This is a genomic window from Nonomuraea sp. CA-141351 (genome assembly GCF_050944675.1).
Classification (GTDB): domain Bacteria; phylum Actinomycetota; class Actinomycetes; order Streptosporangiales; family Streptosporangiaceae; genus Nonomuraea.
This window is the reverse complement of record NZ_CP191982.1, coordinates 5,191,393-5,247,560: the sequence shown is the minus strand read 5'-3', so window position 1 is coordinate 5,247,560 and position 56,168 is coordinate 5,191,393. Positions and strand designations below refer to the sequence as shown.

Below are 56,168 nucleotides of genomic sequence, written 5' to 3'. Positions count from 1 at the left end.
AGTGCGTCAGCACGGTCCCGTCCGTGGACCCGGGCACCCCGCCGTAGACCGGCTCCGCGCCGGTGACGGAACGGTGGGCGGCGGCCAGCGCGGCCACCACCGGGTCGGACACGGGCACGTTCACCGGCGGCCGGTCCACCAGCACCGACACCTCGGCCGCGATCCCGTCGTAGGAGGCCAGCGAGGCCACCCGGTCGGCGATCAGCTTGTGCTCGACCCCGGGGATCGTCCGCACGTCCACGTACACCGACGCGACAGCCGGGATCACGTTGACCTGCTCCTCGGAGCCGGCTTGCAGCACGGTCGGCGTGACGTACACCTCGCCGAGGTGCTCGTGCGCCGGATGGTGGCCCTGCAGCTCCTCCTGCAGCGACCTCAGCCCCACCAGCAGCGAGCCCACCGCCGGGAGGGGGTTGCGGCCGTGCTGCGGCATCGCGCCGTGCGCCATCTTGCCGGTGAAGTCCACCCGCAGCCGCAGCGCCCCCTTGGCCACCGCGCAGATCTCGCCTGCCTCGGGCTCGGCCACGATCGCGCCGTCCACGTCGGCGGTGAGCCCCTCGGAGACGAAGTGGTGAGCGCCGATCATGAGGCCTTCCTCGTCGGCCAGCGCGCACACCTTGATCCGCCCGGGGAACGGTCCAGCCAGCTGCAGCGCCCGGGTGGCGTAGAGGGTGGCGGCCAGGCCGGACTTCATGTCGGCGCTGCCCCGCCCCCACAACTTCCCGTCGCTGATCTCCCCGCCGAACGGGTTTACGGTCCAGGTGGACAGGTCGCCCTCGGTCACCACGTCCGTGTGGCCCTCGAACATCAGCGTCGGGCCGTCACCGCCGCCGCCCTCGACCACGGCCACCACGTTGGGCCGGTCGGGCTCGACCTCGTACACGGTGGGCTCCCAGCCCCATTCCCGCATCCTGGCCGCCACCAGCTCGGCGGCGGCCCGCTCACGCCGCCCGGGGTCGTTGGTGCTGGGGATCCGCACCAGCGCCTGGGTGAACTCCACCACTCCGTCGGCATCGACGTCGATCAAAACAATCCCTCCAGAGTCGGTACGGCCTGCAGCAACGTACGCGTGTAGGGGTGGGCGGGCGCGGCCCAGACCTCGTCCACCGGCCCGTCCTCCACGATCTCCCCGTGGCTCATGACCGCGACCGTCTCGCACACGTGCCGCACCACGGACAGGTCGTGCGAGACGAAGACGAGCGTGAGCCCCAGCTCGTCCACGAGGTCGGCGAGCAGGTTGAGTATCTGCCCGCGTACGGAGACGTCCAGGGCGCTCACCGGCTCGTCGGCGACCAGCACCTTCGGCCGGGGGGCGAGCGCGCGGGCGATGGCGATGCGCTGCCGCTGCCCGCCGGAGAACTGGTGCGGGTACCGGTCGGCGGCCGACGCGGGCAGCCCGACCCCCTCCAGCAGCTCGGCCACGCGGTCACCGACCGGCAGGCCGAGGGCGGCGAGCGGCTCGGCGACGAGGTCGCGCACGCGCATGCGGGGGTCGAGCGAGCTCATCGGGTCCTGGAAGACGATCTGGAGGTTCTCCCGGAGGAAGCGCAGCCGCCGCTCCGGCCTGCCGGCGATCTCCTGGCCGTCGAAGCGGATGGATCCGCTGGTCGGCTGGTCGAGGCCGCAGAGCAGGCGCAGCAGCGTCGACTTGCCCGAGCCGGACTCGCCCACGATGCCGTACCGCTCGCCCCTCCTCACCGTGAGGGAGACCTCCTTGAGCGCCTGCACGGCGGCGGCCGGCTTGGTGAGCGAGGTGCGGGGCCGGTGGTAGACGCGGCTGACGTTCCGGGCCTCAATCAGCGGGGTGCCAGCATGCGAAGGCATGGACGTCTCCTGTCAGCGCCGGTACGTCGTCGCACTTGGTGGTGGCGTGCGGGCAGCGGTTCCTGAAGACGCAGCCGTCGGGGAACTGCCCGGCCGGTGGCACGCTGCCCTTGATGGTGGGCAGCCGGGTGCCGCGCGGGGTGAGCTTGGAGGCGGCCAGCAGGCCCTCGGTGTAGCGGTGGCGGGGGCTGGTGAAGACCTCGCCGATGGGGCCGCTCTCGACGACGCGTCCGCCGTACATGACCAGGACCCGCTCGCAGACGGAGGCGACGACGGCGAGGTCGTGGGTGATGAACAGCAGCGCGGGCGCGACCTCGGCGATCAGCTCCAGCATCTGCTTCTGCACGGTGACGTCGAGCGCCGTGGTGGGCTCGTCGCAGATGAGCAGCTCGGGCTCGTTGGCCAGGGCGATGGCGAGCATGACGCGCTGCCGCTGGCCGCCGGAGAGCTGGTGCGGGTACGCGCGGGCGATCTGCGCGGGCTCGGGCAGGCGTACGCGTTCCAGCAGGTGGAGCGCCCGTTCGCGGGCCTCCTGGCGGGAGCGGCCGTGCAGGGTCATGACCTCGGCGACCTGGGCGCCGATGCGCATGAGCGGGTTCAGCGCGGTCATCGGCTCCTGGAAGACCATGGAGACGTCCTGGCCGCGCAGGCGCTTCAAGCGGCTCTCCGGCACGCCGACCAGGTCGTGCTCGCCCATCCTTGCCTTGCCCGTGGCGGTGACGCCCTCCGGGAGCAGGCCCATGAGCGACAGCGCGGTCAGGGACTTGCCGGAGCCGGACTCGCCGATCAGCCCGACCCGTTCGCCGGGCGCGATGGCGAACGACACCTCGTGGACGAGCTCCAGCTCGTCCGCCCGTACGGTCAGCCCCTCAACTCTCAGCACGGATCCTCCTGAGCTTCGGGTCGAGGTAGTCACGCAGTCCGTCGCCCAGGAGGTTGAAGCCGAGCACGGCCAGTGCGATCGCCAGGCCCGGCCAGAGGGCCAGGCGCGGGGTCGAGAACAGCAGCTCCTGCGACTCCTGCAGCATCCGCCCCCACGACGGGGTCGGCGGGCGGGTGCCGAAGCCGAGGAACGACAGCGCCGCCTCGGCCAGGATCGCGATCGCGAACGACACCGACGCCTGGACAATGAGCACGGAGCCGATGTTCGGCAGCACGTGCCGCACGGCGATGGCCGTGCGGCGGCGCCCGGCGGCCCTGGCGGCGAGGATGTAGTCGGTCACCATGACCTGGAGCGTGGCGGCGCGCGCCACCCGGGCGAACGCGGGCACGGTGGCCACGCCGATCGCGATCATCGCGGTGAGCGTGCCCGCCCCGTAGACCGCGCCGAGCATGACGGCCAGCAGCAGCGCCGGGAACGCGAACACCAGGTCGTTGACCCGCATGATCAGCTCGGAGAGCCAGCCGCGCGGCGTCATCCCGGCGACCACGCCGAGCGGCGTGCCGATGACGGCGGCGATGCCGACGGCCACGATGCCGACGTAGAGGGTGGTCCTGGCGCCGACCATGAGCTGGCTGAACGTGTCGCGGCCGAACTTGTCGGCCCCCAGGAGGTAGCCGCCGCCCGGCTGCTGGAGCTTGCGCGCGGCGTCCACGAGCGTCGGGTCGTGCGGCGTCCAGAAGAACGACACGACCGCCGCCAGCACCACGAGCCCGACCAGCACTCCGCCGGCCACCAGCCCGGCGTTGATCCGGCCCCTCATCGCAGCCTCGGGTCGAGCAGGTGGTAGGCCACGTCCACCACGAAATTGATCAGCAGCACGGCCACCACCAGCACCATCACCACGCCTTGAACGAGCAGCAGGTCGCGCCCGGCGACGCCGTTGAGCAGCAGGTCGCCGAGGCCGGGGATGACGAAGACCCGCTCGACCACGACCGCGCCGATCAGGAGTGTGGCCAGTTGCAGGCCGAGCACGGTGACGACGGGGATCGAGGCGTTGCGCAGGCCGTGCCGCCACAGGGCGCCGGTGCTGCCCCTGCCCTTGGCCCGGGCCGTGCGCAGGTAGTCCTCGCGCATCACGTCGAGCACGGCGCTGCGCACGTACCGGGTGAGCACCGCGCCCTGCACGAGCCCGAGCGACAACCACGGCAGCAGCAGGCTGCGCAGCCACTCCCCCGGGTTCTCGGCGATCGGCACGTAGCCGCCGGACGGCAGCGCCTGGGCCTGCACGGCGAACACGAACACCAGCAGGATGCCCGCCAGGAACGCCGGGATCGCGATGCCGACCTGGCTGACCGCGCTGATGGCCGCCCCGAGGGGGTTGCGGTGGTGCACGGCGGCGAACGTGCCCAGCGGCACCGCGATGGCCAGCGCCACCGCCATGCCGCCGAGCACGAGCACGGCCGTGACGCCGAGCCGGTCGCTGATCTGCGGGCCGATGGGCGAGCTCGTCACGTACGAGGTGCCGAAGTCGCCGTGGACGAGCCCGCCGAACCAGTCGAGGAACTGCACGACCGGCGCCCGGTCGGTGCCGAACTGCTTGCGCAGCGCCGCCACCGCGTCGGGGGTGGCGTTCACGCCGAGCGCGATCTCGGCCGGGTCGCCGGGCAGCAGGGCCATGAACGCGAACACCACCACGCCGGCCACGGCGGTGCTCGCGACGAGCACCGCCAGGCGTTTGATCAGGTAAAGCGTCACTGCTGCTTGGAGAGTGCGGTGAAGTCGAAGGACTCGGCGATGGCGTTCTTCGGCAGCCCGGTGACGCCCTTCTTCGCCACGATCAGGTTCGGGAAGAGGAAGAGCCAGTCGGCCGCCGCGTCGTCGGACAGCAGCTTGGCGGCCTTCTTCAGGTCGTCGGTCTGCTGCTGCTCGGTGCCCTCGTCGGCGGAGGCGAGCAGCTTGCCGAACTCGGGGTTGTCGTAGCGGAAGTAGTACGACTTATCGGCAAATATGCCCATGTCGCGGGGTTCGACGTGATTGATGATGGACAAGTCGTAGTCGCCTTGCTTGAACACCACGTCCAGCCAGCGGGCCGGGAACTCCAGGGGCTCGATCTCGGCGTTGATGCCCACCTGCGCGAGCTGCGACTTGACGACCTGGGCGCTTGCCACCGCGTACGGCAGGTTGGGGATGCGCATCTTGACGCTGAGCGTCTTGCCGCCGAGCAGCTGCTTGGCCTTGGCCGGGTCGTACGGGTAGTCGCCCGTGCGGTCCTCGTACCAGGGGTCGGTGGGCGGCACCATCGAGCCGATCAGCTGGCCGCGCCCGGCCCAGGCGGTCTCCAGCAGCGCCTTGTGGTCGATCGCGTAGCGGACGGCCTGCCTGGCCTTCTTGTCGTCGAACGGCGGGCGGCTGTTGTTCATCGACAGCACGACCTCGCCGTTCGTGGTGCCCTCGACCGTCTGGAAGCGGTTGGGGTCGGCGAACTGCTGCAGCGACTCCGGCGCCTGCACACTGGAGATGACGTCGATGCCGCCGGTCAGCAGCGCGTTGTTCATCGCCGTGGCGTCCTTGAAGTACTTCAGCGTGATCGACGACAGCGACGGCTTCGTGCCCCAGTAGGAGGGGTTCGCGCTGAGCTGGATGGAGTCGCCGCGCCGCCACGAGCCGAGCGTGTACGGGCCGGTGCCGACGGGCTTGTTGGCCAGGTCGGCGACCCCGGTCCGGCTGAACATGGCACCGAGCCTGGTGGCCATCGAGTAGAGGAAGCCGTTGCTCGGCTTCTTGAGCGTGACGACGGCGGTGGAGTCGTCCTTCTTCTCCACCTTGTCGACGACGTCGAGCTGGGCCTTGATCTTGAGCTTCCAGTCCGTCTTCACCCGGTCGAGCGAGAACACCACGTCGTCGGCCGTGAACGGCGCGCCGCTGCTGAACTTGACGTTCTTGCGCAACGTGAACGTGTAGGTCTTCCGGTCGGGCGAGACCTCCCACTTCTCGGCGAGCAGCGGCACGATCTTGCCGTCCTGGTCGAGCTTGACCAGGCCCTCGTAGACGTTGACCAGCAGCGCCTGGGGAATGGCGGCGCCCTCGGTCGAGGTGAAGTCCAGGTTCGCGGGCTCGGCCACGAATCCCACGGACAACGTCTGGGTCTGGGGAGTGGAGCTGCCACCGCCGCTGGAGGTGCCGCCACAGGCGGCCGTGGCCAGCAGGAGACCGCCGGCGGCGATCCAGATCCCGATTCGCCTCATGTCTTACAGCCTCCTGGCTAGTGCACTGGTCGGACCAGTAGGCTACGCACATTGCCAGTCGACGGCGGCTCGGGTCAAGGGGGCTTACATGGGTGGTCCACGTTTCGAGCCGGTGCGTACCGTACGGGCCTACGAACGGGTGGTGGAGCAGGTCGAGGAGGCCATCGAGAGCGGCTCGCTCTCACCGGGCGAGAGGCTGCCGAGTGAGCGGGAGCTCATGGTGCAGTTCTCGGTCAGCCGGTCCACCGTGCGCGAGGCGCTGCGGGTGCTCCAGGCACGCGGCCTGGTGCGGTCACGGCCCGGGGACCCGAACGGGGCGGAGGTGCTGCCGTTCTCGCCCGCCGCGCTGCACAAGTCGATGACGACCCTGGCCAGGGTGGAGGAGCTGTCGCTGGCCGAGCTGGTGCAGTTCAGGATGGTGCTCGACTCCTCGGCCATCCTGCTGGCCGCGCGGCTGCGCACCGACGCGGAGCTCGCCGAGATGGCCTCGGCCGTCTCGTCCATGCGGGAGGCCGTGGAGGCGGGCCGGGACGCGTTCGGCGAGGCCGACGTGGCCTTCCACGACGCGGTGGCGCGGGCGAGCGGCAACAAGCTCATCCAGATCTGCACGGACGTGGTCCGCTCGATCGTGCTCAAGCTGGTCTCGGAGAAGATCGCCCACGCTGACGACCGGGAGGCGCTGATGCGGCAGAGCATCCAGCACCACGAGGAGGTGCTGGACGCCATGCGGGCGGGCGACGGCCCGCTGGCCGCCCGGCTGTCCAGGAAGGCGATGTACGACTACTACGCGGGCTACGTCCCGGCCGGCGAGCGCTCCTCCCTCCGGGCCCTGCTGGACTGATGCCTTCCGCGTGTCGCGTGGGCGTGGGACCGCCCAGGTCGGCGAAGGTAGCGGGTGTTATGTTGCGTGCGTGGCGGGCGTGGATGGGGATGAGCTGATAGAGGCCTTTCTGCGCGAGCCGCGCCGCTACACCAGCCACCAGGTCGCCTACATGGCGGGGGTGCCGGTCTACCGCGCGCGGCGGTACTGGCGTGCCCTGGGCTTCGCCAACGTGGCCGACGACGCGGTCGAGTTCACCGATTCCGACGTGGAGGCGCTGCGGATCATGCTCGACCTGGTCGGTTCGGGCGTCTACAGCGAGGAGCACATGCTGCTGGTGGCCCGCTCGCTCGGCAGCGCGACCACCAGGCTGGCCGAGTCGCAGGCCGAGCTGGGCGTCGAGACCCTCGACCAGGCGGGCGTCCCGCTGGCGGAGCGCCCACGGGCCTGGCGGCGCCGGGCCGAGATCGTGGTGCCCGAGCTCGCGCGGCTGCTCGTCTACGCCTGGCAGCGCCAGCTCGCCGCCGCGGCGGGGCGCATCGCCGAGCAGGACATGAGCGCGGTACGCCTGGCCGTCGGCTTCGCCGATCTGGTCGCGTTCACCCGGCTGAGCAGGCAGATCACTGGGAGCGAGCTGTCCAGGCTGATCGACAGGTTCGAGGGGCGCTCGGCCGACATCGTGACCTCGACCGGCGGGCGGGTGGTCAAGACGCTGGGCGACTCCGTGCTGTTCGTGGCCGACCAGGCGCACGTGGCGGCGGAGATCGCGCTGCGCCTGGTGGAGACGCACGCGCGGATCAAGGACATGCCCGAGCTGCGGGTGGGGCTGGCGTCCGGCCCGGTGATCTGGCGCATGGGGGACGTGTTCGGCACCACGGTGAATCTGGCCAGCAGGCTCACGGCCCTGTCGCTGCCGGGGACGATCCTGGCGGATCCCCAGTTCGCGGAGGAACTGGAAGGTGACCGGGCGTTCCAGCTACGGGAGGTCAACCGGCTGTCGGTGCGCGGGCTGGGCGAGCTGGCCCCCTTCACGGTGACCCGCGCCGGCTCGGTCTGACCCTGAGGTTCGTCGGGCCGCGGGCAACCTCGTGTCGCGCTCGATGCGTCACTACCGTCGGTAGGCTCCGATCAGAAGGCGGATCAAGTTGGCGGATAGGGCGATATTTCAGGACTTTGTGGTGGCCCGGTCGGACCGGCTGTTACGCACCGCGTACCTGCTGACCCACGACTGGGCGACGGCGGAGGACCTGCTGCAGGAGTCGCTGGCCAAGGCGTGGTTCGCCTGGCCGGGCATCGACGAGCCCGAGGCGTACGTGCGCAGGGTCCTGGTGACCACGTACACGTCCTGGTGGCGCCGCAGGTGGCGCACGGAGCTGCCCAGCGGCGACCTGCCGGACGAGCCCGCGCGCGACGACGCGGGCCGGCGCGAGGAGCTGTGGGAGGCGGTCGGCCGGCTGCCCGCCAAGCAGCGCGCGGTGATCGTGCTGCGTTTCTACGAGGACCTGCCTGTGGCGGAGGTGGCCAGGCTGCTGGGCTGCCAGGAGGGCACGGTCAAGAGCCAGACCGCGAAGGCGCTGGCCAAGCTGCGAGTGGACGAGTCGATCGTGAAGGAGCTGCACCGATGACCGTGCAAGACCTGCGTGACGTCCTGCGGGAGCGAGCCGAGTCCCCGTCGCCGGCGAACCCGTACCGGCACGACGAGGTCCGCTCCCGCATCCGCAGGACCAGCCTGCGCAGGCGCGTGACGGCGGGCGCAGGGGCGGTGGCGGTCATCGCGGCCGGCATCTACCTCCTCCCCGGTACGGCCACCGCGCCGGACCGCGACACGACCGCGACGGCCACGACGGCGGCCCAGCCCGCCGGGCTGCCGGAGTCGTTCACCTCGGCTGACGGCACCGCGTACCGCCGTCTGGCCACCGCCATGCTCAAGGACGGCGAGGCGAAGACGTCGGTCAAGGTCCCCGTCTCCGGCAAGCCGCTGGAGGTGGCCGCGGCGTGCGATGGCGATGAGGGCAGCCCGGCGCCGAATGTCTCCGTGGACGGCCGCGACGACCCCCAATCCAGCTTCACACCATGCGAGAAGGGGATGAGTCTGCTCCCCCTGACCAGGATCCAGCCCGGCGCCACGGGGGCCACGGTCACGTTCGACACGACCGTCTACGGCTCGCCGGGCTGCGATCAGGAGAAGGGCGGGCGCTGCGGGCCCGTCGTGCCGCAGGGGACCAGCTGGAGGCTTGCCGTCTACGAATGGACGCCGCCCGGCCGCCGGGTCCAGCCCGAGCGGGGCGAGGTTCTCCCCGCCCGGCTGGAAGGCTGGAAGCTGGCCCGCTCCGCGACGGGTGTGTCGGACAGGGATCAGTCGTTCTCGCTGGTGGTCAAGAGCGAGAGCGGGAAGATCGCCATCGAGCAGCTCTGTGCGGGTGACCTGGCCATGCGGGCGTGGTTCACGTACACGATGGATGTCCAGGGGTCCACCACCACCACGACTTGTGCCGTCTGGAAGACAGGCCCGTTCCCCATGGCCATGGCCGAGTTCCAGGTGCCCAAGGGCAAGCGGGTGACGATCAAGGGGCGGACGGGCGTCTGGGGCGAGTCCACCAATCGCCCGGTTCGCTGGTCGGTGGGGGTTTACGTAAAGTAGATCGCGTGACGGAACGCGCTGCCATCGAGGGCAGGCTGGTGGACGCCGACGCGCGCTTCATGCTCCACGCGCGCTACGGCCACTTCACCGCCATGCAGGTCAGGGATCGCCGGGTGCGCGGGCTCGACCTGCACTTCGAGCGGCTGGAGGCGGCCAACGCCGAGCTGTTCGGCCTGCCGCTCGACCGGGCCGAGGTGCTCGGCTCCATCAGGGCCGTGCTCGGCGACGACGTACGGGACGCGAGCGTGCGGGTGTACGTCGTCGAGACCGACCGGCCGCACGTGATCGCGACCGCCGCCCCGCCCCACGAGGCGCCCAGCGGCCCGCAGAGCGTGCAGCCGGTCCCCTACCAGCGCTATCTGCCGCACATCAAGCAGGCGTCGGGCATGCTGCAAGCCCACGTCGGGCGGCTGGTCGGGCGTGCGGGCTTCGACGAGGCGCTGCTCACCACCGAGGACGGCCTGATCAGCGAGGGCTCGATCACCAACCTGGGCGCGTTCGCCGGCGGCCGGCTGATCTGGCCGGACGCGCCGATGCTGCACGGCATCACGATGCGACTGCTGGAGCGGATGGACGTCCCGCAGGAGCGGCGGCCGGTCAAGGTCGCCGACCTGCCGGGATTCGACCAGGTCTTCCTCTGCAACTCCTGGGGCGTGTGGCCGGTCGGCCGGGTGGACGACGTGCCGCTGCCCCAGGACGACACGCTGATGAGCCGGCTGCACGACCACTATGACCGCATTGCCGGAGATCCTCTGGATTGAGCCGTTTGCGGGGTACGATCGCCGAAATCGTTCTGCGATCAAAGGAAAACCCCGCATGACGACTCGCCGGCACGCCATCGGTGATCTTCTCCGTCGTTCCGCCGCCCGCTACCCAGGCAAGACCGCCATCGTCTACGGCGGCCTGCGGCAGAGCTACGCCGACCTCGACCTCGCGGTGAACCGCACGGCCAACGCCCTGGCCGCGCGCGGCGTCGGCAAGGGCGACCGGTTCGCCGTCTTCAGCCACAACAACCACGCGTTCGTGGTGACGTACTTCGCGCTGGCGCGGCTGGGCGCGATCTCCGTGCCGATCAACTTCATGCTCGGATCGGCCGAGGTCGCGTACATCCTGGAGCATTCGGGAGCGAGCGGGATGCTCGTGGAGGAGGCGCTCCTCCCGGTCGCCGAGGCGGCCGTCGGGGCCCAGGTCAGGGTGCGCGGCGTGATCGGGTCGGCGGACGGCTGGGAGCCGTTCGCGGAGTGGGCGGCCTTCGGCGACGCGTCGGAGCCGCAGGTGGAGATCGCCGACGACGACCCGATCCAGCTCATGTACACCAGCGGCACCGAGTCCCGCCCCAAGGGCGCCACGCTGTCGAGCCGCAGCCTGATCGCCCAGTACGTCACGTGCGTGGTGGACGGCGAGATGAGCCACCACGACGTCGAGGTGCACGCCCTGCCCCTCTACCACTGCGCCCAGCTCCACTGCTTCCTGACGCCCGGCATCTACCTCGGCGCCACCAACATCGTGCTGCCCGGCCCGAGCCCCGCGGCGATCCTGGCCACGATCGAGGGCGAGCGGGCCACCAAGCTCTTCTGCCCGCCCACCGTCTGGATCAGCCTGCTGCGCCACCCCGACTTCGGCCGCCGCGACCTGTCGTCCCTGCGCAAGGGCTACTACGGCGCCTCGATCATGCCCGTGGAGGTGCTGAAGGAGATCGCCACCCGCCTGCCGGACGTCCGCCTGTTCAACTTCTACGGCCAGACCGAGATGGCCCCGGTCGCCACGATCCTCGGCCCGGAGGAGCAGCTCACCCGGCTCGGCTCGGCCGGCAGGGCCGCCCTCAACGTCGAGACCAGGATCGTCGACGACCAGGACCGGCCCGTGCCGGCCGGCGCGGTCGGCGAGATCGTCCACCGCAGCCCGCACGCCATGCTCGGCTACTGGAACGACCCCGCCAAGACCGCGGAGGCGTTCAGGGGCGGCTGGTTCCACAGCGGCGACCTCGGCGTCATGGACGCCGACGGCTACCTGTCCGTGGTGGACAGGAAGAAGGACATGATCAAGTCGGGCGGCGAGAACGTGGCGAGCCGCGAGGTGGAGGAGGCCATCTACCAGCATCCGGCGGTGGCGGAGGCGGCGGTGTTCGGGGTGCCGGACGAGAAGTGGATCGAGGCGGTGACGGCCGCGGTGGTCCTGCGCGAGGCGGCGGGGGTGACCGAGGCCGAGCTGACCGCGTTCCTGCGGGAGCGGCTGGCGGCCTTCAAGACGCCCAAGCGGGTGGTGTTCGTGGACGCCCTGCCCAAGAACGCCTCGGGCAAGGTGCTCAAGCGGGAGCTGCGCGACGCGTTCCCCGCGTAGTTCAGGGGGCCTTACCGAGGAGGTCGGCGGCGATCTGGCGGATCACCACGCGCTGGATCTTGCCGGTCGCCGTCTTCGGCAGCTCGTCCAGGACCAGGACCTCGCGGGGGCGCTTGAAGGAGGCCAGACCGTCCCGGCAGAATCCGATGAGCTCGCCGGCGTCCACCGTGCGGCCCGGAGCGGACACCACGCAGGCCACCGGCTTCTCCAGCCCCTCGTTGTCGATGTAGGCCACGACGGCGCATTCGCCCACCGACTCGTGCTGGAGCAGCCTGGCCTCGACCTCCATCGGCGACACCCAGATGCCGCCCGCCTTGATCATGTCGTTGGAGCGGCCGAGGCACTGGAAGAAGCCGTCCTCGCCCCTGATGTAGGTGTCTCCCGTACGCAGCCACTCTCCCAGGAACACCTGGCGGGTGGTGGCCGTGCGGCACCAGTAGCCGGTGGCCACCGAGTCGCCGCGGACGTACAGGTGGCCGGGCTCCCCGTCCTTGACGGGGACGCCGGACTCGTCGAGCAGCTTGGCCTCGTAGCCGGGTACGAGGGTTCCCGAGCTGCCCGGCCGCACCTGGCCCGGGCGGTTGGAGATGAAGATGTGCAGCGCCTCCGTGGATCCGAGGCCGTCGATGATGTCCACCCCGAAGCGCTGGGTGAAGCGGCGGTGGATCTCGGCGGGCAGCGCCTCGCCTGCCGACACGGCCAGCCGTACCGACTCGAAGGCGTCGTCGGGGGCGTCGGAGGCGAGCAGCGCCGCGAAGAACGTCGGGCCCGCGAAGAACAGCGTCGGCCGCTCCTCCATCACCCGCGCGACCACTCCGGCGGGGGTCGGCCGCGCAGGGTCGAGGATCGTCGTGGCGCCCGCCGCCAGGGGGAAGAACATGGAGTTCCCGATGCCGTACGCGAAGAACAGCCGCGCGACCGAGAAGCACCGGTCGTCGGGGCGGATGCCGAGGATCTGGCGCCCGTACCCCTCGCAGACGTCCTGGATGGCGCCGTGCCGGTGCATGGCCGCCTTGGGAGCGCCGGTGGTGCCCGAGGTGTAGAGCCAGAGCCCGGGCGAGTCGCGCCAGCTGTCGTAGGCGTGGCTCGGCGTCCTCCCCGATTCCAGTACGTCGGACCACCGGCATACCGGCACCTCCGCCGCGGCTTCCGACGCGTCGGTGAGTGCTTCCGTATGGATGAGCACCGCCACGTCGGGGGTGTTCGGGACGGCCTCCAGCACTGCCGGCGCGAACTCGGGAGTGGCCACGACGACCCTCGCCCGAGAGTCGCGGATGAGCTCGGCGAGCTCGGCGGCGTTGTACATGGTGGAGACCGGTACGGCGACCGCGCCCATGCGCATGACGGCCAGGATCGTGATCACTGTCTCCGGGCGGTCGGACATGACGAGCAGGACCCGCTCCTCCGGCCTGACGCCAAGCGTCCGTAACCCGGCCGCGAAATCGGCGACGTGGGCGGCGAGCTGCGCGTAGGTCAACGTACCCGCGGGGCCGGTCACGGCGACGTGATCCCCTCGGCCCGCTTCGACCTGGCGGTCCACGAGAAAGACGCTGGCGTTGAACGATTCGGACGTCATGGGCGTCCCCATCCGCAGGCGTATATACGTAGCCAAATCTTCTACATGGAATTGATGGCCCGTCAATGACTTGTAGCATTGAAGTACCGAACGTCGTGCTCTCGAAAGGAGCCCTGTGCCCACCCCCTGGCCCTCCGGCGCCGGCGGCCGTCAGGCGAGCGCCAAGGCGCTGCTCCTGACCGTGTTCGGCGAGTTCGTCCTGCCGGACGGCAGGCCCGCGTGGACGTCGACGCTGCTGCACGTGCTCGGCGGTCTCGGCATGGAGGAGAAGTCGGCCCGGCAGGCCCTGTCGCGGATGGCGGCCGACGGGTGGATCTCCTCCGAGCGCTCCGGCAGGCGGGTGCGGTGGGCGCTGACGCGGCGCGGGCGCGAGTTCCTGGCGGAGGGGGCCGAGCGCATCTACGCCTTCGGGCGGCGCCGCGAGTCGTGGGACGGCCGCTGGGTCGTCCTGATCACCACCGTGCCTGAGTCCAGGAGGGAGCTGCGCCACCAGCTCCGCGCGGGCCTGAGCTGGGCGGGCTTCGGCAGCCCCGTGCCCGGGGTGTGGGTGAGCCCGCACGCCGCCCGCGAGGCCGAGGCCAAGCAGGTGGTCGAGGGGCTGGGGCTCGAGCTGTCGGCGTACTCCTTCAACGGGCCGTACGCGGGGATCGGCTCCGAGCGCACCCTCGTCGACCAGGCGTGGCATCTCGGGGAACTGGCGGCCCAGTACCAGGGCTTCCTCCAGGAGTTCGCCGGCCTGCGCCCCAAGCCGGGCGATCCCGTGCTGCTGGCCCAGATCCGCCTGGTGCACGCCTGGCGGCGCTTTCCGCGGCTGGACCCGGAGCTGCCCCTGGAGCTCCTGCCTCCGGACTGGATCGGCGTACGCGCCGCCAACGTCTTCAACGACCTCCACGACACCTGGCGCCCCGCCGCCCGAACCCGCTGGTCCGAGCTCTGCACGGACTGACCGTGGCTCCGGACGGCAGTCTCCGACGGAGCTCGCTGGACGACGGTGACCTCCGACGGGGCACTGCACGGACGGCGACCGCTCGCAGGGCACGCCGCGCCCCGTGATCCCCGGGCCGCGCGCGGCGGAGTCGGCGCGCCCCTCCCCTCCCTCAAGGAGCCCAGCCCCGACGGCGGGAGAGCAACCACCCGTTACGTCCCCTCGGAGATGACGCGCGCGCATGGCACAGCACCGTCGGCCATCCCCTTCCTCCGAGCGGCGGGAGCGACTTCCCGCTAAGAGGTCAGATGGACGTACTCGTACTCGAACGGCCGGCCGTTGATGCCGTTGCGGGGCGGCGCCACCCAGGCGGCGATCTTCCCCGGTTCGTAGACGGGACGCATCAGGGCCTGGACACGTGCCTTGTCCTGCGCCGTCGGCAACCAGCGCTCGCGGGACGCCTCCCAGGTCATGGGCTCGGCTACGCGTCCGTCCGGCGAGATGTGGTGCCCGGCGAACATACCCACCTGGCGGTTGAACCCCACATGCGGCAAGTAGAGCGTCGCGTCGAGACCGTAGTCGGCGAGAATCCGGTTCCACCGGTTGACGCCGGTGCCGCAGTCGGCGACGTACTCGCCGCGCAGGTCCGCGTTGAGCGCCGTGAGCGCGGGGAGCTCGACGCCGACCAGCCGTCCCTGATCGACCTGCGGCACGACGGCGACCGCCTCGGTGAGCAGGTGATCGTCCTTGCGCCGCTCCTCCTGCCACCGCCCTTTGAGCCCGGCGGTGAAGTAGTTGGCCACGTTGGTGGACGTTTCGCCGCCGAAGAGATCGAGGCTCACGCTGTAGTGGAAGTTGATGTACTTCTGGATGACGTCGAGCGGGATGCCGCCGTACTCCCAGATGTCGTCGCCGTCGTGCTCCCGCATGAGCTGCGCCGTACGCTCCACCACCCGATCCACGCCCGTGGTCCCCACGAACATGTGGTGGGCCTCCTCCTTGAGCATGAACTCGCAGGTACGGCTCAGCGGATCGAACGCCGACTCCTTGAGCGTGCCGAGCTGATACTTCCCATCCCGGTCGGTGAAGTACGTGAACATGTAGAACGACAGCCAGTCCGGCGTCTCCTCGTTGAAGGCACCCAGGATGCGCGGTGAGTCCTCGCTGCCCGAGTTGCGCATCAGGAGCGCCTCGGCCTCATCTCGCCCGGACCTGCCGAAATAGGCATGCAGCAGATAGACCATGGCCCACAGGTGCCGTCCTTCTTCCACGTTCACCTGGAAGAGGTTGCGCAGGTCGTAGAGCGACGGGGCGGTGAGGCCGAGGCGCCGCTGCTGCTCGACGCTGGCCGGTTCGGTGTCGCCCTGGATGACGATGAGCCGCTGCAGGTCCGCACGGTACTCGCCGGGGACCTGCTGCCAGACGGGCTGCCCCTTGTTCTGGCCGAACGCGATGCGCCGGTCGGTGTCACGCTCGGCGAGGAAGATGCCCCACCTGTACTCCGGCAACGCCACGTGGTCGAAATGCGCCCATCCTTCCCGCCCGACCGCGATGGCCGTCCGGAGATAGACGTCCTGGGTGGGCAGCGCCGGCCCCATGTCCGCCCACCACTGCAGGAAGCGAGGCTGCCACGACTCCAGTGCCCGCTGCAGGCGGCGGTCCTCGGCGAGGTTGACGTTGTTCGGTATGCGCTCGGAGTAGTCGATGGACATCTCAGACCCTCTTCCTCATACTTCGGCAGCCCGCGCCGGGATGCGCCTCACACCCGCGCCCGGTCGTACGCGGGCCGCTGACCGGTGCCGTAACGGCGCAGCGCGCCTTCAGGACTCGAGGCGTTGGGACGGGTGAAGATCCAGTTCTGCCAGACGGCGAGGCGGCCGAAGATCTTGGTTTCCATGGTCTCGGGGCCGGCGAAGCGGTGGTTGGCCTCCATGCCGGTGAGCGCGTCGGGGCTCAGCGCGGCACGTTCCTCCAGTGCCAGACGCACCTCGTCATCCCAGTCGATGTCGTCGGGAGCGAACGTCACCAGCCCCAGCTCCAGCGCCTCGGCCGCGTCGATCCGCCGCCCCGCCTCCTGCTCCAGCTTGACCACCTGATCAGGCTCGGCGTGGAACCGCGACGCGAGCCGGGACAGGCCGTTCCCCATGGGGTAGTCCCCGAAGTTGGCGCGCGTCAGCTGGATGGCGTTGGGTTCCCCGGGGTCGTCCAGCATGTACTGGCGATCGCAGGCCAGAGCCAGCTCCAGTAGCGGCCCGGCGAAGCAGCTGCCCGGCTCGATGAGCGCGATCAGGCTACGGCTTGTGACATCCAGCCGCTTCAACGTCCGCTTGAAGTAGTGCTTCATTTCGCCGTAGGGCCACTCGTCGCTCGTGATGTCGTACGCCAGGACCGCGTCGATGTCACCCTCGGTCCTGATCACCCACGTGCCCCGCTCGAGCTCGTTGGTCCGCAGCCGCAGGATGAGGTCGTCGAGCTCCCTGGTCATCCGCAGGAACCAGTGGTCCTCGCCGGCTTCGCCACCATCGGGTCCGCTGAGTCCGCCGGCGGCCTGAGCCCCGTTGCCCTTCCCGGGGCCGTACACGGTGATGGCGACCGTGTGATCGTCCAGCTCGGCCTTGACCGTCGAATACACGTAGCCGTCGGGGCGCAGCGCAGGCAAGGGGATGGGTGTGGCCTGGGCCGGGCGGTGGGAGCGGGCGGCGGCTTCGGCGGCGCGGCGGCGTACGGTCTCCTCGAACTTGCTGCGCGGCACCGCCTCATCGACGAGTTTCCACTCCACCGCGCGCCGCCCCCGCACCCCCTCGCTCCGGGTCGCGAACACGTCGGCAACGTCCTTGCGGACGCCGCGCTTGTCCGTGAGGCGGGTCAGGCCGCCCGTGCCCGGCAGAACGCCCAGCAGCGGGACCTCGGGCAGAGACACGGCCGTGGAGCCGTCGTCGACCAGGATGATCCGATCGCAGGCGAGGGCGATCTCGTAGCCGCCCCCGGCCGCGGTGCCGTTGATGGCGGCGAGGTACATCTGCCCGGAGTGAGCGGTCGCGTCCTCGATGGCGTTGCGGGTCTCGTTGGTGAACTTGCAGAAGTTGACCTTCCAGGCGTGCGACGACTGCGCGAGCATGCGGATGTTCGCGCCCGCGCAGAACACCTTGTCCAGCCCTCCGGTGATGACGACCGCGCGGACCTGCGGGTGCTCGAAGCGGAGGCGCTGGACCACGTCGTGGAGCTCGATGTCCACTCCGAGGTCGTACGAGTTGAGCTTGAGGTCGTACCCGGGGACGATGCCGCCGCTCTCATCGACCTTGAGCACGATCCTGGCGATCTCGCCGTCCACCTCCAGCCGAATGTGGCGGTACCGGCCTGGATCGGTGTCGAACGACACCTCTGGGTGTCCGGTCATGCCTTCAAGTTCAACAGCGACCGCTAGTCGCGTCAAGAGTATGTAGTACTTTTGAAGTAGATGCGCAGTGCGTTGCCCGCGAGGGCCATGGCGAGGGTGTCGTCGTCGAGGCCGAGATCCGCCAGGGCGCGGGCGTTGCGCGCTATGCCGGGCACGCCGGGCCAGTCGGTGGCGAAGACGAACTTGCGGGCCAGCCGCCGCAGGTCGAACCGCTGGTAGTAGTCGGGCAGCCGGGCGGGTGGCAGCCCGGACAGCTCGATCCAGACGTTCTCGTGCATGAGGGCGAGGAAGGCCGCCTGGTCGTACCACCACCCGCGCCCGCCGTGCGCGAGCACCACCGTGAGCTCGGGGAAGTCGCGCAGGACGGGGTCGAGCAGCTCGGGCGCGGCCATGGTGTTGGCCGAGCCGGGGAACGTGCTGGTGCCGCAGTGCACGACGACCGGCAGGCCGCGTTCGGCGCAGGTCTGGTACGCGGGGTACATCATGGGGTCGGCCGCGGAGAAGCCGCCGTGCACCGGGTGGATCTTGAGGCCGACGGCGCCGAGTTCCACTTGTCTCAGCAGTTCCGCGGCGATCGGGTAGTGCACGTGCGGATTGACGTTGGCCAGGAACGCGAACCGGTCCGGATTGTGCTTGACGATCGGCAGCAGGTCCTCGACCGGCTGGATCCCGGTGACCTTGGGGCTGTACTCGCAGAGCAGGATGGCCCGGTCCACGCCCTCGGCCTCCAGCAACTCGTCGAACGCCGCCGGAACGACCACCCCGTCCTCATCGAACGCCGACCGCCACCCGGGAGCTCCGTACCGCTCGGCCCATCGCGTCCAGGCGGGCTTGAGCGTGGACAATCTGGGCGGATGCAGGTGGGCGTCTACCAGCAGTCGTCCGTCGAGCATGCCCCGACCGTATACACGCTCTTATCGGATCATCAACGATTTGTAGACCATTCGTGCAGGGCGAAGGGGATCTGGTCCAGGACGTTCGCGATGGCGGCCGCCGCATAGTCGACCATGTCGCCGGGCAGGTCGTCCAAGGGCCACCAGGCGATTTCCGAGCACTTGTCCGGTTCGGCGTTGTACGGGTCGCCGGTCCACTCACGGGTGGCGAAGAAGAGGCCGACGCGTTCCGGGGCGCGGTGCATGACGTGGGCGAACGCGAGGTCGTCCGGGTCGATCGCCACGCCCACTTCCTCTCTCGCCTCCCTGACGGCCGCCTCGGTCACCGACTCTCCGGCCTCGAGGTGACCGGAGGGCAGGTGCCACAGGCCGTCCCCGTAGCCGGTGCCCTTGCGTCTGCCGAGCAGGACGTGGGTGTCGCGGAGGAGGAGCACGTGCACGTCGACGATGGCCCGGAAACGCCGCCGCGGTGTCGCGTGGCCAGGGTCGCTCTCGAGGATCCGGCTGTCTGGCGCCGCTCTTCCCTGCCCGTCGCCGCTCGGGGAGCCGGACGCCTGGGCCGGCGTGCGCGCCTGGGCCGGATCAGGCGGCTGCGGTTGGTCGTCGGGCTCGGGTGCTTGGCGGAGGGCCTGCGACGGGCGTGGGAGTGGCCGGCGGTCGAGGGCTTGGGTCCATTTGACCGCGACGGCGGCCACCTGGATCAGCTCGGCTCGCAACCGCTCGGGGTCCGTCTCCGCGAACGCCTCCAGCACCTCCTCTGCCAGGATGTGCCTCCACGTCAGCGCCCCGCCCTCGGCCGCCGCCTCCGTCTCGCGCCTGGCCCGATCGGACTCGGCCACCGTCCCGTCGTCGCCGGTCCCGTCGGGCAGGATCTGCATGCCCCACATCGCGTCCTGCGCCGCCCGCTCGGCCGCCACGTCCGCGAGCACCTTCGCCAACGACCCCGGCGCACCCGCGTCGCCATCGTGTGTCATGGCCACCAGTTTGGCCCGTCCGGGGCACGCGACGTACCGCCGCCCACCGCACGCGACCCATCGACGACCGTCGCGCCGGCACACCGAGCGCTGGCGGGACTCGGTTGGGCGTTGGAGAGCCTGACGCGCACGGTGCTTGCGCCGGTGCTGAGGCGGACGATTTGGCGCAGGGTTTCGGGGGCCTTGGCGGGCGAAGCCTTCCTGGGACCAGTTGGGGCCGTATCAGTGCTGGGGGTGGCGGGCTGGGCGGCGGTGCCCCAGGCCGCCGCCCGCCGTCGTGGGGAGGCGTGCGCGGCGGTGGCGGCCAGGGTCAGGGCGAGGGCGGTCAGGGCGGAGATGGCGAGTCTACGCATGATGTGCTTTTGGATGGGTCAGGCGGTCTTGACGGCGGACAGGTCGAACTCGAGCGTGATCTTGTCGGAGATCATCACTCCTCCGGTCTCGAGAGCGGCGTTGTAGGTGATGCCGAAGTCCTTGCGGTTGATCACTGTGCTGCCCTCGAAGCCGATCCGGGTCAGGCCCTGGGCGTCGATGACCGTGCCGGTGAAGTCGAGGGGGACGGTGAGCTGCCGGGTCACCCCGCGGATCGTCAGGTCGCCGGTGACCTCGAAGCTGTCGCCGCCCGTGTGCTTGACGGAGGTGGAGTCGAAGGTGATGTGCGGGTGGGCGGCGGCGTCGAGGAAGTCGCCGGTGCGCAGATGGTCGTCGCGGAGCTGGTTGCCGGTCTGGATGCCGGCCACGTCGAGGACCACGTGGGCGGTGGAGGCGGCGGGGTTGCCGGCGTCCAGGTGGGCGGTGGCTTCTCGGACGGGGATGCTGCCGCGCACCTTGGTCACCATCGCGTGGCGGGCGACGAAGCCGAACCGGCTGTGCGCGGGGTCGATGGTGTAGGCGCCGGTGAGCTCGCTCGGGTACATGGTCATGCTCTCATTCCATTTAGTTCAGCGCTGGAAGATTCGGCACGACAGTACTTAGATTTATTTCAGTGCGCAACTTTCCAGTACGATCGCTTCATGACGCGATGGCTCACCGACGACGAGCAGCACGCCTGGCGCACCTTCGGGCTGACCACCCGCCTGCTGACCGACCGCCTGGAACGCGACCTGCTGGCCGCGGCCGACATGCCGCCCACCTACTACGAGCTGCTCGTCCTGCTGTCGGAGGCCCCCCAGCGCACCATGCGCATGAGCGAGCTGGCACACTGGACCAACTCCAAGCCCAGCCGCATCTCCCACGCGGTCAACAAGCTCGAACAGAAGGGCTGGGTGCGCCGGGAGCACTACGCCGACGACCGGCGTGGCTGGCTGGCGGTGCTCACCGACGACGGACTCACCGCGCTCCGCGCCGCCGCCCCGCAGCACGTGGCCAGCGTCCGCGAGCACCTGATCGACCTGCTCACCCCGGAACAACTGCGGCAACTATCGGACATCAGCCAGGTCCTGCTCGACCACCTGACCGAGCGGGACCATACAGCCGAGCGGACGTGACGATTCCAGGCATGAGGACCATAAGCACGCGAAGGCTGGCGAGCAGGCCATAAGGCAAAAGCAGGCGCAAGGGGGCGCGAAGTGGAGCCACGTCATGGGGTGGCGGGGCGGAAGCCGGGGCCGAGGTCGGTGGTTCCCGAGCACACGTGGTCTCTGAAGGCTCGCACAGCCGGCGTCAGTCGCGCCCCCTTGGACCAGCTCACCCCGATCGTCCTGAACACCGGCGGAGACAGCGGGATCTCCACCACACCCGAAGCGGACTGGGAGCGGGCCGCCCCCGGGGTGGAGCGGGGCAGGATCGCGACGCCGAGCCCCGCCGCCACCAGCCCCCGTACGGTCTCCGACTCCTGCCCCTCGAACGCGATCCTCGGCTCGAACCCCGCCGCCGCGCACAGGTCATCGGTGATCTGGCGCAGCCCGTACCCGTGCTCCAACGTCACCAGCTCCTCCCCCGCCAGCTCGGCCGGCCGCACCCGCGCCCGGTTCGCGAAGCGGTGGGACGGCGGGACGGACAGCACCAGCTCCTGGTCGGCGAGCGGGGTGCCGGCCAGGTCGGGGTCGTCCAGGGGCATCGGGGCGACGAACACCAGGTCGATCGCGCCCTCACGGAGCGCTCCCAGCATGTCCTGGCGCGAGCCCTGGACCAGGCTGTAGCGAATGCCGGGGTGGCGCTCGCGGAAGCCGACGATGAGGGCCGGCACGAGCTCGCGGCCCAGGAGATGGAGGAAGCCCAGGACGACGCGGCCGGTCGTCGGGTCGATCTCCTCGCGGACCTCACGGGCGGCGGTGGCCATCGTGGTGAGGGCGTGGGTGGAGGCGGCGGCCAGGGTACGGCCCGCCCTGGTGAGGCGGATGCCGCGGCCGGAGGGGACGACGAGCGGGGCGCCGATCAGGTCCGCCAGGGCGGCGAGGCGGCGGCTGGCCGTGGGCTGGGGGATGCCGAGGAGTTCGGCGGCGCGCGTCACGTGGCCCGTCTCACCCACGGCGGCCAGGATGGCCAGGGCGGGGGCCAAATGCGCGACCAGCTCTTCGTCGGATTCATCCATCACAGTATGGATTATCGCCTATTTCCGTATTAGACGTATTTATTAGCCTTGCTTAGCGTTGCTGGCGTGGTGGTCATCGATGCTCCTCCCGTTCCCGGCACGCGGCGGGTCAGTGCGGCTGTGGCGGCGGCCGGGGTGTCGTCGTTCGCGCTCCTCTATGCGCCGCAGCCCGTGCTCCCGCAGCTGGCCGAGGCGTTCAGGCTGGATCCGGGCAGCGCTTCGCTGGCCATCGGGGTGGCGACGACGTCGCTGGCCGTGGCCGTGCTGCCGGTGGCCTGGATGGCCGGGCTGGTGGGACGGCGGCGGGTGATCCTCTGGTACGTGGTGCTCTCCGCGGTGATCGGGCTGCTGCTGCCGCTGGCGCCGTCCTTTCCGGTGCTGCTGGTGATGCGGGCGGTCCAGGGCGTGGCGATCGCGGGATTCGCCGGGGTCGCGGCGGCGTACCTGGCCGACGTGGTCGGCACGGCGCGGCTCACCGGCTCGGTGGGGGCGATGATCGCGGGCAACTCGGTCGGCGGGATGCTGGGGCGGCTCGGCGCCGGATTCGCCGCAGAGCCGATGGGATGGCACGGCGCGTTGCTGACGGTGGCGGTGGTGTCCGGGCTGTGCGCGCTGTACGCGGCGCGGACGCTCCCGCAGTCCACCGGCCGCACCGCCGGCCGCACGCGAAGCGTGCCCCTGGGCGAGCCCGCCCGGCAGGCGGACGCAGGGAGGCGGCTGGGGGGCGGGCTGGTCGCACCCTTCGCCGTGGGCGCGCTGGCCATGGGGGCGTTCGTCGCGCTCTACAACGCCGCCGGGTTCCGCCTGACCGCCCCTCCCCTCTCCCTCACCCCCGCCGCCGCCTCCCTCGTCTTCCTCGCCTACGCCATGGGCACGGCCTCCTCGGCCGCCGCCGGACGCGTGGCGAGCCGCCTCGGACGTTCGAAGGCGCTGGTCGCGGCGCTGCTCTTGACGGCGGCGGGCTCCGGGCTCACCGTCTCCACGTCGCTCCCGCTCGTGGTGGCCGGCTTCGCCGTGCTGACCGCCGGGTTCTTCGCGGCGCACGCCATCGCCAACGCCTGGGTCGCCGCCGAGGCGGCCCCGCACGTCCGGGGCCGCGCCGCCGGCGTCTACACCCTCTGCTACTACCTGGGCAGCGGCGCGGGCGGCACGGTGGGCAGCATCGTGTACGGGCACGCGGGCTGGACCTGGCTCATCGCGCTGACGTCGGCCTGGCTGCTGCTGGCGATCGCCGCGGTGCTCATACGCCGGCGCTCGCACTCGCCCACGCGGATGAGCGCATACAGCCAGACGACGGAAACCCACTGCCGATGAGGGCGCTTATAAGCCACGTGCCGCCGACGAGGGCCTACAGCCGGGTGACAGTCACCGTGATCTCCTGGTGGCTCCCCCGGCGGCCCCTGTGCGGCCTCAACCGCGCAGCAGCTTCTCTCGCCTGGCCAGCAGCCGCGCACGCTCAGCGGACAGCTGGGCGTGGCGGGCCTGCACGCGCGCGTTCATGTCCCGGACCCATTGGGCCGTCTTCGCGACCTCGGCGCGGGTTTTCTCGATCCGCTGATGCTTGATCACGTCGGTGATGACGTTGTCGAAGAAGGTGTCGACGAACCACCGCGTGTCCACCTTGGGCATGTGAGGGCGTGCGGAGATGCCGACGTCGGCCAGCTCGCGGGAGAAGACGTCCAGGGCCCGCTGGGCGTGCCAGGCCGCCTCGTCGGCGGTCAGCAGCCGGTTGTGCTCGATGGCGTCGGCGATCAGGCCGCCGCCGAAAAGGTCCCAGGTGGAGGCGCGCCTGGCCGAGTTCAGATGGCGCAGCACCTCACCGAGCGCGTCATGTGCCGCCTTCCCGGCCTGGTTGGCCTCCGCGTGCTCACGCTCTCCCGCGGCCACGCGGTCGAGGGCGGCGCCGAGATCGGCCAGCCCTCTGGCACGGGCATCACCGCTGCTGATGAGCTGTCGCTCCTTCTCGGCGAGCAACTCCGCGTATTCCTTTGAGGCCGTCGCGAGCCCGGCCAGCTCAGCCTCGGCCGCACGCGCATCCGCCTCAAGCTGGGCCAGGCGGGCCCGGTGGCCGTCGACCCGCTGCCTGGCGGCGGCCGCCTCGGCGCGCTCGCGAGCCAGATTCTCCTCGCGGATGCCCAGCAGGCGGGCCAGGATGGCGGACACCCCGCTTTCCAGGCGGGTGACGTCTTTCTCCTCCAGGGACAACGCCAGCTCCAGGTCTGTCAGGGTGCGCTCGGCTTGCTGGATCTGCTCGGCGGTGGACTCGCGCAGCCGCCGCAGGTGGTCGGCCCGATGCATTCGGGCGGCCGCGTCGCGCAGCCGCTCGTCAAGCTCCGGCAAGCTGGTCACATTCCGAAGGACGAACGAGACACTCCGAATGTTCCAACCGACCAGGCTGAGCGCCGGCGGACCGGCACGCGTCGGTCATCTCCCGGCGGGCATGGTCTCCACGGGGCGGATCTCGACCGTCGGGCAGGCCGGCCAGCTGCGCACCATGCGCAGTGCCTCGTCCAGGTCCTCGACGTCGATCTCGCAGAATCCACTGACCACTTCCTTGCCCTCGACGAACGGCCCGTCGGTGATCATCGGCTCGCCCCCGCCGCGCGGGAGCCGTACCGTGGTGGCGGTGTGGGCGGGCTGCAGCTTGCCGCCCATCCGCGCCTTGCCCGCGTGGTCGGCGAACCACTTCTCCACCTGCCGTACGGCCTCCGCCCGCTCGTCGCCGGTCATGGCGGCCAGCTCTTTCTCGTACTCCTCGGTGTCCACGAACATCAGCACGTACTTCACGTCGCCCATCTCCTTCGGTCTTTATGAGCAAGACGAACGGCGACCGGCCCGATTCGACAGAAGCCTCAGAGTTCGACGTACGTCTCGGGATCGCCGCCCTGGCGGCCGCCGCCGAGCGAGCTGATCCTGGCCATCTCGTCGTCCGTCAGGCTGAAGTCGAACACCTCGAGGTTCTGCCGCATGCGCTCGGGGTCGGCCGACTTGGGGATAGGCACGGCGCCGAGCTGCAGGTGCCAGCGGAGCACCACCTGGGCGGGGGTACGGCCGTGCGCGGCGGCGGTCTCGGCCACCGCGGGCTCGTCGAACAGCTTGGGGCCGCGGCCGAGCGGGGTCCACGACTCGGTCACGATGCCGTGCTCGGCATGCCAGGCCAGCAGCTCGCGCTGGGCGAAGCCGGGGTGCAGCTCGACCTGGTTGACGGCCGGCCAGACGCCGGTCTCCTCCACCAGGCGCTCGATCTGCTCCGGCGTGAAGTTGGAGACGCCGATGGAGCGGGCCAGGCCCTGCTCCTGCAGGTGGACGAAGGCGCGCCAGGTGTCGGCGTAGAGCCCGCGGCCCGGCAGCGGCCAGTGGATGAGGTAGAGGTCCACGTAGTCGAGCCCGAGCCGGGCCCTGCTCTCCTCGAACCCGCGCAGGGCCGCGTCGTATCCGTGCTGGGAGCCGCGCAGCTTGGTGGTGACGAACAGCTCCTCGCGGGCCACGTCCGCGTCGGCGACCGCGGCGCCCACGCCGGCCTCGTTGCCGTAGCTGGCGGCGGTGTCGATGAGCCGGTAGCCCAGCGGGATGGCTTGCGTCACCGCCTGGCGGGCCTGCTCGTCGTCCATGGGCCAGGTGCCCAGGCCGAGCCGCGGCATCTTCCGTCCGTCGCTAAGCGTGATGGTCATGGATGTGATCCTCCCCCGGTGCCGCGCTTTGTCACCTTTCGGCCGCGACGCGCCTCATAACTAGGGGACCGGTGATTTGCCGGAACCACCTCCTCCGTTCAGCATCGGAGGAGCCAGCCAACACCCCATGGAGGCAACAGTGTTGAGAGTGATCGGCGCGGGATTCCCGCGTACCGGCACCAGTTCGATGAAGGCGGCACTGGAACGACTCGGGTTCGGGCCGTGCCACCACATGTTCGACATCCTCACCAACCCCGACCGCGTCGAGAGGTGGCTGCCCCTGGCCGCCGGCGAGCGGGTGGACTGGGAGCACGTCTTCGACGGCTTCCGCTCCACGCAGGACTGGCCGGCGTCCTTCTTCTGGCGGGAGCAGGCGGAGGCGTACCCGGAGGCGAAGGTCGTCCTGACCGTACGCGACCCGCACGACTGGTACAGGAGCATGCAGACGCTCGCCGCCAACGGCCCGGGGCGGCAGCTCCCACAGGACGTGCCCGAGGCGGCGGCGGCCGTGTTCGCCGGGATGGCGCGGCTCGGCCCGGTGCTGGAGCTGATCTCCCGGTCCGTGTTCGACGGCAGGGGAAGCCTCAGGGAGGGGCTGCCCGACGAGGACGTGGCGCTGGCGGCGTTCGAGCGGCACGTGGCCACGGTCAAGGAGAGCCTGCCCGCGGAGCGGCTGCTGGTCTTCGACGTGCGTGAAGGGTGGGAGCCGCTCTGCCGGTTCCTGGGTGTGGACGTCCCGGCAGGGGAGCCGTTCCCGCACCTGAACGACGCGAAGGCGATGCGGCAGACGATGGACAGGCTGATCGCCGAGGGCACCATCGACTCGCCGTTCTCCCGGCGCGAGTGAGGATGCCGCACCGCGCGGCCGGTCAGGTGTCCAGGTAGCGGAGGATCGCCAGGACACGGCGGCTCGCCTTCGCGCGGACTCAGCCTGCTCAGCGGATCGGTGTGGGTGGTGCGGGCCGGCAGGTGCCGCACCACCCAGTACCCGTACAATTCCCCAGTGTTCGGGATCATCCGCCCCTGCGGTGAGCATGGCTGCCCGTCGTTGCGTGCGGCGTGGCAGGCGCATCTGTGCGGTCTGTGCCTGACGTTGCGGGACGGGCAGGGGCACGGGGCGCGTCTGGCCACCAATTACGACACGCTGATCATCTCGGTGCTCACCGAGGCACAGCTCCCATCGGCCGCACCACGCCGGATGGCCGGGCCGTGCGCGTTGCGCGGGTTTCGCGCCGCCGAGGTGGTGGACGCGCGGGCGTCCGGGGCGCGGCTGGCGGCCGCGGTCTCGCTGGTGCTGGGCGCGGGCAAGCTCCGCGACCACCTGGCCGACGGCGACGCCGCCTTCGGGACGGCTCTGGCCCGGCGGCGGCTGGCGGCGCGGTGGGAGGCGGGCGGGGCCCGGCTGGGGGCCGGGGTCGGGTTCGACACGGCCGTGCTGGTCGCGACCGTGGACCGGCAGCTCGATCTGGAACGCCGCGTCACCTCCCGTGGAAGCGTGCTGGAGCTGACGGCGCCCACGGAGGAGGCGGTGGCGGCGGCGTTCGCGCACACGGCGGTGCTCGCCGGGCGCCCGGGCAACGCCGCCGCGCTGGCCGAGTCGGGCAGGTTCTTCGGCCGGCTCGCGCATCTGCTGGACGCGGTCGAGGACCAGGCGGCGGACGCCGCGCGGGGCACGTTCAACCCGCTCACCGCGACGGGCACCACGGCGCGGGAGGCGCGGCGGCTGTGCGACGACGCCGCGCGTGGCCTCGCCCTGGCCCTGCGGGACGTGGAGCTGGAGGAGCGTCACCTGGTGGACGCGCTGCTCGGCACCGAGGTGCGCCGGGCGGTGGAGCGGGCGTTCCGGGGGCCGTACGAGCGTCCCGGCTGGATGCGCACCTCGGCGGCCGCCGTCACGACGCTCCTGGCCTGTGGCCTGTGGCGGCCCCAGTGGTGGAGCAGCGAAGACGGTCAGCCTGGCGACAAGCGCTGCTTCCTGCGCGACCTGGACTGCCCCGACTGCTCAGGCTGCTCGGACTGCTGCGACTGTTGTAACTCTTGTGATTCTTGTGACTGCTGCGACTGCTCGTGCAACTGACCCTGGGCCTCGGCGCAGGCGCTGTGCGGGGCGGACGGCGCGGATCGCCGCGTCGCGGACGTCGCGGGCCTCGGCGGCGGGCCACCCCCATTCACGGCATACCGCTCCAACCGGCTGTCCGCCCCCGCCGCGTGGACGACGCGCGTCCGGGGGTGGTCAGGTGTCGAAGACGGTCCTGGCCACGTCGTACGACTGCGCCGCCACGTCCTCCTCCGCCAGCCGGAACGCCGCGACGATGGCCTCCGCCAGCGCCTGCGAGCCCAGCCGCATCGCGCGGGGGTCGATGTGCAGCGCGGCCAGCGAGCCGGTGGCCTTGAGCTCGACGGCGACCTGCCCGCCGGCGCTCTCGCCGCGCCCCCTTGTCTCATCCAGCAGGCGGCTCACCTCCTCGAAGCGAGCCGTGTGCGCCGCCATCTCGGCCAGAGCGCGATCGATCTCCGGGTCACCGGTGTGCGGTGTCGTCATCGCTGTTCCTCACTCACTCAGCGCTTGAAGATGAACGCTCTGGGCGCGTGCGCAAGCGCCGAGCGGAGTGCGCCCTGTGGCGTCAGCGAGCCGCTGGCCACGAGCGGGTAGATGGTGGCGGCCGACAGAGTGCGGCGGAAGAACTTGCCCGCAGGTCCCGTGCCCAGCAGCGTGTCGGTGATCTTCGTGGCGGGGAAGAACTTGCGCACGTCGCTCAACGCCTTGATGCCGCCGTTGTAGGCCATCTCGGCGGCGAAGTGCTTGCCCGCGTACTCCCAGAGGTTGCCCGTCGGATTCCCGGTGGCCGCGGAGCTGCCCGCGTGAACGCCGGTCTTCAGGGCGGTCCACAGGACGGAGTCCGCCAGCGCGTCGAGCCCCTCCCGGACGAAGTACTGGCCGACGCGGCGCTTGCCCATCCGCATCTCCAGGATCATCTTGGTGATCTTCTGGAAGAGCGTGCGCTCCAGCCTGGCCCTGGCGACCAGCCAGTTGAACGCCTTCTTGGCCGCCTCCCTGGCCGCCGGGTAGACGAAGCCGAACAGCATCGTGAAGGCCATGGCCGCGAGCATCGTGCCGATGACCCGGAGCTGTTCGCGGTGCTCCTCCACGGCGTCGGCGTAGTCCTCGCAGCCCGCCGCCAGGTCCAGCAGCTCCTCCTGGAGCGCGGCGTAGCGGGGGGCGAGCTCCTCCGGCCACACGTCCGCGAAACGGTCCACGGAGCGGCTGTCGTTCGCCTTGCGCTCCTTGGCGACGCCGGTGCCGGTCTGGTGGGCGATCTTCCCGATGGAGGCGGCTAATGCGCGCAGCGCCTTGGCCCGATCCCGCAGGTTGCTCACGTCGGCCACCGGCACGTGCACGTCGGCGAACCAGGCCAGCGCCTGGAAGGGATCGAACATCAGGCACCTTCCTTGAGCGGCGGTGCCTTCGGGATCGGCGGCTCACCGACATCGGGGATCTTGGGCAGCGTGTTGATGATCTCTTTTTCCAGGAAGTCCCAGAACTTCTCCAGGTCGCGGAAGTTCCCCGCCGAGCTGAAGTTCTTGTCGGCGATGCGCTGCATGGCGTCGGTGAGCGAGTCGTAGCCGTCGCTGTACCACTCGGCGAACGCGCGCCCGTCGCCGTCCCCGCCGACCAGGTCGGAGGTGGTGGCCAGCGAGGTGGACTTGCGGTGGAGCGCGACAACGTCGTCGCCGGTCTTGTCGAAGAGCTCGGCCAGGCGGCGGATCGACGTCCAGTCGATCTGGACCTGGCCGCCGGGGGCACCCGGGGTGGGCGTGGGTTCCGGGTCGGGGGACGGGCGGGGGTACGGGTACGGCGCGGGAGGAGCCGACCACGTCGGCGAAGGGGTACCGGGCCACGTGGGCGTGGGGGTGCCCGGCCACGTGGGCGTGGGCGTGGGGGTGTCCGACGGGGTCGGGCTGGGGCTCGGCGAACCCGTCGGGCTCGGGCTCGGCGAACCCGTCGGGCTCGGGCTCGGCGAACCCGTCGGGCTGGGGCTCGGCGAACCCGTCGGGCTCGGCGAACCCGTAGGTGTGGGGGTCGGAGTCGGGGAGCCCGTCGGGCTGGGCGACTCCGTGGGCGTCGAGGTGGGACTGCTCGTCGGCGCCGGGCTCGAGGTAGGGCTGCTCGTGGCCGTCGGGCTCGAGGTGGTCGTTGGGCTGGGCTCACTGGAGGAATCAGCCATCAACCCTCCAATCACTACAAATGATCATGTTCAGCAACATCGCGACAGTAACTTAGACAAATTTCCCGGACGTTAACTTACTGCTACGCAGTGTTCATCCACGAGGGGGCTGCCTTGAGGAGTTCGCCCAGTTCGTCGAGCGGCTCCCGCTCGACGGCGCCCGTACGCGCCAGGTCCTCGACACGCTGGCACAACTCGGCCTCCCGTACGGCCCCGACGGTCGCGCAACTGCCCTTGAGCCGGTGCGCGAGCGAGGCCACCTCCGGCGCGTCGCCGGCCTGGACCGCCCGCCGCAGCTCCTCGAACGTCCGCGTGGCGGTGACGAGGTACGCCTCCGCCACGTCCGCGAGCGCCTCCGGCGACAGGCCCGCCAGCTCGGGCGGCAGCCCGGAGTACGCCGCCCACTCGGGGATCCTGGCCAGCACGCGCGCCCAGTCCACGGGCTTGGCCAGGTGGTCGTCCATCCCGGCCTCCAGGCAGCGGATCCGGTCGTCCGGCATCGCCGCCGCGGTCATCGCGATGATCGGGGTGTGCGTGTCCTCGCGCCGCCTGATCTCCTCGGTCGCGGTCAGGCCGTCGAGCACGGGCAGCTGGCAGTCCATGAAGACCAGGTCGTAGCCGCCGCCCAGCACGGCGCGCACGGCCTGCTCGCCGTCGTCGACCACCTCGACCTCGTGCCCGGCCTGCCGCAGCACGAGCATCGCCACCTGGCGGCTGACCTCGTCGTCCTCCGCCACCAGGATCCGGGCGCCCTGCGCGGCGGTCTCCGCCCGTTCGCGCGGCTCCCCGGGGCACTCGGTGGTGACCAGGGTGTTCTCCACGGCGGCGAGGAGGCGGCGGCGGCTGAGCGGCCGGGTGATCGACTGCACGGCGCGCTCCCCCGCGGCGCCGGGCCAGGCGAAGCCGGCGCGTCCCGGCGTGACGACCACGATGACGCTGGTGGCGTGGAACAGCGGGTCGGTGAGGATCACATGCGCGATCGACTCGGCGTCGGCGCCGAGGTCGAGGGCGACGACCGCCAGCTCGTACGGTCGCCCGTCCGCCGCGGCGGCATGCAGCAGCGAGAGAGTGGACTCCCCGTCCCTGCTCTCGTCCACCTCGAGCCCCGCGCCCGCCAGGGACCGCACCGCCAGCGCGCGGTCTTCCGGCCGCGGGTCGGCGACGAGCGCGCGCCGCCCCTGCAGGGCCTCGACCGACGGCTCCGACCAGGTCAGGACGTCCATCGGCAGCCGCACCCAGAACCGGCTGCCGACGCCCTCAACGCTGTCCAGCCCGATCTCCCCGCCCATGAGCTCGGTCAGCTGCCGGCCGATGGCCAGCCCCAGGCCGCTCCCGCCGGTCCTGCGCGTGATCGCCGAGTCGACCTGGCGGAAGACGCCGAACACCTTCTCCCGGTCGTCGGGGCCGACCCCGATCCCGGTGTCGGCGACCGCGAACCCGAGCACCGCGCGCGGGTCGCCCGGCTCCCCCTCGTCAAGGGTGACGTGCAGGTCGACGCCGCCCTGAACGGTGAACTTCAGCGCGTTGCCCACCAGGTTGGTGAGGATCTGGCGCAGCCGCGCCGGGTCCCCCGACACCTGCCGCGGCACGTCCTCGCCGAGCCGCAGCGTGAGCCAGAGCCCCTGTTCGTACGCGTGCGGCGCGAACGGCGCGACCACCTCGTCGCAGAGCCTGGGCAGGTCGAACGGCACCTCATCCACCTGGAGGTGCCCCGCCTCGATCCTGGACAGGTCGAGGAAGTCGTCGAGCAGGCGCAGCACGTTCTGGGCCGACTCCTGGGCGGTGGTGGCGTAGTGGCGCTGCTCGTCGTCCAGCCGGGTGCCCATGAGCAGGGAGTTCATGCCGAGCACGCCGTTGATCGGGGTGCGGATCTCGTGGCTGATCTTGGCCAGGAACTCGGACTTCGCGCTGGAGGCGCTGACCGCGTCGTCCCTGGCGGCGGCCAGCTCGGACGCGTACCTGGCCAGCGTGACCTGCGCCCGGCGGCGGCCGCGCGTCGTGTGGAGCTGCAGGCCCAGGCCGATGAGGATGAGCAGCGCCAGCAGCGCCGCGACGGTCAGCACGTTCGCCCTGAGCTGCTCGGCCGAGGCCAGCGCCTCGGCGGCGGACACCTCGGCGGTGACCGTCCAGCCGATGCCGGGGATCGGCTCCGAGGCCGACAGGACGGTGCCGTCGATCCCGGGGAACCTGCCGTTCCAGGTGCGGCCGGCGAGCGCCGCGTCCACCCGCGGGTCCTCGCGCAGGGAAGTGAGCGCGAGCAGCTTCCTGTCGGGGTCGGCGACGAGCACGCCGGCCCGGTCGGTGATCAGCAGCCGGATGTCCTGCGCCTCGGCGGCCTCCTTGGCGAAGTCCTGGATGGCGTCCAGGCTGTAGACGACCGCGAGGATGCCGAGCATGCGCTTGCCGTCGGCGCTGGGGATCGGCGCGGCCACCGCGACGGCCCTGGACACGCCGACCATCGTGGGCGTGTACGCCTGCGAGATGTGGGCCGCCCGCCGGTCGCGCACCGCGCGGTACCAGTCGGTGGCGCTGATGTCCTGGGGCAGCACGGTCTTGGGCTCCGCGCCCAGCATGCGCCCGTCGGACGAGACCAGGATCAGCCCGCTGACACCGTCGCGCATCTGCTTGAGCTCGCCGAGGTGGTCGCGCATGGCGCCGGCGGTGGAGTGCGCCACCGTGTCGCGTACGCCCGGGCGCTGCGCGAACGCGGTGACGAGCTGTTCGAGCGAGCCCATCTGCTGCTCCACCACGACCCGGCTCACCGAGGCGGTCGTCTTGACCCGGTCGGTGACCTCGTCGGTCACGGCCTGCTCCGACAGGGAGATACTGGAGGAGGTCAGCAGCGCCAGGGGCAGGAGGCCGAGCACCGTCCACAGGGCCGTCACCGCGAGCAGCCATCTCACCGGCGTCCGTCCTCCCCCCTGTCGTTCGGGGTACAGATTAAGAGGGAACGGACACGCGCGGCGGATCCCGGTGAGCAGAACGCGCAAAACTCGATCTTTTGTAACAAAACCCGCCTAAGCTCACTCTGATTTGTAGTAACTGGACCTGGACGAGGAGCTGGCGATGCCTGAACCCCGGGACATCACCGTTCTCATCGTGGACGACGATCCGGTCGTCACCGCGGCGCTGCACGCGCAGGTGAACAGGGTACTCGGGTTCAGGGTGGTGGGGATCGCGCACACCGGGCAGGCCGCGCTCGCCGCCGCCGGCCGCTTCGCGCCCCGGCTGGTGCTGCTCGACCTGCACCTGCCGGACCTGCCGGGACTCGAGGTGGCGCACCGGCTGCGCCGGCCCGACCAGCCGTCCGCCGACGTCATCGTGATCTCAGGGCGCAAGGAGTCGGCGACGGTACGCGCGGCCATGCAGCGCGGCGCCCTGTACTACCTGGTCAAACCGACCAGGGCGGGCACGCTCGAGCAGACGCTGCTGCGCTACGCGGCCACCGCCGAGCAGCTGGAGGCGGGCGACCGGTTCGTCGAGCAGCAGGAGATCGACCGCATCTTCCGCTCGCTCCACCTCGACCAGGGCTCCCGGCCGAAGAGCATCTCGGCGGCGACCGAGCAGCTGGTGCTCGACGCGCTGTCCGCCGTCACGGAGGACGCCTCGGCGCACGAGCTGGCCGGGATGATCGGCGTCAGCCGCGCCACCGCCCGCCGCTACCTGGAGCATCTCGCCGACCGCGGACTGGTCGAGGGGCGTCCCAAGTACGGGCCGACCGGACGCCCGCAGCACCGGTACCGCGTACGGTGAGCACGCTCAGGGTGCTGCTCGCCGTACTGCTCTGTCTCCTGCCCGCGGGCTGCGGCGAGGACAATCCCTTCCCCGAGGGCTCCACGATGTGGCGGATCAGGGAGCGCGGCATCCTCACGGTGGGTATCAAGTTCGACCAGCCGATGTTCGGCTACAAGGACCCGGCCAGCGGGCGGATCACCGGGTTCGACGCGGAGATCGCCAGGCTCATCGCGAAGGACCTCACCGGCAGCGAACGCAACATCCGGTTCGTGGAGACGGTGTCGCGCGAGCGCGAGAACTTCATCGCCCAGGGCGTGGTGGACGTCGTCATCGCCACGTACTCGATCACGCCGGCCCGCGCCCAGCTGGTCACCTTCACCGACCCGTACTACTACGCCGGGCAGGACCTGCTGGTCAGGGTCGCCGACACCACCATCGACGACGTGTCGGACCTGGACGGCAAGGACGTGTGCACGGCGAAGGGCTCCACCTCCAGCGACCGGCTGCACACCCTGGCGCCCGGCGCCCGCCTGGAGATCGTGGACGCCTACAGCGTGTGCGTGCCGGCGCTCATGGCCGGGCGGGTCGACGCGATCAGCACCGACGACACGATCCTGCTCGGCCTGCTCGACCAGCATCCGGACGTGTTCCGGCTGGCGCGCAAGCCGTTCGGGCGCGAGCCGTACGGGATCGGCGTGCGCAAGCAGGACACCGGCTTCCGCGACCACCTCAACGGGCTGATCGGTCAGTGGCTGCGCGACGGGCAGTGGGACCGCGCCTACAAGGACACCATCGGCGTCTCCGGCGCCACAGCTGATCAATCTCGCCCCGCCAATCGCTGAGCAGAACGCGCATAAGCCTTTCGGTGACACATGCGGCTCCTACGGTTACGCCAACGCTGACCGAGACAAGGAGCGTGACGCATGACTCACGCGGACCTGATCGTCCTGGACCAGGTCAACAAGCGCTTCGGCGACCACCATGTGCTCAGGGACGTCAACCTGACCGTCAGGCAGGGCGAGGTCGTGGTGGTCATCGGCCCCTCCGGAGCGGGCAAGTCGACCCTGTGCCGGGCGATCAACCGGCTGGAGACCATCGACTCCGGCACGATCAGCCTGGACGGAACACCACTGCCGGCTGAGGGCCGGGCGCTCGCCAAGCTCCGCGCCGAGGTGGGCATGGTCTTCCAGTCCTTCAACCTCTTCGCGCACAAGACCGTCCTGGACAACGTCGTCCTCGGGCAGGTCCACGTGCTGAAGCGGCCGAAGGCGGAGGCCGAGCGCAAGGCCCAGGAGCTGCTCGACCGGGTCGGCATCGGCGGGCAGGCGGCCAAGTTCCCCGCGCAGCTGTCCGGCGGGCAGCAGCAGCGGGTGGCCATCGCCCGTGCGCTGGCCATGGACCCGAAGGCGATCCTGTTCGACGAGCCGACCTCGGCGCTCGACCCCGAGATGGTCAACGAGGTGCTCGACGTCATGACCTCGCTCGCCCGCGAGGGGATGACCATGGTCGTCGTCACCCACGAGATGGGCTTCGCCCGGCGCGCGGCCGACCGGGTCGTCTTCATGGCCGACGGCGAGATCGTCGAGCAGAACACCCCCGACGCGTTCTTCGGCTCCCCGAACAGCGAGCGCGCCCAGTCCTTCCTCGCCAAGATCCTCACCCACTAAGGAGCTTCCATGTTCGGCCGTTCCCTCTACGCGACCTTCACTGTGATCGCGCTGGCCACCGCCGCCACGGCCTGCGGCGGCGGCGAGGACAGTTACGCCTCCGTCGTGGACAAGGCGAAGAACGACAAGAAGCTGGTGATCGGCGTGAAGGCCGACCAGCCGGGGCTGGGGCTGCGCACGCCCGACGGCAGCTTCACCGGCTTCGACATCGAGGTCGCCAAGTACGTGGCCAAGCAGCTCGGCGTCGAGGCCAAGGACATCACGTTCAAGGAGACCGTGTCGGCCAACCGGGAGGCCTTCATCGAGCAGGGCCAGGTCGACATGGTGGTGGCCACGTACTCGATCACCGACGCCAGGAAGCAGAAGGTGTCCTTCGCCGGCCCCTACTTCGTGGCCGGGCAGGACCTGCTGGTCAGGGCGGCCGACGCCGCGCTGACCGGGCCGGAGGCGCTGAACGGCAAGAAGCTCTGCTCGGTCGCCGGCTCCACCCCGGCGCAGAAGGTCAAGACGGAGTACGCCAAGGAGGTGCAGCTGCAGGAGGAGCGGACGTACTCGGCCTGCGTGGACCGCGTGCTCGGCGGCCAGCTCGACGCCATCACCACCGACAACGTGATCCTCGCCGGCTACGCCGCGCAGCACACGGGCAAGCTCAAGGTGGTCGGCAAGCCGTTCAGCACCGAGAAGTACGGCATCGGGCTGAAGAAGGACGACACGGCCGGGCGCAAGGCGGTCAACGACGCGCTGGAGAAGATGTTCTCCGACGGCAGCTGGACGAAGGCGCTGCAGGCCAGCGTCGGCGCCTCCGGCTTCGCCCTCCCGCAGGCCCCGCAGCTGGAGCGGTACTGATCGTATGGAAGCACTGCTGATGGAACGCGAGACGATCCTCGCCGCGTTCTGGATGACGATACGGCTGACGGCGGTCAGCGCGATCGGCTCGCTGGTGCTGGGCACGCTGCTGGCCGGCATGCGGGTGGCCCCGCTGGCCTCCCTGCGCGGCGCCGCGAGCGCCTACGTGTCCGTGGCCCGCAACACGCCGCTCACCCTGGTGCTGCTGTTCACCGGCCTCGGCGTCGGGGCGAACCTCGGGGTCGAGCTGTCGGACGACATCGCGACCAACAACTTCTGGCTCGCCGTCATCGGCCTGACCGCCTACACCTCGGCGTTCGTCTGTGAGGCCCTGCGCTCCGGACTCAACACGGTGCCGGTGGGGCAGGCGGAGGCGGCCCGGTCGCTGGGGCTGGGCTTCGTGCAGACGCTGCGGCTGATCACGCTGCCGCAGGCCTTCCGCGCCGTGGTGGCGCCGCTGGGCAGCATCCTGATCGCGCTGACCAAGAACACCACGATCGCGCTCGTGGTCGGCGTGAGCGAGGCGTCCGTGCGGATGCGGGAGATGATCGAGACGTACGGGGACCAGGTCATCGAGATCTTCCTCGGCTTCGCGGCCGGATTCGTGCTGCTGTGCCTGCCGATGGGGTTGCTGTTCGGCTGGCTGTCGCGGCGGATGGCGGTGGCGAGATGAACTTCTTGGCGGTGATGTGATGAGTTACGCGAACCTTTACGAAACGCCCGGACCCCGCGGCATCCGGCGCAACCGGGTGCTGGCGGCGGGCGTCGCGCTCGTGCTGCTGGCGCTGGCGTACGTGGTCTATGTGCGGTTCGACGCGAAGGACCAGTGGACGGCCGACAAGTGGACGCCGCTGCTGCGCGGCGACGTCTGGGCCACGTTCATCCTGCCGGGGCTGGCCGGGACGCTGGGCGCGGCCCTGGCGGGGGTGGTGCTGGCGGGGCTGTTCGGGCTCGTTTTCGCCACCGCGCGCCTGTCCGACCACCGGTGGATCCGGGTGCCCGCGGCCGCCGTGGTGGAGTTCTTCAGGTCCGTCCCGCTACTGCTGCTGATCTTCTTCGCCTTCTTCGGCTCGTACGTGCTCATCGGCGCGAACATCTCGGCCTTCGCCGCCGTCGTCTTCGGGCTCACCCTCTACAACGGCTCGGTGATCGCGGAGATCATCCGGGCCGGTGTGCAGAGCCTGCCTCGCGGGCAGGCGGAGGCGGCTTACGCGATCGGCATGCGCAAGGGGCAGGTGATGCGGCTCGTGCTGCTGCCCCAGGCGTTCCGCGCCATGATGCCCGCCATCGTCAGCCAGTTCGTGGTGCTGCTGAAGGACTCGGCGCTGGGGCTCATCGTGGGGTACGACGAGCTGGTGGATCGGGGGTTGAACGGGATCGCGGCCAACTTCTCCAACGTCATTCCGGCGGCGATCCTCATCGCGGCCATCTTCATCCTGATCAACCTCTCCCTCGACCGCCTCGCCCACCGCCTCGGCGCCACCCGCTGACCCCCCGGCCGGCCACCCGCCGAGCGCGGGGCGCAACCGACGCGGCAAGCCACCGGCCGAGCACGACACGCCGACCGCGCGTCCCGTGCACCCTGGGCACCGACCAGATGCGCCACCCCCAGCGCACGGCGCGCCGGACCGGCGACCACCGTCTCCACCGGGGCCGATCACCCCTCTCCCCCAAGGGACGTCAACCCGCGAGGCCGTGGATGGCCACTCTCCGACCATCCACGGACGTGGTCCTTCGGAAAAGGGCAAGTTGCAGAGGCAGCACCGGTCAAGAAGGGCAGCCGTGCGACGCCGGCGGCGACGCAGCTCGGGGAGCCAGGGGGCGGCGGCGAGGGCGGCCGGCGCGGAGGACACTCATCGCCGCGGCTGCAGGCGGATGACCGGTGCGCGCCTGCTTCGCGGTGCCGCCGGCATTGGGCGGACCAAGGTGGGACGGCTGGTGAAGCGCCGTCTGACGAGGATGTAGAGGATCAGCGCAGGGTAGAAGAGCAGCCTGGCCGGCTCGTCGAGCACCTCATCGAAACCGAGCCAGTGCAGCAGGCCGGCACCCACCTCGATCGACCAGCCCCCGGTGAGGCGGACGGCAAGTGCGACCAGCACGGTCACGGCCAGGTAGTCGATCAGCAGCGTCAGCACCCGATGCCACCCCGGCCTGGACGGCACGGCGACGGCAGGCTCCTCGGCGGGGCCGAGCGCGTGCGTCGCCAGAAGCACGAGCAGGGCGGCCGTCAGGAGGGACAGTTCCCACGGTCCCCATGCGGTGGCCACCGTCTTGAACCAGTCGAGGCTGAACAGCGGCAGCAGCCCATCACATGGCTCATCTCCGGAGTAGGCAGGGGTGAGCGGCCGGACGAAGGCGATCAGGGTGAGGGCCGCCGCGGCCCGGCGGCCCGCCGCGGCCGAGTGCCAGTGACCGAGAGCCGCGAGCACAGTCAGCGAGGGGAATGCCCACGTCGTCGCGAGATCGGTGATCGTGGCGAGATCGCCCCGCAGCGACAGGAACGGCGAATCGTCCCAGTCACCGAAGTCGCCCAAGCACCCGATGAGCTCCACGTACTCGCTTCCGTCTTGAGGACGCCACGTGTCCCAGGTGGGATAGGCAGCGGCGGCCAGGGCGGCCACCCAGATGAGCAGGGCTAATCGCGACAATTCGGAACTCCTTTTTGCGTCGCAACCCTACCGGTGATCTTGCGAAGGTCCCCCACCCGCGCCTACGCTGCGGCTTTTCCACCGGCTCCCTGGACCGCCCCAATGGGCTGCCTCATCATGACTCCCCGACCACGCCAGGGGACCGGTTCTCGCAGCCGGATAATTCTGGAGAATCGCCCGAATTGCACAATGCCCCTCCTCCTGACCCCGCGATGAGGTGGGTTCCTCCAAATGGCCGGGCCCCTCCGCCACCTGCCCAAAGGCCTCCTGCGCCCCCACCACCCGGTGGATTCCATCAGAATCCGGGCCGACCGAATCACCTGTGCACGCCGGGAATCGGTCTGAGCGAAAGCCGGCCATTCTCACCGGCATCACCGTGTCCATTGTGCCGGCCGTCGGTGTTTTCGCGGCCACGGTACTGATCGGGCCGTTCCGGGAGGATGTCAAGGAAGGGTTTCCGCTTCGGAGCCTCCCGTACGGGTCGGCGTCGAGGAATCCTGGAATGACGACGTCGACATGGGTTGATCACCCGCTGCCCACGGCGGCCTCCGATTGTCCGGCTTCTGCTTCACTCCGGCCTGCGACGCGGCGGGGTTCCCGTTCAAACTGTCGCTGACGGGACGAAGGAGGGGCGAGGTCAGGGTCACCGACATCGTCGGCCGGGCCCTGGCGCGCCAGGAGCCGTCGGCAGGCGCCCTCGTTTGGGGGCTGACGGGCGGCGAAGGGAACTCGTCGTCAAGCTGTCGGTCGACGGGAAGGCGGGGGATGCGAGTGATTGATCTTGGACTCGAGTCCTAAGCACCTCTGCGCAGGGCCCATTCGACGCCCGGGCAGCGATCCATGACGACGTCGAGGCCGGCGTTCAAGGCGCGCTGAGCCGCGGCCTCGTCGATGACCCCGAGCGGGAGCCAGACCGCCCCGGCCCCGATCGCCATCGCTTCGTCAACCGACTGCCCCGCGAACTCGGAACGCCGGTAAACGGCGACGACGTCCACCTTCCCCGGCACCTCGGCCAGCGACGGGTATCCGGGCTCGCCCAGCACGGTCTCGGCGGCAGGATGTACGGGGATGATCCGCTTGCCTCTGGCCTGGAGCAGCTGCGCCTGGTCATAGGCCGTACGCTCCGGGTTGTCGCTCAGCCCCACGAAGGCCCAGGTCTGCGCCTCATGAAGCAGGCGCTTGATGACATCGTCGTCCGCGAAACGATTCTCCACGCTCGCAGCAACACGGCCGCCGCGCGGGAACTTCCCGAGCGGGCAGGCACAGTACGGTGCCTCGCCTCCGGAAATGAACGACGAACTTGTTCGTTACGAACATGTTCGTTATGGTGGCGGGCATGGCACCGAGAACGCCCGAACCCCGCAGCCGCCGCGAGCGCCCCGCCAAGCCCGCCCTGACCCACGCCGGCATCATCGCCACCGCGGTCCGCCTCATGGAGGCCGAAGGGCTGAAGCGCGTCACGATGCGGCGCCTGGCGCAGGAGCTCGACACCGGCCCGGCCTCCCTGTACGTCTACGTGGCCAACACCGCCGAGCTGCACGCCGCGATCCTGGACGAGATGCTGGCCGACGTCGACCTGTCCCCGGTCACGGCCGAAGGCGACTGGCGGGACCGGCTGGCCGCGGTGCTCGGCTCGTACACCCTGGTGCTGTTCCGGAATCCGAGCCTGGCCAACTCCGCCCTGGTCGCCCGCCCGTCGGGCCCCCACTACCTGGCCCTGCTCGAGGCGATCCTCGCGCTGCTGCAAGCGGGCGGCGTACCGGACGGGCAGGCCGCATGGGGCGTCGACGTGCTGCTCCAGGTGGCCACCGCCACCGCCGCCGAGCAGTCCGTGCGCGACCACGACATCTCCGCCGAGGACGAACACAACGCGCTCGTCCAGGCGCTGCGCGACGTGTCCGCCGAGACGCACCCGCGCATCGCCGCCCTCGGGGACGACATCGTCTCCGGCACCCCCGAGCAGAAGCTGGCGTGGATCTTCCGTGCCGTCATCAACGGCACCCGCGTCACCCCTCGCGAGTGAAGACCCAGGAGGACCTCACCATGAACCACCACCCCATAGCCGTCGTCGGCGCGGGCCTCGGCGGGCTGACCCTCGCCCGCGTCCTGCACGTCAACGGCGTCGAGACGGCCGTCTTCGACCTCGACGCGGACCGGCACGCCCGCGCCCAGGGCGGCATGCTCGACATCCACCACGATTCCGGCCAGGTCGCGCTGCGGGCCGCCGGGCTCCTCGACGAGTTCCAGGCGCTGGTGTTCCCCGGCGGGGAGTCGATGCGCATCCTCGACAAGCACGCCACCGTCCACATGGAGGAGATCGACGACGGGACCTCGCGCGGGCGTCCGGAGGCCGATCGCGGCCGGCTGCGTGACCTGCTGCTCGACTCCCTGCCCGAGGGCACGGTGCGCTGGGACGCCAAGGTCGCCTCCGTACGCGGGGCGGGCGCCGGCCGGCACGAGGTCACCCTCGCCGACGGCCGGGCGTTCACCACGGACCTCCTGATCGGCGCGGACGGCGCCTGGTCCAAGGTCCGCCCGCTGCTCACCCCGGAGCGGCCCGCGTACACCGGGGTCGTCATGGTCGAGTGCGACCTGTGGGACGCCGACGCGCGCCACCCCAAGGCGGCAGCCGTCGTCGGCGGCGGCATGCTCATGGCACTCTCCGACGCCAGGGGCTTCCTCGCGCACCGCGAGTCCGACGGCAGCCTCCACGTCTACGCCGCGCTCAAGACCGATGTGTCCTGGCTCGACGGCATCGACTTCGCCGACATCGGCGCGGCCAAGCGGGCCGTGCTGGCGGAGTTCGGCGACTGGGACCCCAGCCTGCGGGCCCTGGTCGCCGACGCGGACGGCGCGCTCGTGCCCAGGCCGATCGTCGCGCTGCCGGTCGGTCACCGCTGGGAACGGGTGCCCGGGGTGACGCTGCTGGGGGACGCGGCCCACGTGATGTCGCCGTTCGCGGGAGAAGGCGCCAACAACGCCATGCTGGACGCCGCCGAACTCGCCCAGGCACTCCTGGCCCACCCGGGGGACGCGGAGACGGCGCTCGAGGCGTACGAGGCGGGCATGTTCGCGCGCGCCGGGGAGGCCGCCGCGGAATCGGCCGCGAGCCTGCTGGTCTGCATGGCCGACGACGCGCCCAAGAGCCTGGTCGCGCAGTTCGCCGAGTACGCCGAGGAGGGCTGACATGACTGCGGAACCGAACGTGCGCGTGGTGGGCTCCGGTCCCGCGGTGCTCCTGCCGCACAACGCGCCCGGACCCGGCAGCGTCCGGCCGATCGCCGGCCACCTGCCCGTCCGCGAACGGCCCGAGACCACGTACGCCGCCCTCGACCCCTTCCTCACCCCGACCCTGGAGTCCCGTTGACCAAGATCGCCATCATCCTCGCCAGCACCCGCCCCGGCCGCGCCGGCCAGGCGGTCGCGCACTGGGTGCTCGAACGGGCCAGCCGGCGCAGCGACGCCGACTTCGACCTGATCGACCTGGCCGAGGTCGACCTGCCCCCGATCGACGAGCCCCTCCCGCCCGCCGTCGGCCGCTACACCCACCCCCACACCCACCTATGGGCCGAGACCGTCGCCGCCTACGACGGCTACGTGTTCGTCACACCCGAGTACAACCACTCCTATCCCGGCAGCCTGAAGAACGCCCTCGACCGCGTGTACGCCGAGTGGAACGACAAGGCCGCCGCCTTCGTCTCGTACGGCGTCGACGGCGGCGTGCGGGCCGTCGAGGCGCTGCGCCCGGTGCTCGCCGCCCTGCGGATCGCCGGGGTGGCCCAGCAGGTGACCCTGAACCTGCGTACGGACTTCGACGGCTTCGGCGGCCCCTTCAGCCCCGGGGACCACCAGGAGCCGGCGTTGACCGCGCTGTTCGACCAGCTCGTGTCGTGGAGCGGGGCGCTCAGGACCGTACGGACCGCGCCTGCCGGGGCCGCCTCCTGACCGCGGCCGGCGCGCTGGGACGGGAAGCCCGGCCTCGCAAAGGGGAAGCGCGTGGTGTTCAGTGGTTCCGTCACCCGACGATGCCTGGAAAGGACTCCATGCCGATCTCCCCCGGTCCCTTCACCGGCCGTGCCGTCACCGACCTAGCCCAGGACCTGCGCGAAGGCCGCACCACCTCCTCCGAACTCGTCGAGCAGGCCCTGGAGGCCATCGCCGAGCGCGACCCCGAGCTCAACGCGTTCGTCACCGTGGACGCCGACGGGGCGCTGGCCGCGGCGCGGCGGGCGGACGCCGAGCTGGCCGCGGGCACCGACCGGGGTCCGCTGCACGGCGTGCCGGTCGGCGTGAAGGATCTCATCAACGTGGCGGGGCTCCCCGCGACGATGGGTTCGCGGCACTTCGCCGGACACGTCCCGGACACCGACGCCGAATGCGTGACCAGGCTGCGCCGAGCCGGAGCCGTCATCGTGGGCAAGACCACCACCCACGAGTTCGCGTACGGCCCCACGGGCGACCGCTCGGCCAACGGCCCGTCGCGCAACCCCAGGGATCCGGCACGCATGTCCGGCGGCTCCAGCGGCGGCAGCGCGGCAGCCGTGGCGGCGGGCCTGGTGCCGCTCGCGCTCGGCACCGACACGGGCGGTTCGGTCCGCATTCCGGCCGCGCTGTGCGGGATCGCCGGGTTCAAACCGGCGTACGGGGCGATCCCGGCGGACGGCGTGTTCCCCCTGTCGCAGAGCCTCGACCACGTCGGCGTCCTGGCCGGGGACGTGCGGGACTGCCTGCTCGCCTACCGCTGCCTGGCCTCCGCCCAGCTACGTGAGGACGCCGGTCCCGCGCGTGTGGGCTGGCTCGATCCCGGCGGGCTGTTCGCCGGGGACCCGCGGGTGGTTCACGCGGTGCGCGCCGTCGCAGGTGACGTGGCGGAGGTGCGGCTGCGGCAAGGGCTCGGCGAGGAGTTGCGGGAGACGTACACGGCGATCCAGAGCTGCGAGGCCGCGGCGGTGCACGCCGACCGGCTGGCCGGGGCGCCCGAGCTGTTCGGCCCCGAGGTGCTGGAACGCCTGCGCACGGCCGCCGAGATCCCCGGCTGGCGGTACGTGCGAGCGCAGGCCGCTCGGTCCGGGTTCGCCCGGGACGTCGGGGCGCTGTTCGAGCGGCACGACGTCCTGGCGCTGCCGACCGTGCCCATCGTCGCCCCGCTGCTCGAGACGGAGGTGGACGGCCGACCCGCGGTGCGGCAAGCTCTGCTCGGCCTGACGAGTTCGTGGAACGTGCTGGGGCTGCCCGCGCTGACCGTGCCCGCCGGCACGGTGGACGGCCTGCCGGTGGGGCTGCAGCTCGTCTGCCGTCCCGGGCGCGAGCTCCACCTCTTCCAGGCCGCCCATGACGCCCTCGAAGGGACCGCCGGTCACGCCCCTGAGGAGTCGGAGGAGCCCGGGATGACGGCGGCGAGCTCGGGGATGCGGGCCCGGTAGCCGTCGAGCAGGCGGCGAGCCGTCGTCACCGAGTCGACCAGCGGGTGCAGGGCGAACGCCTCGACCGCCAGGCGGGCCGAGCCCGTCGTGGCGGCCTCGATGGCGGCCTGCTCCACCGCCTTCACCTGCTGCATCAGGCCCAGGAAGCGGCCCGGCAGGGGGCGGGTGGCCAAGGGGCGGACGCCCGAGCCGTCCACCGCGCACGGGATCTCGACGACCGCGTCCGCGGGCAGGCCGGGCACCGCGGCGCCGTTGCGCACGTTGAGGATCATGGAGGTGGGCTCGCCGCGGGCGATGGCCGCCATGAGGGCCAGGGCGATGCCCTCGTACCCGCCCGCCTCCAGGTCGGCGGCGGCGCGCTCGCCGGCCTCGGTGGCGTCTCGGGCTTCGGCCATGTACGTCTCGTCGCGCAGCCTGCGCGCCCTGACCCACTCGTCGAGCGCCTGCTCGGGCCGCGCGCGCACGGCCGCGTAGAAGTCGTCCTGCTGGAGCAGCAGCGACTCCCCGCGCGTCCGCCCGGAGATCGCGGCCACGGACTCCCGGGTGAAGTAGTAGTAGTACAGGTACTCGTTGGGCAGCGCGCCCAGTGTGCGCACCCAGTCGGCGCCGAAGATGCGCGCCTCCTCCACCTGCCGCAGCGCGTCATCGTCCGCCAGCAGCCCCGGCAGCACGTCGCGCCCGTCATGGACGAGGCCGCGCAGCCAGCCGAGGTGGTTGAGCCCCACGTAGTCGGGCGACACGCGCGCGGGATCGAGCCCGAGCGCGGCGGCGGCCCGCCTGATCAGCCCGATCGGCGAGTCGCAGATGCCGATCACCCGGTCGCCGAGCACGTGCCGCATGGCCTCGGTGATCATGCCTGCGGGGTTGGTGAAGTTGATGACCCACGCCCGGGGCGCGAGCGCGGCCACCCGCTCCGCCACGCGCAGCGCGACGGGGATCGTGCGCAGGCCGAAGGAGATGCCGCCGGGGCCGGTCGTCTCCTGGCCGAGCAGGCCCAGGTCCAGCGCGACCCGCTCGTCCGCGGTCCGGCCGGCCAGGCCGCCGACCCTGATGGCGGAGAAGACGAACGTGGTATCCCGCAGCGCGGTGTCCAGGTCGGTGGTGATGTGGATCTCCGGCGGCTCGTCGTGCCCGGCGGCGAGCCGGCGCAGCACGTGACGGATGGCCTCGAGACGGTCCTGCGACACGTCGTACAGCACCACCTGCTCCACGCGTGGCTTGGCGGTGTCGCGCAGGAGCGCGCCGTACACGAGCGGCACACGGAAGCCGCCGCCCCCGAGAACGGCCAGTTTCATCCAAACCCCTTCACGCCAGCAGCACCTCGGCGCCGGCGGCCGCGCAGTTGCGCAGCGTCTCCTCGTCGGCGCCCTTGTTCGTCACGATCACGTCGATGTCCTCGGGACCGCACACCCGCAGGGCGCCGGTGCCGGGGAACTTGTGCCGGTCGACGAGCAGCACCACCTGCCCCGCCGATGCGATCATGGCCCGCTTCAGCGGCACCTCGGCCAGCGTGGTGTCCACGAGCTGCCCGTCCGGCCGCACGCCGCTGGCGCCCAGGAACACGCGGTCGGCGACCACCTGGCTGAGCGCCGCCTCGGTCAGCACCCCGACCAGCGAGTGGTACGGCCGGCGCACCATGCCGCCGAGCAGCAGCACCTCGACCTCGGAGTCGGAGCGCAGCACGTCGAGCACGGCGAGGCTGGAGGTGACCACGGTGACGCGGCGCCCGCGCAGCCGCCGGGCCAGGCGCATGGTCGTCGTGCCGATGTCGAGCAGGACCACCTCGCCGTCGTTGACCAGGTCCGCGGCGCGGACCGCCACCGCCTCCTTGTCGTGCTCGTCCACGGCCGCCACCTCGGCGAACGGCCGGTCGGCGTCGGCGTCGACGCTGACCCCACCGTCGAGGAGCAGGGCGCCGCCGCGGACGCGCCGCAGGGTGCCGTCGCGGTCGAGCACCTCGAGGTCCCTGCGGATGGTGGACGGGCTCACGCCGAGCTGGCTGGCGAGATCGCGAACGCTGGTGGCGCCTGAAAGGCGGACCCGGCGCATGATCTCGGCATGCCTGAGGCGCTGAAGCACGGCGCGAGTGTATCAGTCAGATTCGCGCAGAAGTATGCATCTTTGACCAGAAACTCCCAGGGAAGACTTGAAGTGTTCGAGCAAACGTGCAAGATTGCGCACATCTCGATGCCTATCGAGGAGGATTCATTCCGTGTCCATGCAGGCCTACGACCCTCTCGCCGACGAGCGCACCCCGGACGGGCCGCGGTTCGATGTCTTCCTGGCGGGCACGGTCTTTCTCGACATCGTCTTCACCGGCCTGCCCGCGATGCCCGCCGCCGGCACCGAGATCTGGGCCGAGGGCATGGGCTCGTGCCCCGGCGGCATCGCCAACCTCGCCATCGCGACCAGCCGGCTCGGCCTGCGCACCTCGCTGGCGGCCGCGTTCGGCGACGACGACTACGGCGACTTCTGCTGGCGCACGCTGGAGGAGCAGGAGTCGGTCGATCTTTCCAGGTCGCGGCGCTTCGAGCAGTGGCACTCGCCGGTGACGGTCTCCATGGCGGTCGACCGCGACCGCAGCATGGTGACGCACGGCCATCCGGCTCCCATGGCGGCGTCCGAGATGATCGGCAAGCCGCCCTGCTCCAAGGCCGTGATCGTGCCGCTGTCCACCGAGGAGCCGCTCGACTCCCCCGACAGTCCGTGCAACTGGGCGGAGCTGGCCCGCAGGGACGGCGCCCTCATCTTCGCGGACGTGGGCTGGGATCCCTCGGGTGTGTGGTCGCGGTCCCTGCTCGACCAGCTCGCCCTCTGCCACGCGTTCATGCCCAACGCGGTCGAGGCGATGGCCTACACCGGCGCCGACACCCCGCGCGACGCCCTCTACGCGATCGCCGACAAGGTGCCCGTCGCGGTGGTGACCGACGGGGCCAACGGCGCCATGGCCATCGACTCCGCGACGGGCGAGGAGGCGTTCGTGCCCGCTCCGCGGGTGACGGCGCTCGACCCGACCGGCGCGGGCGACGTCTTCGGCGCGGGCTTCGTGCTCGGCACGCTGTGCCGCTGGCCGCTGGCCGACCGGCTGGCGTTCGCGCAGCTCTGCGCGGCGCTGGCGGTGCAGCAGTTCGGCGGCTCGCTGGCCGCGCCGGGCTGGGGCGACATCGCCGACTGGTGGCACGAGGTGCGCGACTCGGCCGACCACGCCGGCGCCTACGGCAACTCGCTGGCCCGCCGCTACGCCTTCCTCGACAAGCTGGTGCCCGCCGTCCCGGTGGGCGCCGTGCGCCGCGCCGCCGCCACCATCGCCCGGTACGCCGACGTCGGGCCCAAGACCCCCGCGACGCGGCCCGACCGGCCCGAGGACGAGGACCCCGGCACGCCTCGCGTGCCTGCGCAAAAGGAGTAACACCATGCACCCCCCGCTCCGAGCGCTCGCGGTGCTCGCCGCCGGCGCCCTGGCCGTAACCGCGTGTGCCCCGGGATCCTCCGCCCCGCCCGCGGCCACCTCCGCGCAGCCCAGCGCCTCGGCGGTGCGCACCGACGCCGCGAAGCTCGGCGACGTCACACTCACGATCTGGGACCAGGAGGTACGCGGCGGTCAGGCCGCCCAGATGAAGCAGCTCAACGACGCCTTCCAGGCGAAGTACCCCAACATCAAGCTCAACCGGGTGAGCCGCTCCTTCGACGACCTCAACACGACCCTGCGCCTGGCTTTGAGCGGCAACGAGCCGCCCGACATCGTGGAGGCCAACAACGGGCGCTCGTCGATGGGCGCGTTCGTCAAGGCCGGGCAGCTGCGCCCGCTGGACGCCTACGCCGAGGCGTACGGATGGAAGAAGCGCTATCCGCAGTCGGTGCTGCGCTATTCGAGCTACAGCGCCGACGGCAAGGTGTTCGGCGAGGGCAACCTGTACGGCCTGCCGCAGGTCGGCGAGGTCGTCGGCATCTTCTACGACAAGGCAAAGCTGACCAAGCTCGGCCTGCAGCCGCCGAAGACGTGGGCCGAGTTCGGGGCCGCGCTGGACAAGGCCAAGGCGGGCGGTCAGGTGCCGATGCAGCTGGGCAACCTCGACAAGTGGCCGGCCATCCACGTGTTCGGCACGGTGCAGGGCCGCGCCGTCCCGGCCGACCAGATCAGCACGCTGGCCTTCGGCCGCAAGGGCGCCTCGTGGAACACGCCGGAGAACACCAAGGCCGCCGAGGAGCTCGTCGGCTGGGTCGACAAGGGCTACTTCAACAAGGGCTTCAACGGCCAGGGCTACGACCCGGCTTGGCAGGCGTTCGGCAAGGGCGAGGGCGTCTTCCTGATCGGGGGCACCTGGCTGCTCGCCGACCTGCAGAAGGCGCTGGGCAAGGACCTGGGCTTCATGCTGCCGCCGGGCGCCACGGCCGACGCGCCGCCCGTCGCGACCGGCGGCACCGGGCTGCCGTTCGCGATCACGGCCAAGAGCCCCAACCCTGACGCGGCGGCGGCGTACATCGACTTCATCACCAACGCCGACGCGATGAAGGTGCTCACCACCACCGGCAACCTGCCCGTCGCCGACACGGCGCAGCAGAGCGTCCCCGCGGGGCCGCAGCAGGACGTCTTCACCGCGTTCGGCACGGCGACGGCGAAGGACGGGCTGGTGCCCTACCTCGACTACGCGACCCCGACGTTCGCCGACACGCTGGGCGCAGCGCTGCAGGACCTGCTGGCCAAGAAGCAGACCCCGCAGGAGTTCCTGGCCACGCTGGAGAAGGACTACAAGACGTTCGCCGAGAGCAACGGGTGAGCATGGGCCGGCCTCCCGGAGAGCCGCGCCGCGTCGCCTACCTCTACCTGCTTCCGGCGTTCGCCGTCTACGCGGTCTTCCTGCTCTACCCGATCGGGCGCGCGGTGCAGCTGTCGCTGTACGACTGGGACGGGTTGTCGCTCGGCCGCTGGGTCGGCCTGGACAACTACGTCGCGATCGTCGCCGACGAGGGGCTGCGGGCCGCGTTCGGCCACGCGCTGGTCCTGGTCGTGTTCTACGCGGCCGGGCCGCTGGTCATCGGGCTGGGGCTGGCCGCGATACTCAACCACGCCAAGGTACGCGGCCTCGGATTCTTCCGGACCGTCGTGTTCCTGCCACAGGTGGTGGCCATGGTGGTCGTGGCCGTGGCCTGGCGGCGCGTCTACGCGCCCGACGGCACGCTCAACACGCTGCTCGGCGCGCTCGGGCTCGACTCGCTGACCAGGGGCTGGCTGGGCGACTACACGTTCGCGCTGCCCGCGGTCGGGGTGGTGGGCACCTGGTTCGAGACCGGCTTGGTGACGGTGCTGCTGCTGGCCGGGATGAGCCGCATCCCCGGCGAGCTGTACGAGGCCGCGCGGCTGGACGGCGCGGGAGCGCTCAGGGAGTTCTTCGCGGTCACGCTGCCGTCGGTGCGCGGGGAGATCGCCGTCGCGCTGACGCTGACGGTGATCGCCGCGCTGCGCACGTTCGACCTGGTGTACGTCACGACGCGGGGCGGGCCCGGCGACTCCACGTCGGTGCCGTCGTACGAGGTCTACCACCGGGCCTTCGGGCTCAGCCAGATCGGCTCGGCGGCGGCCATCGGCGTCACGCTCACCGTGGTCATCTTCGTGATCTCGTTCGGGATCAACCGGTTCGCGGACAGGAGTGCCTCGTGATCTCGCGCGGTGAGCGGGTGGCCAACTACGTCATCCTGTCGGTGTTCGCCGCGTTCGCGCTCTTCCCCATCGTGACGATCCTGTCCGCCGCGCTCGGCCCAGCCGACAGCGGCGGCACGTCCGGGCTGGGCAACTTCACGGCGGCGTGGGAGATCGGCCACTTCGGCACCTACCTGCGCAGCAGCCTGGCGGTGTCGTCGTTCGTCGTGGTCGTGAGCGTGGTGCTGTCGATCATGAGCGGGTACGCGTTCGGCACCATGCGCTTCCGCGGCCAGTCGGCGCTGTTCTACCTGTTCATGCTCGGGATCATGATGCCGAGCGAGGCCGTCGCGGTGCCGCTCTACTTCGACCTGCGCTCGCTGGGGCTGATCGACACGTTCTGGTCGGTGGCGTTGCCGCAGGTGGCGCTGTCGGTGGCGTTCGGCACGTTCTGGATGCGGGCGTACTTCCGGGCCTCCAGCCGCGCGATCGTGGAGGCCGCCCGCATCGACGGCGCCTCGACCTGGCGCATCCTGTGGCGGGTGCTGGTGCCGCCGGCCCGGCCCGCCGTCGTCACGCTGACCGTGCTGGTCTTCATGTGGACGTGGAACGAGTTCCTCATCCCGCTGATCATGGTGACCAGTGAGTCGCTGCGGACCGCGCCACTGGGGCTGGCCTTCTTCCAGGGCCAGTACACCTCCGGCTTCACCCTGCTCGCCGCCGGCTCGGTCATCGTCGCGACGCCGGTGGTGATTTTTTACCTGTTCCTTCAACGTCACTTCGTCCGCGGGCTGCTCCAGGGGGCAGTCCGCGAGTAACCGTCGTTCCGGAGGTTCCATGCGTAAACGCCTGTCGCTGGTGCTGGCCGCCACGGTCGCGCTCGCCCTCTTACCCGCCGTACCGTCCGCGGCCTCCGCCGACTCGCCCGTGGACCTCGACGCGCTGTTCGTCGGCGCGCATCCCGACGACGAGGCGTTCAGCCTGTCCACGCTGGGCCAGTGGAACGAGGACCACCACGTCCGCACCGGCGTCGTCACCGTCACCCGGGGCGAGGGCGGCGGCAACGCGGTCGGGCCGGAGGAGGGTCCCGCGCTCGGGCTGCTGCGCGAGGCCGAGGAGCGGTCGGCGGTCGGCAAGGCGGGCGTCCGCGAGGTGTTCAACCTCGACGACGTCGACTTCTACTACACGGTGAGCGCACCCCTGACCGACCAGATCTGGGGCGCGGACACCCTGGAGAAGGTCGTGCGGGTGGTCCGGCAGACCCGGCCCGAGGTGATCCTGACGATGGATCCGGCGCCCTCACCCGGCAACCACGGCAACCATCAGCAGGCGGCGCGGCTGGCCGTGCAGGCGTTCTACGCGGCGGCCGACCCCAAGGCGTTCCCCGAGCAGATCACACGTGAGGGGCTGAAGCCGTTCGCGCCGGCCCGGCTGCTGCTCGGCGGCGGGCGCGGCACCTCGCAGACCGGCCCTTCCTGCGTCTCGACCTTCCAACCCACCAACCCCGCGCAGAACGTGTACGGCGTGTGGAGCGGGCAGCCGTCCCGGAGTCAGGGCAAGACGTGGGCGGCCGTCGAGCGTGAGGCGCAGCGCATGTACGCCTCCCAGGGGTGGGCCGTCTTCCCCGACGTGCCGTCCGACCCCGGCCAGCTCGGCTGCGACTTCTTCACGCAGGTGGACTCGCGGGTGCCGTTCCCCGCGCCCGGCAGCGCGGCGGCCGCCGCGCCCACGGCGATCCTTGACGGGGCGCTGACCAGGGCCTCCGGCACGGTCCCGCTCGGCACCCTGTTCAGCCTGAGCACCAGCGCGTTCGACGTCCGGCCTGGAACGCCGTTCACCGTCAAGGTCGCGGCGACCGCGCCCTCTCGCGAGTCGCTGGGCCGGTCGTCGGTGAAGCTCGGCGTCCCCGAGGGCTGGCAGGTCAGCGGCCCGGGCGACCTCGGCGGGCTCTCCGCCGGGCGTACCAGGACGGCGACGTTCACCGTCACCCCGGCCCAGGGCACCGGACGGGCACGCGTCTCGGCCACGCTGACCACCGAGCACGGCCGCGGGTACACCGACCGTCAGGTCGAGGTCAGCCCCGCCGTACGGGCGACGCAGCAGCTCCTCCCCCAGGTGGCCCAGTACGAGAAGTGGACCTCCGAGGTCGGCGTGCCGCAGCTGCGCGGCATCGTCACGCCCGTGCTCACCCTGCCCTCCGGCGGCTCCCGGCAGGTCGGCGTCGTGGTGACCAACGTCAGCGACGCCGCCAGGTCCGGCACCGTACGCGTCGACCTGCCCGCCGGGTTCACCGCGGACCACGCAGAGGCGCCCTACACCGATCTGGCCGCCGGGGCCTCGACGACGGTGCCGTTCACCGTCACCAACTCCGACCCCTCGCTGAAGACGTCCAACCAGGGCGGCGACTACGCGTACACCATCAGCGTGGACGGCGCGGTCGCGAGCAAGCCGGCGCTCGAGCTGGTCCCGGCCGCCGCCGTCCCGCAAGCGTCTCCGTCCGTGGACGGCGTGGAGGGCGACGGCGAGTACCCGGGTGCCGCCCTCGACATCTCGCGCCTGTGGGAGGGCACCGCGTGCTCGTCGGCGGCCGACTGCTCGGGCACGGCCAAGCTCGCCTGGCACGACGACACCCTCTACCTGCTGGTCCAGGTGAAGGACGACGTGCTCGGCACGCGGCTGGCCGCCGCCGACTGCAAGCGGCACTGGCGTACGGACTCGGTGGAGGTCACGTTCGACCCGCGCGGCACGTCCGAGAACACCTCGACGACGTTCAAGGCGGCGGTGCTGCCCGTTACCGCCGAAGGACCCCCGTGCTTCGAGCGGGACGCCGACAACCGTCAGGGACCGGGCGAGCAGACCGCGCCGGGCATGCGGGTGGCCTCGAAGGTCGCCTCAGGCGGCTACACCGTGGAGATGTCCATCCCGATGGCGCTGCTGCCGGGCTCGGTCGACCCCTCCCACCTGGGCATGAACATCCTGGTCTACGACTCCGACACCCAGGACAAGACCGGCCAGACCCGCATCGGCTGGTCGACGTGGGGCGGCGTGCAGGGTGACCCGTACCGGTGGGGCGTCGCCACGCTGACGGGCTACCAGCCGCCCGCCGACCGGCCCGTCCCCGACCCGGTGATCCCGGACACGGCGCTGTCCAGCCTGGACTCGCCGCAGTCGCTGGAGCAGGCGGTACGGGTGCACGTGCCGCTCGGCGGCGGGCCCGCCGCCGAGGAGTCGCAGAGCGGGTGGGCTACCTCCGCCTCCACCGGCCAGGAGGGAGTGAAGGTGACGGTGCGGGCGAACGCGGCCGGCAAGGCTCACGTGTTCGTCCGGGATGACCAGGGCACGGCGGGCAGCCACGTCGTCACGGTCTCCCGCAAGGGGAGCACGACCGTGACCGTGCCCCTGTCCCGCGCCCTCGCCGCCCACCCGACGGTGGTGGCGGGCTGGGAGGCTTCCGCCGGAGGAACGGCGGCCTCGCAGGTGAAGGTGCGCTGAAAGGTCGGCCGCCCGTCCCGGGACGGGCGGCGCCTGACGGATGCGGCCCCTGACCACTCTCGGCGGGGGCCGTTTCGGTAGATTCATCCCTCGGTGCCGTACCGAAGGAGCCCTGTGAGCATTCCCGAACTGACCGACGTCCATCCGGCGTGGCTGCCGCCCGAGGCGTTCAGGGCGATCGGTTCCCGCCGCACCCTCGTGCGGGCGGACGGGCCGCTCGCCGAGACCGTGCGGGAGGAGGTCGCGCAGGCCTGTGCCCGGTACGGCGGAGGCGTCACAGACGGAGGGCCGTTCGACCTCGTGCTGAGCCTGTCCGAGGCCGAGGGCGAGGACGGGTACGCGCTCTCCCGGCAGGACGGCGTCACGACCGTGGCCGGCGGCGATCCCGCCGGGCTGCTCTACGGGTTCTTCCACGTCGTACGGCTGGGCGAGGCGGCGTTCGAGGGCGAGCGGCCGGTCGAGCACCACCGGCCCGCGATGCGGCGCCGCATGCTCGACCACTGGGACAACATCGACGTGCACCCCGTGATGGGCCAGGTCGAGCGCGGCTACGCGGGCGGGTCCATCTTCTGGGAGGACGGCGCGCTGCGCCCGGACCTGACCAGGGTGCGGGCCTACGGGCGGCTGCTGACCGCGGCCGGCGTCAACGCGGTCGCGGTCAACAACGTGAACGTGCACGCCACCGAGGCCCACCTGCTGACCGACCGGCTCGGCGAGGTGGCCGCCATCGCGAGCGAGCTGCGCCCGTACGGGATCCGCGTGCACTTGTCGGTCAACTTCGCCTCCCCCATCGCGCTCGGCGGCCTCCCCACCGCCGACCCGCTGGACGAGGACGTCCAGAAGTGGTGGGCGGAGACCACAGAGCACGTCTACGCGACAATTCCGGACTTCGGCGGATATGTCGTGAAAGCCGACTCGGAGGGGCAACCGGGCCCGTTCGCCTACGGGCGCACCCACGCCGACGGCGCGAACATGCTCGCCGATGCCCTGGCCCCCTTCGGCGGGGTCGTCCACTGGCGGGCCTTCGTCTACAACCACCGGCAGGACTGGCGCGACCGCTCGACCGACCGCGCCCGCGCGGCCCACGACCATTTCGCCCCGCTCGACGGCCGGTTCCTCGACAACGCGATCCTGCAGGTCAAACACGGCCCCATGGACTTCCAGACGCGTGAGCCGGTCTCCCCGGTGATTCTGGACATGCAGGGAACCCGCCTGGCGGTGGAGCTGCAGGTGACGCAGGAGTACACCGGCCAGCAGCGGCACGTCTGCTACCTGGCCCCGATGTGGAGCGAGGTCCTCGCGTTCGAGGACGTCGCCGAAGCGGGCGACCTGGTCGCGGTCTCCAACGTGGGCGACGACCGCTACTGGACCGGCCACCCGCTCGCGCAGGCCAACCTGTACGCGTTCGGCCGCCTCGCCTGGGACCCGGCCCTCGACCCGGCCGCCATCCTCGACGAGTGGATGGACCTCACCTTCGCGAGGCCCGGCGAGGCGCTGCGGCGCACCCTGCACGCCATGATGGACGGGTCATGGCGCACGTACGAGCGCTACACCGCGCCGCTCGGCGTCGGCTTCATGGTGCGTCCCGGTCACCACTACGGCCCGGACGTGGACGGGTACGAGTACACGCCGTGGGGCACGTACCACTTCGCCGACCGCGACGGCGTGGGCGTGGACCGCACGCGCGCCACCGGCACCGGCTTCACCGGCCAGTACCCCGAGCCGTGGTCGGACATCTACGAGTCGCTCGAGCGCTGCCCCGACGAGCTGCTGCTGTTCTTCCACCATGTCCCGTACGGGCACGTGCTGCACAGCGGCTCGACGGTCATCCAGCACATCTACGACACCCACTTCGCGGGCGTCGAGGAGGTGGCCGAGTCCCGGCTGCTCTGGGAGAAGCTCGCGGGCACCGGCGCGGTGGCCCCAGACGTGTACGCCCGGGTGCGGGACCTCCTCGACGAGCAGCTGCGCTGTGCCGAGGAGTGGCGCGACCAGATCAACGCCTATTTCTTCCGCAAGTCAGGCGTGCCCGACGCGCACGGAAGGCGCATCCACTAGGCGGTGAAGCGCTCGCGGACCTCGGCGATCAACGGGCGGCTGTTCCACAGGAGCGCCGCGGCGAACGCCGAGGCCAGCAGCGCCGGCACCAGCTCGGTGACGACCATCGTGAGCCCGCCCGCCACGACCAGCAGGGCCGCGTTGCCGAACGTGGCCTTCGGGTGGCGCATGAGGAAGTACGAGGCCAGCCGCGCCACGTCCACCGTCCGGAACTCGAACAGCGACGTGATCACCAGGGCGTTGGCGACCCACAACGTCGCCGCCAGCGCGACGAGCACCAGCAGCACCGCCCACCATCCCGGAACGCCGGCGGCGGCGAAGTTCGCCAGGTTCGTCCCGACGACGGCCAGGCCCGCCAGCCAGGGCACCCAGATCTTCAGCACCCCGCGCACGTTGGCCTTGTACCCGCGCCAGAACGCCGCCGCCGGGTGCAGGTCCGTCAGGTCCCTGCTGCGGTGGCGCAGCGCGTAGAGGGCGGCGGACAGCGCGGGGCCGAGCGGCAGCGCGCAGGCGGCCGCCAGCGGCACGTTGCTGGCGTCGCCGCCGAGCAGGGTCAGCCCGACCAGCCCCGGCGCGCTCGCGACCAGGAACATGCCCTCGACCGCCAGCAGGCTGTAGACCAGCGTGGCGGCACGCGAGAGCGGCCCCTGGCCGAACCGCCGCTCAGCCGTCACCTCGCTCATCGGCTCTCCTCTCCCAGGCCGAGCAGCCGC

At 71.1% G+C, this 56,168-nt stretch carries 54 protein-coding genes (2 of these 54 only partly in view); 28 read left to right on the top strand and 26 right to left on the bottom strand.

The window, feature by feature from the left end:
- The 6 genes in view from ACQPWU_RS24780 to ACQPWU_RS24755 are tightly spaced (each overlapping or abutting the next) and all read right to left on the bottom strand, a layout consistent with a single transcriptional unit that may run on beyond the window.
- Nucleotides 1-1,027, bottom strand: the 5' portion of a protein-coding gene (locus ACQPWU_RS24780) for a M20 family metallopeptidase (protein ID WP_433444047.1). It extends 146 nt beyond the left edge of the window; the window shows 1,027 of its 1,173 coding nt (coding positions 1-1,027); it begins with the start codon at nt 1,025-1,027; its stop codon lies off the left edge, out of view.
- Nucleotides 1,024-1,824, bottom strand: coding sequence for an ATP-binding cassette domain-containing protein (locus ACQPWU_RS24775; RefSeq protein ID WP_433444045.1), 801 nt, complete (start codon nt 1,822-1,824; stop codon nt 1,024-1,026). The genes ACQPWU_RS24780 and ACQPWU_RS24775 overlap by 4 nt, the downstream gene beginning before the upstream one ends.
- On the bottom strand, nt 1,793-2,707 hold the full coding sequence (locus ACQPWU_RS24770) for an ABC transporter ATP-binding protein (RefSeq protein WP_433444043.1): 915 nt from the start codon (nt 2,705-2,707) through the stop codon (nt 1,793-1,795). The genes ACQPWU_RS24775 and ACQPWU_RS24770 overlap by 32 nt, the downstream gene beginning before the upstream one ends.
- Nucleotides 2,694-3,527: an ABC transporter permease gene (locus ACQPWU_RS24765; RefSeq protein ID WP_433444041.1), complete on the bottom strand. Its 834-nt coding sequence runs from the start codon at nt 3,525-3,527 to the stop codon at nt 2,694-2,696. The genes ACQPWU_RS24770 and ACQPWU_RS24765 overlap by 14 nt, the downstream gene beginning before the upstream one ends.
- Nucleotides 3,524-4,462 carry an ABC transporter permease gene (locus ACQPWU_RS24760; protein WP_433444039.1) on the bottom strand — a complete coding sequence of 313 codons (939 nt, stop codon included), beginning with the start codon at nt 4,460-4,462 and terminating at the stop codon, nt 3,524-3,526. Before ACQPWU_RS24760 ends, ACQPWU_RS24765 begins: the two co-directional genes overlap by 4 nt.
- Entirely contained in the window at nt 4,459-5,952 is a 1,494-nt protein-coding gene (locus ACQPWU_RS24755; RefSeq protein ID WP_433444037.1) for an ABC transporter substrate-binding protein, read from the bottom strand. Before ACQPWU_RS24755 ends, ACQPWU_RS24760 begins: the two co-directional genes overlap by 4 nt.
- 88 nt (nt 5,953-6,040) lie before the next feature.
- On the opposite strand from ACQPWU_RS24755, the gene ACQPWU_RS24750 reads away from it, so the two are divergent.
- The 6 genes from ACQPWU_RS24750 to ACQPWU_RS24725 all read left to right on the top strand — a co-directional run bounded on the left by ACQPWU_RS24750 (nt 6,041) and on the right by ACQPWU_RS24725 (nt 11,753).
- Complete coding sequence (locus ACQPWU_RS24750; protein ID WP_433444035.1) at nt 6,041-6,793, top strand: FadR/GntR family transcriptional regulator; 753 nt, start codon at nt 6,041-6,043, stop codon at nt 6,791-6,793.
- Between the two features lie 70 nt (nt 6,794-6,863).
- Nucleotides 6,864-7,829: an adenylate/guanylate cyclase domain-containing protein gene (locus ACQPWU_RS24745; protein WP_433444033.1), complete on the top strand. Its 966-nt coding sequence runs from the start codon at nt 6,864-6,866 to the stop codon at nt 7,827-7,829.
- 88 nt (nt 7,830-7,917) lie between these two features.
- Nucleotides 7,918-8,397 carry a SigE family RNA polymerase sigma factor gene (locus tag ACQPWU_RS24740; protein ID WP_433444031.1) on the top strand — a complete coding sequence of 160 codons (480 nt, stop codon included), beginning with the start codon at nt 7,918-7,920 and terminating at the stop codon, nt 8,395-8,397.
- Nucleotides 8,394-9,413 (top strand): hypothetical protein, encoded by a 1,020-nt coding sequence (locus ACQPWU_RS24735; RefSeq protein WP_433444029.1) that lies wholly within the window; start codon nt 8,394-8,396, stop codon nt 9,411-9,413. Before ACQPWU_RS24740 ends, ACQPWU_RS24735 begins: the two co-directional genes overlap by 4 nt.
- 5 nt (nt 9,414-9,418) lie before the next feature.
- Entirely contained in the window at nt 9,419-10,174 is a 756-nt protein-coding gene (locus ACQPWU_RS24730; protein ID WP_433444027.1) for an aminotransferase class IV, read from the top strand.
- 55 nt (nt 10,175-10,229) lie between these two features.
- The gene (locus tag ACQPWU_RS24725) at nt 10,230-11,753 is read left to right on the top strand and encodes an acyl-CoA synthetase (RefSeq protein WP_433444025.1); all 1,524 of its coding nucleotides are present in this window, start codon (nt 10,230-10,232) and stop codon (nt 11,751-11,753) included.
- Nucleotide 11,754: 1 nt separating this feature from the next.
- On the opposite strand, the gene ACQPWU_RS24720 is transcribed toward ACQPWU_RS24725, so the two are convergent.
- A complete protein-coding gene (locus ACQPWU_RS24720) occupies nt 11,755-13,329 on the bottom strand; it encodes a benzoate-CoA ligase family protein (RefSeq protein ID WP_433444023.1) in 1,575 nt (524 codons plus the stop codon).
- Between the two features lie 115 nt (nt 13,330-13,444).
- Here ACQPWU_RS24720 and ACQPWU_RS24715 point away from each other — a divergent pair, with 115 nt between their 5' ends.
- A complete protein-coding gene (locus tag ACQPWU_RS24715; RefSeq protein ID WP_433444021.1) occupies nt 13,445-14,275 on the top strand; it encodes a PaaX family transcriptional regulator in 831 nt (276 codons plus the stop codon).
- Nucleotides 14,276-14,550: 275 nt separating this feature from the next.
- Here the strand turns inward: ACQPWU_RS24715 and boxB are convergent, their stop codons facing one another.
- The 5 genes from boxB to ACQPWU_RS24690 all read right to left on the bottom strand — a co-directional run bounded on the left by boxB (nt 14,551) and on the right by ACQPWU_RS24690 (nt 20,441).
- Nucleotides 14,551-15,966: a benzoyl-CoA 2,3-epoxidase subunit BoxB gene (gene boxB, locus ACQPWU_RS24710; protein WP_433444019.1), complete on the bottom strand. Its 1,416-nt coding sequence runs from the start codon at nt 15,964-15,966 to the stop codon at nt 14,551-14,553.
- A 47-nt stretch (nt 15,967-16,013) separates the two neighbouring features.
- Entirely contained in the window at nt 16,014-17,651 is a 1,638-nt protein-coding gene (gene boxC / locus ACQPWU_RS24705; RefSeq protein ID WP_433444017.1) for a 2,3-epoxybenzoyl-CoA dihydrolase, read from the bottom strand.
- Nucleotides 17,652-17,683: 32 nt separating this feature from the next.
- A complete protein-coding gene (locus tag ACQPWU_RS24700) occupies nt 17,684-18,544 on the bottom strand; it encodes an amidohydrolase family protein (RefSeq protein ID WP_433444015.1) in 861 nt (286 codons plus the stop codon).
- A gap of 32 nt (nt 18,545-18,576) precedes the next feature.
- A complete protein-coding gene (locus ACQPWU_RS24695; protein ID WP_433444013.1) occupies nt 18,577-19,518 on the bottom strand; it encodes an NUDIX hydrolase in 942 nt (313 codons plus the stop codon).
- Nucleotides 19,519-19,889: 371 nt separating this feature from the next.
- The gene (locus ACQPWU_RS24690) at nt 19,890-20,441 is read right to left on the bottom strand and encodes a YceI family protein (RefSeq protein WP_433444011.1); all 552 of its coding nucleotides are present in this window, start codon (nt 20,439-20,441) and stop codon (nt 19,890-19,892) included.
- 90 nt (nt 20,442-20,531) lie between these two features.
- Here ACQPWU_RS24690 and ACQPWU_RS24685 point away from each other — a divergent pair, with 90 nt between their 5' ends.
- Nucleotides 20,532-21,005: a MarR family winged helix-turn-helix transcriptional regulator gene (locus ACQPWU_RS24685; protein WP_433444009.1), complete on the top strand. Its 474-nt coding sequence runs from the start codon at nt 20,532-20,534 to the stop codon at nt 21,003-21,005.
- A gap of 92 nt (nt 21,006-21,097) precedes the next feature.
- On the opposite strand, the gene ACQPWU_RS24680 is transcribed toward ACQPWU_RS24685, so the two are convergent.
- Nucleotides 21,098-22,051 (bottom strand): LysR family transcriptional regulator, encoded by a 954-nt coding sequence (locus tag ACQPWU_RS24680; RefSeq protein WP_433445283.1) that lies wholly within the window; start codon nt 22,049-22,051, stop codon nt 21,098-21,100.
- Nucleotides 22,052-22,117: 66 nt separating this feature from the next.
- On the opposite strand from ACQPWU_RS24680, the gene ACQPWU_RS24675 reads away from it, so the two are divergent.
- Entirely contained in the window at nt 22,118-23,365 is a 1,248-nt protein-coding gene (locus ACQPWU_RS24675; protein ID WP_433444007.1) for an MFS transporter, read from the top strand.
- A 96-nt stretch (nt 23,366-23,461) separates the two neighbouring features.
- On the opposite strand, the gene ACQPWU_RS24670 is transcribed toward ACQPWU_RS24675, so the two are convergent.
- The 3 genes from ACQPWU_RS24670 to ACQPWU_RS24660 form a co-directional block, all read right to left on the bottom strand.
- A complete protein-coding gene (locus tag ACQPWU_RS24670) occupies nt 23,462-24,391 on the bottom strand; it encodes a hypothetical protein (protein WP_433444005.1) in 930 nt (309 codons plus the stop codon).
- A gap of 84 nt (nt 24,392-24,475) precedes the next feature.
- Nucleotides 24,476-24,838, bottom strand: a complete 363-nt coding sequence (locus ACQPWU_RS24665) for a YciI family protein (protein ID WP_433444003.1) — start codon at nt 24,836-24,838, stop codon at nt 24,476-24,478.
- A 65-nt stretch (nt 24,839-24,903) separates the two neighbouring features.
- Nucleotides 24,904-25,722: an aldo/keto reductase gene (locus tag ACQPWU_RS24660; protein ID WP_433444001.1), complete on the bottom strand. Its 819-nt coding sequence runs from the start codon at nt 25,720-25,722 to the stop codon at nt 24,904-24,906.
- Nucleotides 25,723-25,861: 139 nt separating this feature from the next.
- On the opposite strand from ACQPWU_RS24660, the gene ACQPWU_RS24655 reads away from it, so the two are divergent.
- Together ACQPWU_RS24655 and ACQPWU_RS24650 are read left to right on the top strand one after the other, a co-directional pair.
- Nucleotides 25,862-26,569, top strand: coding sequence for a sulfotransferase family protein (locus ACQPWU_RS24655; protein ID WP_433443999.1), 708 nt, complete (start codon nt 25,862-25,864; stop codon nt 26,567-26,569).
- 156 nt (nt 26,570-26,725) lie between these two features.
- Nucleotides 26,726-27,799: a DUF5685 family protein gene (locus tag ACQPWU_RS24650; RefSeq protein ID WP_433443997.1), complete on the top strand. Its 1,074-nt coding sequence runs from the start codon at nt 26,726-26,728 to the stop codon at nt 27,797-27,799.
- A 156-nt stretch (nt 27,800-27,955) separates the two neighbouring features.
- Here ACQPWU_RS24650 and ACQPWU_RS24645 read toward each other — a convergent pair whose 3' ends face one another.
- The 4 genes from ACQPWU_RS24645 to ACQPWU_RS24630 all read right to left on the bottom strand — a co-directional run bounded on the left by ACQPWU_RS24645 (nt 27,956) and on the right by ACQPWU_RS24630 (nt 32,851).
- The gene (locus tag ACQPWU_RS24645; protein WP_433443996.1) at nt 27,956-28,264 is read right to left on the bottom strand and encodes a YbaB/EbfC family nucleoid-associated protein; all 309 of its coding nucleotides are present in this window, start codon (nt 28,262-28,264) and stop codon (nt 27,956-27,958) included.
- A 17-nt stretch (nt 28,265-28,281) separates the two neighbouring features.
- Nucleotides 28,282-29,160 carry a hypothetical protein gene (locus ACQPWU_RS24640; protein WP_433443994.1) on the bottom strand — a complete coding sequence of 293 codons (879 nt, stop codon included), beginning with the start codon at nt 29,158-29,160 and terminating at the stop codon, nt 28,282-28,284.
- Nucleotides 29,160-29,948, bottom strand: a complete 789-nt coding sequence (locus ACQPWU_RS24635) for a hypothetical protein (protein ID WP_433443992.1) — start codon at nt 29,946-29,948, stop codon at nt 29,160-29,162. The genes ACQPWU_RS24640 and ACQPWU_RS24635 overlap by 1 nt, the downstream gene beginning before the upstream one ends.
- An 83-nt stretch (nt 29,949-30,031) precedes the next feature.
- Entirely contained in the window at nt 30,032-32,851 is a 2,820-nt protein-coding gene (locus ACQPWU_RS24630) for a response regulator (RefSeq protein WP_433443990.1), read from the bottom strand.
- 163 nt (nt 32,852-33,014) lie between these two features.
- On the opposite strand from ACQPWU_RS24630, the gene ACQPWU_RS24625 reads away from it, so the two are divergent.
- The 6 genes from ACQPWU_RS24625 to ACQPWU_RS24600 all read left to right on the top strand — a co-directional run bounded on the left by ACQPWU_RS24625 (nt 33,015) and on the right by ACQPWU_RS24600 (nt 37,686).
- Nucleotides 33,015-33,701 (top strand): response regulator, encoded by a 687-nt coding sequence (locus tag ACQPWU_RS24625; RefSeq protein ID WP_433443988.1) that lies wholly within the window; start codon nt 33,015-33,017, stop codon nt 33,699-33,701.
- Entirely contained in the window at nt 33,698-34,525 is an 828-nt protein-coding gene (locus ACQPWU_RS24620) for a glutamate ABC transporter substrate-binding protein (RefSeq protein WP_433443986.1), read from the top strand. The genes ACQPWU_RS24625 and ACQPWU_RS24620 overlap by 4 nt, the downstream gene beginning before the upstream one ends.
- Nucleotides 34,526-34,606: 81 nt before the next feature.
- On the top strand, nt 34,607-35,350 hold the full coding sequence (locus ACQPWU_RS24615) for an amino acid ABC transporter ATP-binding protein (RefSeq protein WP_433443984.1): 744 nt from the start codon (nt 34,607-34,609) through the stop codon (nt 35,348-35,350).
- Nucleotides 35,351-35,359: 9 nt separating this feature from the next.
- Nucleotides 35,360-36,196, top strand: a complete 837-nt coding sequence (locus tag ACQPWU_RS24610; RefSeq protein ID WP_433443983.1) for a glutamate ABC transporter substrate-binding protein — start codon at nt 35,360-35,362, stop codon at nt 36,194-36,196.
- Nucleotides 36,197-36,200: 4 nt separating this feature from the next.
- Entirely contained in the window at nt 36,201-36,869 is a 669-nt protein-coding gene (locus ACQPWU_RS24605) for an amino acid ABC transporter permease (RefSeq protein WP_360710858.1), read from the top strand.
- A gap of 19 nt (nt 36,870-36,888) precedes the next feature.
- Nucleotides 36,889-37,686 carry an amino acid ABC transporter permease gene (locus ACQPWU_RS24600; protein WP_433443981.1) on the top strand — a complete coding sequence of 266 codons (798 nt, stop codon included), beginning with the start codon at nt 36,889-36,891 and terminating at the stop codon, nt 37,684-37,686.
- A gap of 363 nt (nt 37,687-38,049) precedes the next feature.
- Here ACQPWU_RS24600 and ACQPWU_RS24595 read toward each other — a convergent pair whose 3' ends face one another.
- Both ACQPWU_RS24595 and ACQPWU_RS24590 read right to left on the bottom strand, forming a co-directional pair.
- Nucleotides 38,050-38,844, bottom strand: a complete 795-nt coding sequence (locus tag ACQPWU_RS24595; RefSeq protein WP_433443979.1) for a hypothetical protein — start codon at nt 38,842-38,844, stop codon at nt 38,050-38,052.
- 794 nt (nt 38,845-39,638) lie between these two features.
- Complete coding sequence (locus ACQPWU_RS24590; RefSeq protein ID WP_433443977.1) at nt 39,639-40,058, bottom strand: CoA-binding protein; 420 nt, start codon at nt 40,056-40,058, stop codon at nt 39,639-39,641.
- A 122-nt stretch (nt 40,059-40,180) separates the two neighbouring features.
- On the opposite strand from ACQPWU_RS24590, the gene ACQPWU_RS24585 reads away from it, so the two are divergent.
- From ACQPWU_RS24585 to ACQPWU_RS24565, 5 genes are all read left to right on the top strand, one after another.
- The gene (locus ACQPWU_RS24585; RefSeq protein WP_433443975.1) at nt 40,181-40,867 is read left to right on the top strand and encodes a TetR/AcrR family transcriptional regulator; all 687 of its coding nucleotides are present in this window, start codon (nt 40,181-40,183) and stop codon (nt 40,865-40,867) included.
- Complete coding sequence (locus ACQPWU_RS24580; RefSeq protein WP_433443973.1) at nt 40,864-42,030, top strand: FAD-dependent oxidoreductase; 1,167 nt, start codon at nt 40,864-40,866, stop codon at nt 42,028-42,030. Before ACQPWU_RS24585 ends, ACQPWU_RS24580 begins: the two co-directional genes overlap by 4 nt.
- A 1-nt stretch (nt 42,031) precedes the next feature.
- A complete protein-coding gene (locus tag ACQPWU_RS24575) occupies nt 42,032-42,211 on the top strand; it encodes a hypothetical protein (protein WP_433443971.1) in 180 nt (59 codons plus the stop codon).
- Complete coding sequence (locus tag ACQPWU_RS24570; protein WP_433443970.1) at nt 42,208-42,789, top strand: NADPH-dependent FMN reductase; 582 nt, start codon at nt 42,208-42,210, stop codon at nt 42,787-42,789. Before ACQPWU_RS24575 ends, ACQPWU_RS24570 begins: the two co-directional genes overlap by 4 nt.
- A gap of 98 nt (nt 42,790-42,887) precedes the next feature.
- Nucleotides 42,888-44,267: an amidase gene (locus ACQPWU_RS24565; protein WP_433443968.1), complete on the top strand. Its 1,380-nt coding sequence runs from the start codon at nt 42,888-42,890 to the stop codon at nt 44,265-44,267.
- Here ACQPWU_RS24565 and ACQPWU_RS24560 read toward each other — a convergent pair.
- Entirely contained in the window at nt 44,201-45,562 is a 1,362-nt protein-coding gene (locus ACQPWU_RS24560) for a 6-phospho-beta-glucosidase (protein WP_433443966.1), read from the bottom strand. The two genes, ACQPWU_RS24565 and ACQPWU_RS24560, sit on opposite strands and share 67 nt — an antisense overlap.
- A gap of 10 nt (nt 45,563-45,572) precedes the next feature.
- Nucleotides 45,573-46,346 carry a DeoR/GlpR family DNA-binding transcription regulator gene (locus ACQPWU_RS24555; RefSeq protein WP_433443964.1) on the bottom strand — a complete coding sequence of 258 codons (774 nt, stop codon included), beginning with the start codon at nt 46,344-46,346 and terminating at the stop codon, nt 45,573-45,575.
- Nucleotides 46,347-46,485: 139 nt separating this feature from the next.
- Between ACQPWU_RS24555 and ACQPWU_RS24550 the strand changes: the two genes are divergently transcribed.
- The 6 genes from ACQPWU_RS24550 (at nt 46,486) to ACQPWU_RS24525 (ending at nt 55,455) form a co-directional block, all read left to right on the top strand.
- Nucleotides 46,486-47,676 carry a carbohydrate kinase family protein gene (locus ACQPWU_RS24550; protein ID WP_433445282.1) on the top strand — a complete coding sequence of 397 codons (1,191 nt, stop codon included), beginning with the start codon at nt 46,486-46,488 and terminating at the stop codon, nt 47,674-47,676.
- A 4-nt stretch (nt 47,677-47,680) separates the two neighbouring features.
- On the top strand, nt 47,681-49,045 hold the full coding sequence (locus ACQPWU_RS24545; protein WP_433443962.1) for an extracellular solute-binding protein: 1,365 nt from the start codon (nt 47,681-47,683) through the stop codon (nt 49,043-49,045).
- Between the two features lie 2 nt (nt 49,046-49,047).
- On the top strand, nt 49,048-49,926 hold the full coding sequence (locus ACQPWU_RS24540) for a carbohydrate ABC transporter permease (RefSeq protein WP_360711778.1): 879 nt from the start codon (nt 49,048-49,050) through the stop codon (nt 49,924-49,926).
- The gene (locus ACQPWU_RS24535; RefSeq protein WP_433443960.1) at nt 49,923-50,723 is read left to right on the top strand and encodes a carbohydrate ABC transporter permease; all 801 of its coding nucleotides are present in this window, start codon (nt 49,923-49,925) and stop codon (nt 50,721-50,723) included. The genes ACQPWU_RS24540 and ACQPWU_RS24535 overlap by 4 nt, the downstream gene beginning before the upstream one ends.
- A 19-nt stretch (nt 50,724-50,742) precedes the next feature.
- Nucleotides 50,743-53,397 (top strand): sugar-binding protein, encoded by a 2,655-nt coding sequence (locus ACQPWU_RS24530; protein ID WP_433443958.1) that lies wholly within the window; start codon nt 50,743-50,745, stop codon nt 53,395-53,397.
- 114 nt (nt 53,398-53,511) lie between these two features.
- Nucleotides 53,512-55,455, top strand: coding sequence for an alpha-glucuronidase (locus tag ACQPWU_RS24525; RefSeq protein ID WP_433443956.1), 1,944 nt, complete (start codon nt 53,512-53,514; stop codon nt 55,453-55,455).
- Here the strand turns inward: ACQPWU_RS24525 and ACQPWU_RS24520 are convergent.
- Together ACQPWU_RS24520 and ACQPWU_RS24515 are read right to left on the bottom strand one after the other, a co-directional pair.
- The gene (locus tag ACQPWU_RS24520; protein ID WP_433443954.1) at nt 55,452-56,138 is read right to left on the bottom strand and encodes a hypothetical protein; all 687 of its coding nucleotides are present in this window, start codon (nt 56,136-56,138) and stop codon (nt 55,452-55,454) included. The genes ACQPWU_RS24525 and ACQPWU_RS24520 overlap by 4 nt on opposite strands.
- Nucleotides 56,135-56,168, bottom strand: partial view of a GH39 family glycosyl hydrolase gene (locus ACQPWU_RS24515; RefSeq protein ID WP_433443952.1) — the 3' end only. 1,478 nt of this gene lie beyond the right edge of the window; 34 of the gene's 1,512 nt are visible here — the last part of the coding sequence; the start codon falls outside the window, past its right edge; the stop codon is at nt 56,135-56,137. Before ACQPWU_RS24515 ends, ACQPWU_RS24520 begins: the two co-directional genes overlap by 4 nt.

Bases quoted from the DNA above. Each gene is read 5' to 3' on its own strand.
- ACQPWU_RS24775 (WP_433444045.1), bottom strand. From the start codon at position 1,824: ATGCCTTCGCATGCTGGCACCCCGCTGATTGAGGCCCGGAACGTCAGC.
- ACQPWU_RS24765 (WP_433444041.1), bottom strand. From the start codon at position 3,527: ATGAGGGGCCGGATCAACGCCGGGCTGGTGGCCGGCGGAGTGCTGGTC.
- ACQPWU_RS24755 (WP_433444037.1), bottom strand. From the start codon at position 5,952: ATGAGGCGAATCGGGATCTGGATCGCCGCCGGCGGTCTCCTGCTGGCC.
- ACQPWU_RS24750 (WP_433444035.1), top strand. From the start codon at position 6,041: ATGGGTGGTCCACGTTTCGAGCCGGTGCGTACCGTACGGGCCTACGAA.
- ACQPWU_RS24735 (WP_433444029.1), top strand. From the start codon at position 8,394: ATGACCGTGCAAGACCTGCGTGACGTCCTGCGGGAGCGAGCCGAGTCC.
- ACQPWU_RS24725 (WP_433444025.1), top strand. From the start codon at position 10,230: ATGACGACTCGCCGGCACGCCATCGGTGATCTTCTCCGTCGTTCCGCC.
- ACQPWU_RS24720 (WP_433444023.1), bottom strand. From the start codon at position 13,329: ATGACGTCCGAATCGTTCAACGCCAGCGTCTTTCTCGTGGACCGCCAG.
- boxB (WP_433444019.1), bottom strand. From the start codon at position 15,966: ATGTCCATCGACTACTCCGAGCGCATACCGAACAACGTCAACCTCGCC.
- boxC (WP_433444017.1), bottom strand. From the start codon at position 17,651: ATGACCGGACACCCAGAGGTGTCGTTCGACACCGATCCAGGCCGGTAC.
- ACQPWU_RS24700 (WP_433444015.1), bottom strand. From the start codon at position 18,544: ATGCTCGACGGACGACTGCTGGTAGACGCCCACCTGCATCCGCCCAGA.
- ACQPWU_RS24695 (WP_433444013.1), bottom strand. From the start codon at position 19,518: ATGACACACGATGGCGACGCGGGTGCGCCGGGGTCGTTGGCGAAGGTG.
- ACQPWU_RS24690 (WP_433444011.1), bottom strand. From the start codon at position 20,441: ATGACCATGTACCCGAGCGAGCTCACCGGCGCCTACACCATCGACCCC.
- ACQPWU_RS24685 (WP_433444009.1), top strand. From the start codon at position 20,532: ATGACGCGATGGCTCACCGACGACGAGCAGCACGCCTGGCGCACCTTC.
- ACQPWU_RS24680 (WP_433445283.1), bottom strand. From the start codon at position 22,051: ATGGATGAATCCGACGAAGAGCTGGTCGCGCATTTGGCCCCCGCCCTG.
- ACQPWU_RS24660 (WP_433444001.1), bottom strand. From the start codon at position 25,722: ATGACCATCACGCTTAGCGACGGACGGAAGATGCCGCGGCTCGGCCTG.
- ACQPWU_RS24645 (WP_433443996.1), bottom strand. From the start codon at position 28,264: ATGACGACACCGCACACCGGTGACCCGGAGATCGATCGCGCTCTGGCC.
- ACQPWU_RS24640 (WP_433443994.1), bottom strand. From the start codon at position 29,160: ATGTTCGATCCCTTCCAGGCGCTGGCCTGGTTCGCCGACGTGCACGTG.
- ACQPWU_RS24635 (WP_433443992.1), bottom strand. From the start codon at position 29,948: ATGGCTGATTCCTCCAGTGAGCCCAGCCCAACGACCACCTCGAGCCCG.
- ACQPWU_RS24625 (WP_433443988.1), top strand. From the start codon at position 33,015: ATGCCTGAACCCCGGGACATCACCGTTCTCATCGTGGACGACGATCCG.
- ACQPWU_RS24615 (WP_433443984.1), top strand. From the start codon at position 34,607: ATGACTCACGCGGACCTGATCGTCCTGGACCAGGTCAACAAGCGCTTC.
- ACQPWU_RS24610 (WP_433443983.1), top strand. From the start codon at position 35,360: ATGTTCGGCCGTTCCCTCTACGCGACCTTCACTGTGATCGCGCTGGCC.
- ACQPWU_RS24605 (WP_360710858.1), top strand. From the start codon at position 36,201: ATGGAAGCACTGCTGATGGAACGCGAGACGATCCTCGCCGCGTTCTGG.
- ACQPWU_RS24600 (WP_433443981.1), top strand. From the start codon at position 36,889: ATGAGTTACGCGAACCTTTACGAAACGCCCGGACCCCGCGGCATCCGG.
- ACQPWU_RS24585 (WP_433443975.1), top strand. From the start codon at position 40,181: ATGGCACCGAGAACGCCCGAACCCCGCAGCCGCCGCGAGCGCCCCGCC.
- ACQPWU_RS24575 (WP_433443971.1), top strand. From the start codon at position 42,032: ATGACTGCGGAACCGAACGTGCGCGTGGTGGGCTCCGGTCCCGCGGTG.
- ACQPWU_RS24565 (WP_433443968.1), top strand. From the start codon at position 42,888: ATGCCGATCTCCCCCGGTCCCTTCACCGGCCGTGCCGTCACCGACCTA.
- ACQPWU_RS24560 (WP_433443966.1), bottom strand. From the start codon at position 45,562: ATGAAACTGGCCGTTCTCGGGGGCGGCGGCTTCCGTGTGCCGCTCGTG.
- ACQPWU_RS24550 (WP_433445282.1), top strand. From the start codon at position 46,486: ATGCAGGCCTACGACCCTCTCGCCGACGAGCGCACCCCGGACGGGCCG.
- ACQPWU_RS24545 (WP_433443962.1), top strand. From the start codon at position 47,681: ATGCACCCCCCGCTCCGAGCGCTCGCGGTGCTCGCCGCCGGCGCCCTG.
- ACQPWU_RS24540 (WP_360711778.1), top strand. From the start codon at position 49,048: ATGGGCCGGCCTCCCGGAGAGCCGCGCCGCGTCGCCTACCTCTACCTG.
- ACQPWU_RS24530 (WP_433443958.1), top strand. From the start codon at position 50,743: ATGCGTAAACGCCTGTCGCTGGTGCTGGCCGCCACGGTCGCGCTCGCC.
- ACQPWU_RS24520 (WP_433443954.1), bottom strand. From the start codon at position 56,138: ATGAGCGAGGTGACGGCTGAGCGGCGGTTCGGCCAGGGGCCGCTCTCG.